The organism is Pseudomonadota bacterium, assembly GCA_027624955.1.
Taxonomy (GTDB): domain Bacteria; phylum Pseudomonadota; class Alphaproteobacteria; order UBA828; family UBA828; genus PTKB01.
In genome coordinates, this window is the sequence record JAQBTG010000007.1 from 1 (window position 1) to 57671 (window position 57671).

Annotated in this window: 54 protein-coding genes and 1 tRNA gene (1 of these 55 running past the window's edge); 22 read left to right on the forward strand and 33 right to left on the reverse strand. The window is 61.5% G+C overall.

The features are described 5' to 3' along the window. Positions 1 to 69: 69 nt before the first annotated feature. A tRNA-Ser gene (locus tag O3A94_04105) sits at positions 70 to 159 on the reverse strand. A gap of 247 nt (positions 160 to 406) precedes the next feature. On the opposite strand from O3A94_04105, the gene rplU reads away from it, so the two are divergent. The 13 genes from rplU to O3A94_04170 all read left to right on the forward strand — a co-directional run bounded on the left by rplU (position 407) and on the right by O3A94_04170 (position 12724). Beyond that, entirely contained in the window at positions 407 to 955 is a 549-nt protein-coding gene (gene rplU / locus O3A94_04110; protein ID MDA1355436.1) for a 50S ribosomal protein L21, read from the forward strand. Then, positions 955 to 1212, forward strand: coding sequence for a 50S ribosomal protein L27 (gene rpmA, locus O3A94_04115; GenBank protein ID MDA1355437.1), 258 nt, complete (start codon positions 955 to 957; stop codon positions 1210 to 1212). Before rplU ends, rpmA begins: the two co-directional genes overlap by 1 nt. A 92-nt stretch (positions 1213 to 1304) precedes the next feature. After that, positions 1305 to 2411, forward strand: a complete 1107-nt coding sequence (obgE, locus tag O3A94_04120) for a GTPase ObgE (GenBank protein ID MDA1355438.1) — start codon at positions 1305 to 1307, stop codon at positions 2409 to 2411. Beyond that, on the forward strand, positions 2408 to 3544 hold the full coding sequence (gene proB / locus O3A94_04125; GenBank protein ID MDA1355439.1) for a glutamate 5-kinase: 1137 nt from the start codon (positions 2408 to 2410) through the stop codon (positions 3542 to 3544). Before obgE ends, proB begins: the two co-directional genes overlap by 4 nt. A gap of 1 nt (position 3545) precedes the next feature. Further along, the gene (locus O3A94_04130) at positions 3546 to 4826 is read left to right on the forward strand and encodes a glutamate-5-semialdehyde dehydrogenase (GenBank protein ID MDA1355440.1); all 1281 of its coding nucleotides are present in this window, start codon (positions 3546 to 3548) and stop codon (positions 4824 to 4826) included. Positions 4827 to 4867: 41 nt separating this feature from the next. Beyond that, positions 4868 to 5563, forward strand: coding sequence for a nicotinate-nucleotide adenylyltransferase (locus tag O3A94_04135; GenBank protein MDA1355441.1), 696 nt, complete (start codon positions 4868 to 4870; stop codon positions 5561 to 5563). A gap of 50 nt (positions 5564 to 5613) precedes the next feature. Further along, on the forward strand, positions 5614 to 5964 hold the full coding sequence (gene rsfS, locus O3A94_04140; GenBank protein MDA1355442.1) for a ribosome silencing factor: 351 nt from the start codon (positions 5614 to 5616) through the stop codon (positions 5962 to 5964). Between the two features lie 109 nt (positions 5965 to 6073). Next, positions 6074 to 6532 carry a 23S rRNA (pseudouridine(1915)-N(3))-methyltransferase RlmH gene (gene rlmH, locus O3A94_04145; protein ID MDA1355443.1) on the forward strand — a complete coding sequence of 153 codons (459 nt, stop codon included), beginning with the start codon at positions 6074 to 6076 and terminating at the stop codon, positions 6530 to 6532. A 60-nt stretch (positions 6533 to 6592) separates the two neighbouring features. Beyond that, entirely contained in the window at positions 6593 to 8161 is a 1569-nt protein-coding gene (gene gpmI / locus O3A94_04150; protein MDA1355444.1) for a 2,3-bisphosphoglycerate-independent phosphoglycerate mutase, read from the forward strand. After that, positions 8145 to 9560 (forward strand): peptidoglycan DD-metalloendopeptidase family protein, encoded by a 1416-nt coding sequence (locus O3A94_04155; protein MDA1355445.1) that lies wholly within the window; start codon positions 8145 to 8147, stop codon positions 9558 to 9560. Before gpmI ends, O3A94_04155 begins: the two co-directional genes overlap by 17 nt. Position 9561: 1 nt before the next feature. After that, on the forward strand, positions 9562 to 10932 hold the full coding sequence (locus tag O3A94_04160) for a S41 family peptidase (GenBank protein MDA1355446.1): 1371 nt from the start codon (positions 9562 to 9564) through the stop codon (positions 10930 to 10932). A 113-nt stretch (positions 10933 to 11045) separates the two neighbouring features. Beyond that, on the forward strand, positions 11046 to 12194 hold the full coding sequence (locus tag O3A94_04165) for a divergent polysaccharide deacetylase family protein (GenBank protein MDA1355447.1): 1149 nt from the start codon (positions 11046 to 11048) through the stop codon (positions 12192 to 12194). Next, positions 12191 to 12724, forward strand: a complete 534-nt coding sequence (locus O3A94_04170) for an RNA pyrophosphohydrolase (GenBank protein ID MDA1355448.1) — start codon at positions 12191 to 12193, stop codon at positions 12722 to 12724. The genes O3A94_04165 and O3A94_04170 overlap by 4 nt, the downstream gene beginning before the upstream one ends. 99 nt (positions 12725 to 12823) lie before the next feature. Here the strand turns inward: O3A94_04170 and O3A94_04175 are convergent, their stop codons facing one another. The 8 genes from O3A94_04175 to O3A94_04210 all read right to left on the reverse strand — a co-directional run bounded on the left by O3A94_04175 (position 12824) and on the right by O3A94_04210 (position 21791). After that, on the reverse strand, positions 12824 to 13453 hold the full coding sequence (locus O3A94_04175) for a hypothetical protein (protein MDA1355449.1): 630 nt from the start codon (positions 13451 to 13453) through the stop codon (positions 12824 to 12826). Then, on the reverse strand, positions 13453 to 14274 hold the full coding sequence (locus tag O3A94_04180; protein MDA1355450.1) for a ferritin-like domain-containing protein: 822 nt from the start codon (positions 14272 to 14274) through the stop codon (positions 13453 to 13455). Before O3A94_04180 ends, O3A94_04175 begins: the two co-directional genes overlap by 1 nt. A gap of 119 nt (positions 14275 to 14393) precedes the next feature. Further along, positions 14394 to 14795, reverse strand: coding sequence for a F0F1 ATP synthase subunit epsilon (locus O3A94_04185; protein ID MDA1355451.1), 402 nt, complete (start codon positions 14793 to 14795; stop codon positions 14394 to 14396). Positions 14796 to 14830: 35 nt separating this feature from the next. Further along, positions 14831 to 16258, reverse strand: coding sequence for a F0F1 ATP synthase subunit beta (atpD, locus tag O3A94_04190; GenBank protein MDA1355452.1), 1428 nt, complete (start codon positions 16256 to 16258; stop codon positions 14831 to 14833). A 68-nt stretch (positions 16259 to 16326) separates the two neighbouring features. Beyond that, entirely contained in the window at positions 16327 to 17229 is a 903-nt protein-coding gene (locus tag O3A94_04195; protein MDA1355453.1) for a F0F1 ATP synthase subunit gamma, read from the reverse strand. 31 nt (positions 17230 to 17260) lie between these two features. Beyond that, positions 17261 to 18790, reverse strand: a complete 1530-nt coding sequence (gene atpA / locus O3A94_04200; protein ID MDA1355454.1) for a F0F1 ATP synthase subunit alpha — start codon at positions 18788 to 18790, stop codon at positions 17261 to 17263. A 2-nt stretch (positions 18791 to 18792) separates the two neighbouring features. Beyond that, positions 18793 to 19350 (reverse strand): F0F1 ATP synthase subunit delta, encoded by a 558-nt coding sequence (locus tag O3A94_04205; GenBank protein MDA1355455.1) that lies wholly within the window; start codon positions 19348 to 19350, stop codon positions 18793 to 18795. A gap of 209 nt (positions 19351 to 19559) precedes the next feature. After that, positions 19560 to 21791 carry a primosomal protein N' gene (locus O3A94_04210; GenBank protein MDA1355456.1) on the reverse strand — a complete coding sequence of 744 codons (2232 nt, stop codon included), beginning with the start codon at positions 21789 to 21791 and terminating at the stop codon, positions 19560 to 19562. A 123-nt stretch (positions 21792 to 21914) separates the two neighbouring features. Between O3A94_04210 and fsa the strand changes: the two genes are divergently transcribed. Beyond that, the gene (gene fsa, locus O3A94_04215) at positions 21915 to 22577 is read left to right on the forward strand and encodes a fructose-6-phosphate aldolase (GenBank protein MDA1355457.1); all 663 of its coding nucleotides are present in this window, start codon (positions 21915 to 21917) and stop codon (positions 22575 to 22577) included. A gap of 110 nt (positions 22578 to 22687) precedes the next feature. Further along, positions 22688 to 23605 carry a tyrosine recombinase XerC gene (locus tag O3A94_04220; GenBank protein MDA1355458.1) on the forward strand — a complete coding sequence of 306 codons (918 nt, stop codon included), beginning with the start codon at positions 22688 to 22690 and terminating at the stop codon, positions 23603 to 23605. A 219-nt stretch (positions 23606 to 23824) separates the two neighbouring features. On the opposite strand, the gene O3A94_04225 is transcribed toward O3A94_04220, so the two are convergent. After that, a complete protein-coding gene (locus tag O3A94_04225; GenBank protein MDA1355459.1) occupies positions 23825 to 24244 on the reverse strand; it encodes a hypothetical protein in 420 nt (139 codons plus the stop codon). A 287-nt stretch (positions 24245 to 24531) separates the two neighbouring features. Between O3A94_04225 and O3A94_04230 the strand changes: the two genes are divergently transcribed. Together O3A94_04230 and O3A94_04235 are read left to right on the forward strand one after the other, a co-directional pair. Further along, positions 24532 to 26985, forward strand: coding sequence for a PAS domain S-box protein (locus O3A94_04230; protein MDA1355460.1), 2454 nt, complete (start codon positions 24532 to 24534; stop codon positions 26983 to 26985). Positions 26986 to 27396: 411 nt separating this feature from the next. Beyond that, on the forward strand, positions 27397 to 28200 hold the full coding sequence (locus O3A94_04235; protein ID MDA1355461.1) for an alpha/beta hydrolase: 804 nt from the start codon (positions 27397 to 27399) through the stop codon (positions 28198 to 28200). Positions 28201 to 28249: 49 nt separating this feature from the next. Here O3A94_04235 and O3A94_04240 read toward each other — a convergent pair whose 3' ends face one another. The 22 genes from O3A94_04240 to ffh form a co-directional block, all read right to left on the reverse strand. Further along, positions 28250 to 28711 (reverse strand): YeeE/YedE family protein, encoded by a 462-nt coding sequence (locus O3A94_04240; GenBank protein ID MDA1355462.1) that lies wholly within the window; start codon positions 28709 to 28711, stop codon positions 28250 to 28252. 3 nt (positions 28712 to 28714) lie between these two features. After that, positions 28715 to 29140 (reverse strand): YeeE/YedE family protein, encoded by a 426-nt coding sequence (locus tag O3A94_04245; GenBank protein MDA1355463.1) that lies wholly within the window; start codon positions 29138 to 29140, stop codon positions 28715 to 28717. Between the two features lie 153 nt (positions 29141 to 29293). After that, positions 29294 to 30703, reverse strand: coding sequence for a dihydrolipoyl dehydrogenase (gene lpdA / locus O3A94_04250; protein MDA1355464.1), 1410 nt, complete (start codon positions 30701 to 30703; stop codon positions 29294 to 29296). A 32-nt stretch (positions 30704 to 30735) separates the two neighbouring features. Further along, entirely contained in the window at positions 30736 to 31992 is a 1257-nt protein-coding gene (gene odhB, locus O3A94_04255) for a 2-oxoglutarate dehydrogenase complex dihydrolipoyllysine-residue succinyltransferase (protein MDA1355465.1), read from the reverse strand. Continuing rightward, positions 31989 to 34871: a 2-oxoglutarate dehydrogenase E1 component gene (locus O3A94_04260; GenBank protein MDA1355466.1), complete on the reverse strand. Its 2883-nt coding sequence runs from the start codon at positions 34869 to 34871 to the stop codon at positions 31989 to 31991. The genes odhB and O3A94_04260 overlap by 4 nt, the downstream gene beginning before the upstream one ends. Before the next feature lie 32 nt (positions 34872 to 34903). Continuing rightward, positions 34904 to 35779 carry a succinate--CoA ligase subunit alpha gene (gene sucD / locus O3A94_04265; protein ID MDA1355467.1) on the reverse strand — a complete coding sequence of 292 codons (876 nt, stop codon included), beginning with the start codon at positions 35777 to 35779 and terminating at the stop codon, positions 34904 to 34906. Continuing rightward, on the reverse strand, positions 35779 to 36948 hold the full coding sequence (gene sucC, locus O3A94_04270) for an ADP-forming succinate--CoA ligase subunit beta (GenBank protein ID MDA1355468.1): 1170 nt from the start codon (positions 36946 to 36948) through the stop codon (positions 35779 to 35781). The genes sucD and sucC overlap by 1 nt, the downstream gene beginning before the upstream one ends. A gap of 39 nt (positions 36949 to 36987) precedes the next feature. Continuing rightward, positions 36988 to 37953 (reverse strand): malate dehydrogenase, encoded by a 966-nt coding sequence (gene mdh, locus O3A94_04275; protein ID MDA1355469.1) that lies wholly within the window; start codon positions 37951 to 37953, stop codon positions 36988 to 36990. Positions 37954 to 38117: 164 nt separating this feature from the next. Continuing rightward, positions 38118 to 38897, reverse strand: a complete 780-nt coding sequence (locus O3A94_04280; protein ID MDA1355470.1) for a succinate dehydrogenase iron-sulfur subunit — start codon at positions 38895 to 38897, stop codon at positions 38118 to 38120. A gap of 177 nt (positions 38898 to 39074) precedes the next feature. Then, entirely contained in the window at positions 39075 to 40871 is a 1797-nt protein-coding gene (sdhA, locus tag O3A94_04285; protein MDA1355471.1) for a succinate dehydrogenase flavoprotein subunit, read from the reverse strand. A 5-nt stretch (positions 40872 to 40876) separates the two neighbouring features. Further along, positions 40877 to 41263, reverse strand: coding sequence for a succinate dehydrogenase, hydrophobic membrane anchor protein (gene sdhD / locus O3A94_04290; protein ID MDA1355472.1), 387 nt, complete (start codon positions 41261 to 41263; stop codon positions 40877 to 40879). 10 nt (positions 41264 to 41273) lie between these two features. Further along, the gene (gene sdhC / locus O3A94_04295; GenBank protein MDA1355473.1) at positions 41274 to 41669 is read right to left on the reverse strand and encodes a succinate dehydrogenase, cytochrome b556 subunit; all 396 of its coding nucleotides are present in this window, start codon (positions 41667 to 41669) and stop codon (positions 41274 to 41276) included. A gap of 105 nt (positions 41670 to 41774) precedes the next feature. Then, positions 41775 to 43145: a tetratricopeptide repeat protein gene (locus O3A94_04300; GenBank protein ID MDA1355474.1), complete on the reverse strand. Its 1371-nt coding sequence runs from the start codon at positions 43143 to 43145 to the stop codon at positions 41775 to 41777. A 21-nt stretch (positions 43146 to 43166) separates the two neighbouring features. After that, a complete protein-coding gene (locus tag O3A94_04305; GenBank protein ID MDA1355475.1) occupies positions 43167 to 44192 on the reverse strand; it encodes an aspartate-semialdehyde dehydrogenase in 1026 nt (341 codons plus the stop codon). A 58-nt stretch (positions 44193 to 44250) separates the two neighbouring features. Then, on the reverse strand, positions 44251 to 45363 hold the full coding sequence (gene leuB, locus O3A94_04310) for a 3-isopropylmalate dehydrogenase (GenBank protein ID MDA1355476.1): 1113 nt from the start codon (positions 45361 to 45363) through the stop codon (positions 44251 to 44253). Between the two features lie 26 nt (positions 45364 to 45389). Continuing rightward, on the reverse strand, positions 45390 to 46007 hold the full coding sequence (leuD, locus tag O3A94_04315) for a 3-isopropylmalate dehydratase small subunit (protein MDA1355477.1): 618 nt from the start codon (positions 46005 to 46007) through the stop codon (positions 45390 to 45392). Positions 46008 to 46026: 19 nt separating this feature from the next. Continuing rightward, positions 46027 to 47436, reverse strand: coding sequence for a 3-isopropylmalate dehydratase large subunit (leuC, locus tag O3A94_04320; protein ID MDA1355478.1), 1410 nt, complete (start codon positions 47434 to 47436; stop codon positions 46027 to 46029). Positions 47437 to 47489: 53 nt separating this feature from the next. Further along, positions 47490 to 47915: a 50S ribosomal protein L19 gene (gene rplS, locus O3A94_04325; GenBank protein MDA1355479.1), complete on the reverse strand. Its 426-nt coding sequence runs from the start codon at positions 47913 to 47915 to the stop codon at positions 47490 to 47492. Then, positions 47912 to 48679, reverse strand: coding sequence for a tRNA (guanosine(37)-N1)-methyltransferase TrmD (gene trmD, locus O3A94_04330; protein ID MDA1355480.1), 768 nt, complete (start codon positions 48677 to 48679; stop codon positions 47912 to 47914). Before trmD ends, rplS begins: the two co-directional genes overlap by 4 nt. An 11-nt stretch (positions 48680 to 48690) precedes the next feature. Beyond that, a complete protein-coding gene (rimM, locus tag O3A94_04335; protein ID MDA1355481.1) occupies positions 48691 to 49329 on the reverse strand; it encodes a ribosome maturation factor RimM in 639 nt (212 codons plus the stop codon). Next, on the reverse strand, positions 49292 to 49849 hold the full coding sequence (gene rpsP / locus O3A94_04340) for a 30S ribosomal protein S16 (GenBank protein ID MDA1355482.1): 558 nt from the start codon (positions 49847 to 49849) through the stop codon (positions 49292 to 49294). Before rpsP ends, rimM begins: the two co-directional genes overlap by 38 nt. A 46-nt stretch (positions 49850 to 49895) precedes the next feature. Then, complete coding sequence (ffh, locus tag O3A94_04345; protein ID MDA1355483.1) at positions 49896 to 51251, reverse strand: signal recognition particle protein; 1356 nt, start codon at positions 51249 to 51251, stop codon at positions 49896 to 49898. Positions 51252 to 51522: 271 nt separating this feature from the next. On the opposite strand from ffh, the gene dapF reads away from it, so the two are divergent. The 3 genes from dapF to ftsY are packed head-to-tail and all read left to right on the forward strand — an operon-like array spanning position 51523 to position 54567. Next, positions 51523 to 52341 carry a diaminopimelate epimerase gene (gene dapF, locus O3A94_04350; GenBank protein ID MDA1355484.1) on the forward strand — a complete coding sequence of 273 codons (819 nt, stop codon included), beginning with the start codon at positions 51523 to 51525 and terminating at the stop codon, positions 52339 to 52341. 13 nt (positions 52342 to 52354) lie between these two features. Beyond that, on the forward strand, positions 52355 to 53623 hold the full coding sequence (gene mtaB, locus O3A94_04355) for a tRNA (N(6)-L-threonylcarbamoyladenosine(37)-C(2))-methylthiotransferase MtaB (protein ID MDA1355485.1): 1269 nt from the start codon (positions 52355 to 52357) through the stop codon (positions 53621 to 53623). Beyond that, on the forward strand, positions 53620 to 54567 hold the full coding sequence (ftsY, locus tag O3A94_04360; protein MDA1355486.1) for a signal recognition particle-docking protein FtsY: 948 nt from the start codon (positions 53620 to 53622) through the stop codon (positions 54565 to 54567). The genes mtaB and ftsY overlap by 4 nt, the downstream gene beginning before the upstream one ends. Here the strand turns inward: ftsY and O3A94_04365 are convergent. Further along, positions 54564 to 55130 carry an NUDIX hydrolase gene (locus O3A94_04365; protein MDA1355487.1) on the reverse strand — a complete coding sequence of 189 codons (567 nt, stop codon included), beginning with the start codon at positions 55128 to 55130 and terminating at the stop codon, positions 54564 to 54566. The two genes, ftsY and O3A94_04365, sit on opposite strands and share 4 nt — an antisense overlap. 138 nt (positions 55131 to 55268) lie before the next feature. Between O3A94_04365 and O3A94_04370 the strand changes: the two genes are divergently transcribed. Continuing rightward, complete coding sequence (locus tag O3A94_04370; GenBank protein ID MDA1355488.1) at positions 55269 to 57101, forward strand: extracellular solute-binding protein; 1833 nt, start codon at positions 55269 to 55271, stop codon at positions 57099 to 57101. Positions 57102 to 57105: 4 nt separating this feature from the next. Next, positions 57106 to 57671: the beginning of an extracellular solute-binding protein gene (locus O3A94_04375; protein MDA1355489.1), read on the forward strand. It continues 1324 nt past the right edge of the window; only the first 566 of its 1890 coding nucleotides appear in the window; it begins with the start codon at positions 57106 to 57108; its stop codon lies beyond the right edge, outside the window.

Genomic DNA, 57671 nt, shown 5'->3' on the forward strand with positions numbered 1-57671 from the left:
AGTATCCCACTATATCCCATATATTCCGGGATTTATTAGGACTTCCGTGGATGGTGCTGGACAGGTAAGTGGCGGAGGGGGTGGGATTCGAACCCACGGTACACTCGCGTGTACAACGGTTTTCGAGACCGCCCCATTCGACCACTCTGGCACCCCTCCGAGGCTGTCCAGCGAGACGAGGGATTACATAAACTACCGGCTTCGCGGCAGCAAGCCGGGTGATGGCCCAGGTGACGGCAGTGCGGGCGGCGCAAACCGGCAAAAGAGCTGGAAAACGGCCGCATGATCGCTATATAATCGCCGCGTAATCACCGCGCCACATATTGACAGTACAATCTGCCGCGCTATAGTGCCGCGCCGAGGCTGTCAGGGCCTCAACACACATGAAATCCGGAATTAAAAAGCCATGTTCGCTGTCATAAAAACCGGCGGGAAGCAGTACCGCGTTTCGCCGCGCGACGTCATACGGGTCGAGCGGCTTTCTTCGCCAGCCGGCGAGGTTATTGAGCTGACCGACGTGCTGGCCATGGGCCGGGATGACGGCTTGAAGTTGGGCCAGCCGCTGGTTGAAGGCGCGCGCGTCGCTGCCACCGTGCTCGAACACAGCCGCGCCGATAAGATCCTTGTTTTCCACAAGCAACGGCGCAAAAATTTCCGCCGTACGCAGGGCCACAGGCAGAATCAAACGGTGCTGCGCATCGAAGAGATCCTGGCCCAGGGCGAAACCTTCACACCGCCCCCGCCGGCGCCGGAAAAGAAGCCCGCCAAAAAGCAGGCGTCCGTGAAAAAAGTGACTAAATCCAAGGCGGCAGGCGACGCAGATACCAAGAGCGCCGCCAAGCCAAGAGCCAAGGGCGCTGTAGCGAAAAAGCCAGCCGCCAAGAAAAGCCCGGCCAAGAAAAGCCCGGCTGAGAAAAGCGCTGCGGACAAATCTCAAGATGAGGAGACGTCGTAATGGCACATAAGAAGGCAGGTGGCTCTTCACGCAACGGCCGCGATACCGCTGGCCGACGCCTCGGCATCAAGAAATCCGGCGGCCAAGCCGTCATCGCCGGAAATATCATCGCCCGCCAGCGCGGGACGAAATGGCATCCCGGTGAAAATGTCGGCATGGGGCGTGACCACACTATATTCTCCCTCATCGAGGGACGGGTGAAGTTCACCAACAAATCCGGCGGAAAATCCGTGATCAATGTGGAGTCGGCAGTCTAACTCCGGATTTTCGGCGCACGGCTAACGAGGGAGCGGCGCGCCGCTCCCTTTTGTTTTTTGTGATCTGGGCAAGCTGCCGATAGAGAAATCACATGCGCTTTTTAGACCAGGCCAAGATATATGTCGCGAGCGGCGCCGGCGGCAACGGCTGCGTCGCATTCCGGCGCGAGCGCAACATACCGCTCGGCGGGCCCGACGGCGGCAATGGCGGGCGCGGCGGCTCGGTGGTGGTGCTCGGCGTAACCGACCTCAATACCCTAATCGATTTCCGCTACAAACAGCATTTCCGGGCGGCGCGCGGCCGCCATGGTCAGGGTTCCCAGCGCACCGGCGCGAACGCGCCCGATCTGATCATTAAGGTGCCGCTTGGCACGCAGCTCTTCGAAGATGACCGCGAGACACTGATCGCCGACATCACCCGGCCCGGCCAGCGAATCGTGCTCACCCCGGGCGGCGGTGGCGGCTATGGCAACAGCCACTATAAATCCTCGACAAATCGATCGCCGCAGCGCGCCGATCCCGGCCAGGATATGCAGGAGCGCTGGGTATGGCTGCGCCTGAAGCTGCTCGCCGATGCCGGCATCATCGGCCTGCCCAATGCCGGTAAATCGACCTTTCTTGCCGCTGTCAGCCAGGCCCGGCCGAAGATCGCCGATTATCCCTTCACCACCCTCAAACCGCAGCTCGGCGTGGTGGTGGTCGATAGTCATGACTATGTACTCGCCGATATTCCCGGGCTGATCGAAGGCGCGCATGAGGGTTCGGGCCTGGGCGACCGGTTTCTTGGCCATATCGAGCGCTGCGCTGTGCTGCTGCACCTTGTTGATGGCACCGAACCAGACCCGGGCGCGGCGTACCGCACTGTCCGCGGCGAGCTGTCCGCGTACGGTGAAGGATTGGCCGACAAGCCGGAAATCGTTTGCCTCAACAAATGTGACGCCCTGGACGCCGCGCGTCGCGACCGCCGGCTCAAATCCTTGGCGGCGGCAGTGGGCGGCCCGGTAACCGCTCTTTCCGGCGCCTCGGGCGAAGGCGTGGAAGAAGCGCTACGCGGATTGTGGCGCGCGGTCGAAGAGAAAAAGCGCGCAGCAGCAGAAGCAGCAGAGGCAGCTGCCGCCGTCGCTGCCGGCGGCGCAGGCGCGAAACCAGAAAAGCCGGTTTACGATCCGTTGGCCGGCTACTCAGGACGCCAGTCATGACTCCGGTCATAACGCCCAGCCTGCGACAGGCGCGCCGCCTGGTCATCAAGATCGGCTCCGCATTGCTGGTCGATGAAGCTGCGGGCGCTATTCAGCATGCCCGCTTGGCCGGGTTGGCCGAGGATGTCGTCCAATTGCGCCGCGCCGGCGCCGAAGTGATGATCGTCACCTCGGGCGCCATCGCCGTCGGGCGGCGTCATCTCGGGTTTCCCGCCGGGCCGCTCAAGCTCGAAGAGAAGCAGGCAGCGGCGGCGTGCGGCCAGGTCCGCCTCGCCCATGCCTATCTGGAGGCTCTCGCCGCCCACCAGATCACCGCGGCACAAATCCTGCTGACCATCGACGATACCGAAGAGCGCCGCCGCTATCTCAATGCGCGCAACACCATCAACACGCTGTTGGCCGCCGGCGCGGTGCCGATCATCAATGAAAACGACACCGTGGCGACGGCGGAGATTCGCTTCGGCGACAATGACCGCTTGGCGGCGCGGGTAGCCGCTATGATGAGCGCCGACACTCTATTGCTGCTGTCCACCATCGACGGCATGTACAGCGCCGATCCATCGCGCGACAGCACAGCCGAATGGATTCCCCGCATTGACGTGATCACGCCGGAGATCGAAGCGGCGGCAGGTGCCGCCGGCTCGGCCGATGCGTCGGGCGGTATGCTGACCAAGCTCGCGGCGGCGCGTATCGCGATGGCCGCCGGTTGCCACATGGTCATCGCGCGCGGCGATATCGACCGCCCGGTTGCGGCGCTCCAAGCCGGCGCGCGCTGCACCTGGTTCGTCTCCAAGGCGACGCCGCGCGCGGCGCGCAAGCATTGGATCGCGGGCAGCCTCCAGCCGCGTGGCACGCTCACAATCGATGCCGGCGCCGAAGCGGCGCTTTTGGCTGGGCGCAGCCTGTTGCCGGCCGGCGTCGGCGCGGTCGAAGGCGATTTCGAGCGTGGCGAAGCGGTCACCGTCAGGGGCGCTGGCCGCGGCCTGATCGGGCGCGGTCTATGCGCCTATTCGGCGGCAGATGCGCGCCGCATCATGGGCCATAAAACGGGTGAAATAGAGCGCATACTCGGATACCGTGGCCGCGACGCCATTATCCATCGGGACGATCTGGTGTTGGAAGAAAGCGCCTGACATGAGCGCCGTAAAATCGACTGAATCGAACGCCCTGGAAGCGCAGATGGCGGCGCTCGGCACCAACGCCCGAGCTGCCGGGCGGGTGCTCGCGATTACGCCCACGGCGGCCAAGCGCGCTGCCATCGAAGCGGCGGCGGATGCCCTGGCGGCGGGGCGCAATGTCATCATCCAAGCCAATGCCGAGGATATGAACCAGGCGCGCGCCGCCCAGCTAAACGCCGCCATGCTCGATCGCCTGGCTCTCGATGACGCGCGTGTCGACGCCATGGTCACCGGCCTGCGCGAGGTCGCGGCGCTCGATGATCCGGTGGGCCGGGCCTTGGGTGATTGGTCGCGGCCCAATGGCTTGCGCATTGAGCGCGTTTCGGTGCCGATCGGCGTGATCGGTATTATTTACGAATCCCGGCCCAATGTGACCGCCGATGCCGGCGCGCTATGCCTGATGTCGGGCAATGCCGCTATCCTGCGCGCAGGCTCTGAGAGTTCGCGTTCTTCGCACGCCATCGCGGCCTGTCTGCGGCACGGCCTGAGCGCCGCCGGCCTGCCGCAAGATTGCATTCAACTGGTGCCAACCAACGACCGCGCCGCAGTCGGCATCCTGTTGGCCATGGACGAGGATGTCGACATCATCGTGCCACGCGGTGGGCGCTCCCTGATCGAGCGTGTTAAGGAAGAGAGCCGCATCCCGGTGCTGGCCCATCTTGATGGCATTTGCCATGTTTATGTCCATGCGGCGGCGGATGCGGACAAGGCGCGCGACGTGACGTTCAACGCAAAAATGCGCCGCACCGGCATATGCGGCGCCGCCGAGACCCTGCTGATCGATCGCGCCGCGCTTGCCATGTTGCCAGCGATACTGGCGCCGCTCCATGAAGCCGGCTGCGAAGTGCGCGGAGATGCGGAGGTGTGCGCCCTCGATTCCGCCGCCGTTGCCGCCAGCGCCGTGGATTGGGATACCGAATATCTCGATGCCATCATTTCTGTCGCGGTAGTCGCGTCGCTGGAGGACGCCATCCGCCACGTCAATTTACATGGCTCGCACCATACCGACGCCATCATCAGCGAGGATCAAGCCGCCGCCGCGCGCTTCCTGGACGAAGTCGACAGCGCCATCGTGGTGCATAATGCCTCGACCCAATTCGCCGATGGCGGCGAGTTCGGCATGGGTGCCGAAATCGGTATTTCCAACGGCAAACTACATGCTCGCGGGCCGGTCGGCGTCGAACAATTGACGACCTATAAATACAAAGTCCACGGCGCTGGCCAGGTGCGCCCCTGAAGCCGCTGAAACCGCTGAAATCCCTCAAGCCTATGAAACCTATGAAGCGCCCCGCATCGCGCGCCCGCCCGGCACCGGTAAAAACTGCGGCGCCCGCCGGTGGCCTGCGCAGTGGCCTGCGCGTTGGCCTGTTCGGCGGCTCGTTCAATCCGGCGCATGAAGGTCATCTTCATGTCAGCCTCGAGGCCATCAAACGGCTCGGTTTGGATGAACTCTGGTGGCTGGTGTCGCCGCAGAACCCGCTTAAACCAACGCGCGGCATGGCGCCGTTCGAGCAGCGTTTGGCCGCGGCGCGGCGCCTCGCCCGCCATCCGGCGATTCGGGTGAGCGATTGCGAGCGGCGCTGGCACAGCCACTACAGTGCCGATACCATTGAGCGTCTGCGCCGGCGCCATCCGCGCCATCGTTTCGTCTGGGTCATGGGCGCCGACAATCTGGCCGATTTCGAGCGCTGGCGCCGCTGGCAGGATATCTTCAAAGCGCTTCCCATTGCGATATTCGATCGCCGGACTTATGCTCAATCGGCCTCGGCGAGCAAGCCGCTCAAGCGATTTGGCCGCTATCGATTGCCGGAACGGGCCGCGCGCTTGCTTGCTCTACAGTACCCGCCGGTTTGGACATATTTTCATGGCCGGCTGCACGCTGCGTCGTCAAGCGCGATTCGCGCCGGTGCGGCAGACCCGCGCAACGAAAACAGCGCTGCGGGCCGAAATAACGAAAGAGGAGACGGTCGATAACAAAGCCGAAAAAGAAGTCCGTTTCGACGGATAGCGCCGCCGCTGAGAACATGCGCCGCGCCGTTATCAAGGAACTCGAAGACGTCAAGGCCGAAGACATTGTGACCATCGCCTTGAACGGAAAATCCGATATTGCTGATTATATGATCGTCGCGACGGGCCGTTCGCAGCGCCAAGTCGGCGCGGCCGCCGAGCGCGTGCGCAAGGCGGCCAAGACATTGTCCGGCAAATTGGTCGCCGTCGAGGGTTTGCCGGCCTGCGATTGGGTGCTGGTCGATACCGGCGATGTGATCGTCCATATCTTCCGGCCTGAGGTGCGCGAATTCTATAATCTCGAAAAAATGTGGCTGGCGGATTTGCCACTCGATTCGGCGGACGGTGTCGCGGAGGGCGCGCTATAGCGCCGTTCGGCAGGTGCGGCTTGGCGCCGTTCGGCGTGTGCGGCCCGGCGCCGTTCGGCGTGTGCGGCCCGGCGCCGTTCGGCGTGTGCGGCCCGGCGCCGTTCGGCGTGTGCGAATAGCCGTTCTTGCCATCGGCCGGGCGCGCAACGATCCGGCAACACGCATCTTCGATGATTATATGGCGCGCCTGCCCTGGCCGCACGAGCTCCGGGAATTACAGGAAAACCGCCCGCTCAAGGCGGATAAGCGCAAACAGCGTGAAGCCGATCTTTTGCTTGGCGCTGTTCCCGAGCGCGCCTTGGCCGTCGCTCTCGACGGCGGCGGAAAGATGCTGTCGAGCGAGGAGTTTGCGCGGCGCATCGGCGCCTGGCGCGACGACGGCGTACCCTGTCTGGCGTTTCTCATCGGCGGCGCCGATGGCCACGGCGCGGCGGTGTTGAAGCGCGCCGATCTCACGCTCTCTTTCGGCGCGATGGTGTGGCCACATCTGCTGGTGCGCGCGATGCTGGCCGAGCAGCTGTGGCGCGCCGCCAGCATCTTGAACGGCCATCCCTATCATCGCGCTTGAAATCGCCCGCCCGGCGTAGGAAATAGGGACGCATGGCGAGTGAGGCGAACAGAGATGGTGATGAATAGGGTTCCCCGCCCCATGGTGTTGTGCGTGCTCGATGGTTGGGGAGAGGCCGCCGCCAGTGCCGACAACGCCATCGCTGTGGCACGCACGCCTGTGTGGGACGCCCTGTTGGCAAAATATCCACACAGCCTGCTGCACTGTTCGGGCCTCGACGTCGGTCTGCCGCACGGGCAGATGGGGAATTCCGAAGTTGGGCACATGAATTTGGGCGCCGGGCGCGCCGTAATGCAGGATTTGCCGCGCGTCGACGCCGCCATCAAGGATGGCTCGTTGGCCAGCTTGCCGGCGCTCGCCGATTTCATCGAAAAACTGCGCCGAAGTGGCGGGCGCTGCCATTTGATGGGCCTGTTGTCGCCGGGTGGCGTCCATGCGCATCAGGATCATATCGCGGCACTGGTCAAGATTCTCGACGGCGCCGGCGTGCCGGTAACGCTGCACGCCTTTCTCGACGGACGCGATACCCCACCGACTTCGGCGGCTGCGTATATGCGCCAATTCGAAGCGGATGTCGCGGCGGCGCGGCAATTCTCCATCGGTACGGTGTGTGGTCGCTATTGGGCGATGGATCGCGATCAGCGTTGGGAGCGCGTTGCGCGCGCCTATCTCGCGATCACCGACGCGGTCGGAACCCCCGCGCCGAATGCCGAGACGGCGGTTTCCTCCGCCTATGCCGCCGGCGAGAGCGATGAGTTCATGGCGCCGGCGGTGATCGCCGCCTACCCCGGTATGTCGGACGGCGACGGGCTGCTGATGGCCAATTTCCGCGCCGACCGCGCGCGCCAATTGCTGAGCGCATTCCTAGACCCCGCGTTTGATGGCTTCGCCCGGCCGCGCATAATCAACTTCGCCGCGGCGCTCGGGCTGGTCGAATATTCGCGCGACCTGAATGAATTCATGGCGTGTCTGTTTCCCAGCAGCGCCATCGAGAATGTCTTGGGAGAGGTGGTTTCCGCCGCTGGGCGGACCCAATTGCGCCTCGCCGAGACCGAGAAATACGCCCATGTCACGTTTTTCCTGAACGGCGGCGAAGAGTGTGTTTTTGCCGGTGAAGAGCGCATCTTGGTGCCCTCGCCGAAAGTCGCGACCTATGATTTACAGCCCGAGATGTCGGCACGCGAAGTCACCGACCGCCTGGTCGAGGCCATTCTCAGTAAACGCTTCGATTTGATCGTGGTGAATTACGCCAATACCGACATGGTCGGCCATACGGGGATCATGCCGGCTGCGGTCAAAGCGGTCGAAACCGTGGATTTCTGCCTCGGTCGGATGATTTCGGCGTTGTCCGAGGTCGGCGGCGCGGCGCTGGTTACCGCCGATCACGGCAACGCCGAACGCATGTTGAATGCGGCAGGCGACGACGCCCATACGGCACACACCACCAACCGCGTGCCGGCCATCTTGATTGCCGAAGCAGCAATTGGCGCGGAATTGCGCGACGGGCTTTTGGCGGATGTGGCGCCGACGCTGCTCAATATGATGGCGCTCGAGATTCCGCCGCAAATGACTGGGCGCCCACTTCTCAAATCGCGTGGCGGGCGCTCGCGTCGTGCGACGCCAGCCTAGGCTTCCCGGGCCGGTGCGCCGGGCCTGCCGCGTTCTGCTGCTCTCGGCGGCGCTGGCGCCGGCTTTTGCCGTGCCGGGCTTGGCCCAGGATTCGGTCACTCAAGATTTGGTAACCAAGAATATCGAAATAACCGGCCAGGCGTTGAGCCAGACGGAGGATGCACTGGTTGCCGGTCGGCGCGTCAAAGCTGAACTCGATACGCAAGTCTCTGAGATCAAGCAGGAAGTTCACCGCGTGCGGCGCGAGCTTGTCAGTGCCGCCGCCGCGGCGCAGGATTTGGAGAGCCATATCAGTGCTCTCGAAAGCAATTTGAGGGCGCTTGAAATTGAGCGCGGCGAAAAACAATTGGCGCTCTCGCGCCGCCGCAACGAATTGGCCCGGACTCTCGCTGCCTTGCAGCGTATCGGCCGCACACCGCCCGATCTGCTGATCTTCATGCCGGCCTCTATTCAGGAAATTTCGCACGCCCGATTGTTGCTCGGCGCCGTTGCCGGCCAACTTGACGCCCGTGCTGATCTGCTCGGCGAGCAGCTCAGCGGGTTGGCCCGCATCGGTGAAGAAATTAGCGCGCAACGCAGTTTGATCGATATCGAGGCCGAGCGCCTGCAAGCACAGCGCTCGCATCTCGGCCTCCTGTTGGCGCGCAATACCCGGACCTACGACCGGACGGAGGCACAGCAGATCGAAGCCGACGCAATGTTGTCCCGTCTTGTAGCCGAGGCGAGCACTTTGCAGGATTTGCTGGATCGTCTGATGAACGAGGACGCGCGCCGTCGGAAGATCAGGCAACGCGCGGCAACCCAGTCGATTCAAGCCGGGCCATCAGAAAGCCCGCCCGGCAACCGCCAGTCCGCGAAGAGCGCACCGCCGGTCGGCGGCGCGTCGGGCCTGGTGGTATCGCTCGGCGACGAGCAACCGGCGGACGGTGAAAATAGCCGTGGCGGCGGTCAGGCTGAGCAGATTGTTGCGCTGTTGCCGGTGCGCCCCCCGGCCAGCGCGGCGCGTGGCGCTTTTTCGACGCCGGCGCGCGGCCACTTGGTCAGCCAGTTTAACGAAACCACTGCGCTTGGCCTCACGACCAAGGGAATTATCATCGAAACCCGAGCGAGCGCCCAGATCGTCGCGCCCTATGACGGCCGAGTCGCTTTCGCTGGGCGTTTCCGCGAGTATGGCCTACTCTTGATCATAGACCATGGCGAGGGATATCATACGCTGCTCGCCGGTATAGGACGGATAGATGTGTTGTTGGATCAGCGTGTGCTGGCGGGCGAGCCGGTTGGGGTGATGGAGTCTATTGCCGAAGCGAAGCCGCATCTCTATGTGGAGTTGCGTAGCGACGGTCACCCGATTAACCCGCTGCCTTGGCTGGCGGCAGAAATTATCAAAGTAAGTGGTTGATATGCGTATTAGAATTTTAGCCGGCATCGCTGGCCTGGCACTGTTTGTTTTGCCGCTCACTGTACAGGCGGCGAGTGATGACACGTACCGACAGTTGAACCTGTTCGGCGATGTGTTCGAGCGCGTCCGCGCCGATTATGTCGAGGAAGTCAGCGACACTGAGCTGATCGAAGCGGCGATAAACGGCATGTTGAGCTCACTCGATCCTCATTCGCGCTTTCTGAACGCCAAAAGTTTTGAGGATATGCAGACCCAGACACGCGGCGAGTTTGGCGGTCTCGGCATTGAAGTGACGATGGATGAAAATGGCTTCGTCAAAGTCATTACGCCGATCGACGATACCCCGGCGCAGCGCGCTGGTTTGGAATCGGGCGATTATGTCACCCATCTCGACGGCGAATCGATCCTCGGGCTGAACCTGGCTCAAGCGGTCGAGAAGATGCGCGGCCCGATCGATTCGGGCATCGTGTTGACCATTCAGCGGCCCGGCGCCGAGGCGCCGTTCGATGTTGAACTCATCCGCGCCGTAATCACCATCCGCTCGGTCAGAGTCCGTATGGAAGAAGATGATGTCGCCTATGTGCGGATCTCCTCATTCTCCGAAAAAACTACGCGTGATCTGGAACGCGAGATCGACAAATTGCGCACTCAATACAGCGAGACGCTGAAGGGTCTGGTGCTTGATCTGCGCAACAATCCCGGCGGTCTTCTGGACCAGGCGGTCTCGGTCTCTGATTCCTTTTTGATCCAGGGCGAGATCGTATCGACGCGCGGTCGACGGCCGGATTCAATCCAACGCTTCAACGCCAAATCCGGCGATTTGATCGATGGCATGCCGATGATCGTCTTGATCAATGGCGGCTCTGCTTCGGCCTCCGAAATCGTCGCCGGTGCGCTGCAAGATCACCGCCGCGCCATCGTTTTGGGCACGCGTTCGTTCGGCAAGGCATCGGTACAGACGGTAATCCCGCTCGGCGGACATGGCGCCATGCGGCTGACCACAGCGCGCTATTACACGCCCTCCGGCACGTCCATTCAGTCGCGCGGCATTCACCCCGATATTCTCGTCGAGCAGGCCAAGATCGAACAGCTTGCCCGCGCACCGAGGCGTAGCGAGGCCGATCTGCGCGGTAGCCTGAGCAACGAGCAGGATAAGGATGGTGCCGCGGAGGATGCGGTCAGCGCGCCCGAAGGCGACGAGGCTCACGAGAACGAAGCAGAAAAAAGCGACACTGACACCGACACTGACACCGACACTGACACCGACACTGACACCGACACTGCGTCCAAGGTGCCCGACGATTACCAACTGGCCCGGGCGTTAGACCTGTTGCGTGGCCTGCAGCTTTTGTCGAGCACGATGGTCAATTGATCGTATAGCGGGTCGAGAAGGGTAGTCTCGCCGCTTTGAGCGATCCGTCTGAACAACCTCCCGAGGCGCGCGGAGAAAAGCGCCCGACATCACCGCGTCTGAAGAAATCATCTGTGAGCCCCCCGGCGTTCGCGGCGGTCTTGCTTGTCTTGGCGATCGGCGGCGTGCTGGCCTGGCTCGCTTTGAGCGCCGATAAATCTTCCGAGCCGTCCGGCAGCGACGTGGACGCAATGGTGACCGTTCACCTGGAGGGCGAAGAACCCAAAGCGGCCGATGCGCCAACATCCGATCCTGATGTGCCAGAGGCGTCGGAAGCTAACGCGGCAACGGCAGAGAAAGCTGACGAAGAGACGAAACCTGCTGCCGTGCCGGAGCTTGCCAACGATGCCGGCGCGAAAAAAGCGGCAGCCCCGCAATATGCCGCCATCGCCGCACCGCGAGGACCGATCCAACAGACCATAGCGCTCGCCCTCCCAGATCCCGCACTCCTGCAGGAAACCAGCCGAGGCGCCTTGCCCATTATCGGCCCCGATGGGCGCGAGCCGTGGCGCGTGTATGGTCGTTCCGTCGGGCCGGCAAGCGGTTTGCCGCGCCTGGCTATCATTGTTTCGGGCCTCGGGCTTTCAGCCGATGCCACCCTCCGCGCCATCCGCTTGCCGAAAGAAGTGACGCTGTCCTTCACGCCCTATGGCTCTGATTTGGAAGCCGATGTGGCGGCGGCCCGCGAGGCGGGCCATGAAGTACTGATGGATTTGCCGATGGAGCCGATCTCCTATCCGGCCGATGATCCGGGTCCGCACACGCTTCTCACCTCGCTCAATCCGAGCGATAATATCGCCCGCCTTGATTGGCTGCTCGGTCGCTTCAAAGGCTATGTCGGCGTGATCAATCATATGGGCTCGCGCTTTACTGCCTCGCCCGATCCTCTCCGCCCGATCCTCCGCGCGCTCAAGGAGCGCGGCCTGATGTTTGTCGACAGCCGCTCGACCAGCAAGAGCATTGCCGGCGGCTTGGCCGGGCAAATGCAATTGCCGCGCGCGATCAACGACCGCTTCCTCGATCACGAACCGACGCGCGGCGCGATCGATCAATCGTTCGCCGCGGCCGAGGGCGATGCGCGCGCGCGTGGCATCGCTCTGGTTGTGGCGCGCCCCTTCCCGGTCACCCTCGAGCGCATGGCGGAGTGGCTGCCGGTGCTTGAATCGCGCGGCATTGAAATCGTGCCGATCACCGCCGTTGCCGACAAACAGGCCAATCGATGAACGATGCATCGCACAATCCGCTGGCCAGCTCGTCTCCGGATACGGCACCAGTTGCGGCACCAGTAGCGGCATTGGAGTACCGTCCGGCCGTCGGCATTATTCTGCTCAATTCAACTCAGCTTGTCTGGGTCGGGCGGCGTTTTGGCGTCACCGCAGAGGCCTGGCAGATGCCGCAGGGTGGTATCGATGCCGGCGAAACGCCAGAGGCAGCGGCGTTGCGCGAATTGACGGAAGAAACCGGCGTCACCTCCGATCTCACGGAAGTTATTGCCGTTTCACGCGGTTGGCACTGCTACGACGTACCGCCGGAGATGACAAAATTGGCTTGGGGCGGGCGTTTCAAGGGACAGCGCCAAAAATGGTATGTCATCCGCTTTCATGGCCATGACAGCGATATCGATATCGCCACGGCAGAGCCGGAATTTTCCGAATGGCGCTGGTCTTCGGCGGCGGACCTAACGCGCCATATCGTCGACTTCAAGCGTCCGCTCTACACCGCGCTGGTCGAGGAATTCTCTGCTTTTTTGTAGGGCGGTGGCAGGGCACGCTGGAACTCGCCGGCGCTTGCAGAAACTCACAGAGATTTAACTCACAGAGATTTAACTCACAGAAACTCAACTCACGGAGAATTAGTGAATCGGCCGGTCAGGGTCTGGCGCTGCTGCGGCCGCAGCGGCCGCGTCTTCGGCCCTCAGATTGAGATTCCATTCGGCCTGGGTGGTGCTTGAGATCAACAAATCCAACAGCGAGTAGAGCAGTTTGGGCTCCAGGCTGAGATTGATCGCGCGGCCGTCTTTGGTTTGCAGGGTGAGTTGAGTGCCACCCTTTCCCGGCCCGGCGCGCACCCCGACGAGCAGTGCCGCGCCCTCGCCGAGAGGCCGCTTGGCCTCACCATCCTCATAGTTTTTTGAGTAATCGGCGGCCTGGCGCGCCTCCTGGCGTTGGAAGGATTTCACCGCCGCGCGGGTTTCCGGCGCCGACTGTGCCCTCACGTCGGGCAGGCTTTCCACCGATTTCGTCAACAGTTTCCACAGCAGCTTCACATAGCGCCGGGTCAGCCACAGGCGATATTCTGTTTTGCCCGTCGTGTTGATGCGCAGCAACAGGCGGTCTTCTTCGGGAGAAAAACCAAGATTTATCTGATGTAATTTGTCCTGCTCGGGTTTGGCGCCAGCGGCAGTCTGCTCGGGCTCGGCGCCTGCAGCGGTCTGCTCGGGCGTGGCGCCTGCAGCGGCTGGTGGCTTTGGCCGATCGGCCATCAGGCGTAGCCGGCGGCGCGTTGCAGATGTCTGGTATAAAGCCTGAAGGCGATCCAAATCACGCGGGTGATGCATTTGCCGAGAATGCCCTGCGGCTTGATCCCGGCTGACTTTAGCGTCATGCCGACGCCGAGCTGGACATGTTCGAAGCGATAGAGCGGCAACGTGCGCGCCATACAGGCGATATTCGCCTGTTTGCGGACATAGGGCGAGGTGTCGCCCGTTCCGCAATAATAGGCGTAGCTCAATTCATCGTCGCCAGTTTCGAAAAAGCGTCCCAACACAATCTTGAAGCGCTTCCAGCGGCCGACGCCTTCGATCTTCTGAAATTGCTTGGCGTAGCGGTAGAACAGCTTGTAATGGCGGAACTCGTCCGCCGCGATATAGCGGCAGATTTCGCGCAGCACCGGTTCGTCGATCGAATCGCGGAGCGCGCTATAATAGGATGAGGTGCCGACTTCGACGGCGCAGCGTGCCACCATTTCGCCGCACCGCGAGCCACGAACAGATTGTTCGGCGTTGACGTTGATCGGGTGGCCCTTGGAGAAGCGCGTAAACGCGTCGTCGAAATCGAAATTCGGATCGGCGAGCTCGGCATACCTGCGCAGCGCCTGACCGTGCTGGACTTCTTCCTTGGCCCAATTGGTTGCGTCTTCACAGATGCCCGGCTCGTCGCCGAACACGGCGCACAGATATTGGCCATAGGCACCGCTATGGTGTTCGACCATGCAAGCCGCCTTGACGAGCTTGAGGAGTTCAGGATCGAGCTTTTCGGGCTCGAAACTGTCCCAAGGAATGTCGTCGAGTGTCCAATGTCCCATAACTGCTCACCCGTGGCCGTAATCCGGCTGACGTCATTTTTTAGGATTATAGGCAGGTCACCGAGCCGGGCAAGCCTGCTGATTGCCCCCCGAGTCGCCCTACTGATTGTCTCTGATGTTCAGGAACAGGCGGCGAGGAGGGCTTGAGCCACCTCAATCGCTTTTTCACATTTCTCGCGTTCTGCGTCGGAACTCGCGTCGCTCAAATCGCGCTCGGCTGTATCCAGCCGCTGGCGCGCCGCGCTTTCGTCGATGTCGTTGAGATTGACCGATTCCGTCGACAGAATAGTGCAGCGCTCAGGCGTCACCTCAGCGAAGCCACCGCCGACGAAAAAACGCTCCTTCGGCTTGTCATTTTCAAATATTTCGATAATTCCGGGTCGTACCGCCGACAGCAGCAGCGAATGACCCGGCAAGACACCGAAATCGCCTTCCGCCCCCGGCACTACGACAAACTCGATATCGTCCGAATAAATCAGTTTTTCCGGCGCGACGAGCTCGAACTGAAAGGTATCTGCCACAATATTCGCCTATCCCTTAAGTCTTCGCCTATCTCTTAAGCCGCTTCGGCAGCCATCTGTTTGGCTTTTTCGACGGCTTCCTCGATGGCGCCCACCATGTAGAAGGCGGCTTCCGGTAGATCGTCATATTCGCCGGCGCAGATCGCCTTAAAGCTTGAGATGGTGTCCTTGAGGTCAACCAGCTTGCCCGGCGCGCCGGTGAATACTTCGGCCACGAAGAACGGCTGCGACAGGAAGCGCTGAATTTTGCGCGCCCGCGCGACGGTGAGCTTGTCTTCTTCCGACAGCTCGTCCATGCCGAGAATGGCGATGATGTCCTGCAGTGATTTATAAGTTTGCAGCACCCGCTGAACTTCACGCGCAACAGCGTAATGCTCTTCGCCGATGATGCGCGGATCGAGCATGCGCGAGGTCGAATCGAGCGGATCCACCGCCGGGTAAATACCGAGTTCGGCGATCTGGCGCGACAGCACGGTAGTGGCGTCGAGATGCGAGAAGGATGTTGCCGGCGCCGGGTCGGTGAGATCGTCCGCCGGTACGTAAATTGCCTGCACCGAGGTGATCGAGCCCTTTTGCGTGGTGGTGATGCGTTCCTGCAGATTGCCCATCTCAGTGGCCAGCGTCGGCTGATAGCCCACCGCCGACGGCATGCGGCCGAGCAGGGCGGACACTTCCGAGCCCGCCTGAGTGAAGCGGAAGATGTTGTCGACAAAAAAGAGCACGTCCTGGCCTTCCTCATCGCGGAAATACTCCGCCTGAGCGAGGCCCGTGAGACCAACCCGCGCACGCGCGCCTGGCGGTTCGTTCATCTGGCCATAGACCAGTGCCACTTTCGAGTTCGCGCCTTCCAGGTCGATAATGCCGGATTCAATCATCTCGTGATAAAGGTCGTTGCCTTCGCGGGTGCGCTCGCCGACGCCGGCGAATACTGAATATCCGCCATGCGCCTTAGCAATATTGTTGATCAGCTCCATGATGATCACGGTCTTGCCAACGCCGGCGCCGCCAAACAGGCCGATCTTACCGCCCTTGGCGTAAGGCGCCAGCAGATCGACAACCTTGATGCCGGTCTCAAGAATTTCCGCTTCCGTCGACTGATCGACGAAATCCGGGGCCGGGGCATGGATCGGCATGGACTTGGTGGTGGTCACCGGGCCACGCTCGTCGATTGGCTCGCCGATCACATTGATGATGCGCCCCAACATTTCCGGCCCGACCGGCACCATAATGCCGGCGCCCGTGTCGCTCACGGCCTGGCCGCGCACCAAGCCTTCGGTGGTGTCCATGGCGATGCAGCGCACAGTGCTCTCACCGAGATGCTGCGCCACTTCGAGCACCAGCCGGTTACCGTGATTGTCGGTCTCCAACGCATTTAAAATCGCCGGCAAGTCGCCGTCGAAATGAACATCGACGACCGCACCCATAATCTGGGAAATGGTGCCGTTTGTGTCTGTAGTGGCCATGGCCTGGCTCCCGTCGCGCTTGAATTCAGTTTTTGTGTTGCGTTTTGTTTTCGTAGCCGTCAACCCGCCTAGGTAGCCTCGGCGCCGGAGATGATTTCAATCAATTCTCCGGTGATCTTGGCTTGGCGGGTGCGGTTGTAATTAAGGGTCAGCTTGTCGATCATCTCGCCGGCATTGCGCGTGGCGCTGTCCATCGCCGTCATGCGCGCGCCCTGTTCGCTTGCCGCGTTTTCTAAGAGCGAGCGGAACACCTGAATCGATAAATTATACGGCAGCAATTGCTCAAGAATTTCTGCCTCTTCCGGCTCGAATTCATATATCGCGCCGCCCCGGTCGATCTGCTCCTCGGCGTCATTGCCTTCCGCTCCATGCGCCGAATCGGCGAACGGAATGATCTGCTGGAAGGTGACGATCTGGGTCATCACCGATTTAAAATGATTGTAGACAATGGTGCAGACATCGAATTCGCCGGCTTCGAATAGGGTCGTGATTTTTTGCCCGATCACGTCGGCTTCATCATAGGTCGGGCCGCGTTTCGACGTTTCCTCGGCGCTGCCGATGATCAGCGAGCCGAATTCGCGCTGCAATTGCTCGCGCCCCTTGCGCCCAACGCAGTATATTTTAACCGTCTTGCCGTCGTTGCGCAGTTCCATGATTCTGAGGCGCACGGCGCGGGTGATCGTGGAATTGAAGCCGCCGCAGAGACCCCGGTTCGATGACGCAACGATGATCAAATGGGTGTTGTCGGCGCCATTGCCGCGCAGCATCGCCGGTGCGTCTTCGCGCTCGCGCATGATCTCGGCCAGGCTGCCGACCATGCGTTCCATCCGTTCGGCATAAGGCCGCGCCGCTTCGGCGGCTTCCTGCGCACGGCGCAGTTTGCTTGCTGCGACCATCTTCATAGCCGAGGTGATCTTTTGGGTCTGCGTCACGCTGTCGATGCGGGTGCGCAGGTCCTTGAGAGTGGCCATCTCGCGTTATGCTCCGTCTTACCAGTCGGGCTCAGGCGAATTTCTTGGTGAAATCGTCGAGCATCGAATCGAGCTTCTTTTCATTGTCTTCGCTCATCTCGCCGTTGGTGCGGATGGCGTCGAGAATATCGCCGCCACCGGAGCGGATCTCACCGAGAAATTCTTGCTCGAAACGACCGATTTGCTCAACCTCGATGCCATCGAGATAGCCGCGCACGCCGGCAAAGATAACCACTACCTGCTCCTCGATCGCCAGCGGCGAATATTGCCCCTGTTTGAGCAGTTCTGTAAGCCGCGCGCCACGCGCCAGCAGGCGTTGGGTGGAGGCGTCCAAATCCGAGCCAAACTGCGCGAATGCTGCCATCTCGCGGTACTGCGCTAGCTCCAGCTTAATGCGCCCGGCAACCTTCCTCATCGCCTTGATCTGCGCCGCTGAGCCCACCCGGCTGACCGAGAGACCAACGTTAATAGCTGGGCGGATGCCCTGATAGAAGAGAGTGGTTTCCAAGAAAATCTGACCATCGGTAATCGAGATCACGTTGGTCGGAATATAGGCCGACACGTCGCCCGCCTGGGTTTCGATCACCGGCAGCGCCGTTAGCGATCCGCCGCCATGATCAGCGTTCATTTTTGCGGCGCGCTCCAACAAGCGGGAATGGAGGTAGAACACGTCGCCCGGATAGGCTTCACGGCCCGGCGGGCGGCGGAGCAGGAGTGACATCTGGCGATAGGCCACCGCTTGCTTTGAGAGATCGTCATAAATGATCACGGCATGCATGCCGTTGTCGCGGAAATATTCACCCATGGTGCAGCCCGAATAGGGTGCGAGAAACTGCAGGGGCGCCGCTTCGGAAGCGGTGGCGGAGACGATGATGGTGTATTCCAGGGCGCCGTTCTCTTCCAGCGTCTTCATCACTTGAGCCACGGTCGAGCGTTTTTGCCCGATGGCCACATAGATGCAATAGAGCTTTTTGCTTTCGTCGCCGCTGGCGTTGATGCCCTTCTGATTGATGATGGTATCAATCGCGACGGCGGTCTTGCCGGTCTGGCGATCACCAATGATCAATTCGCGCTGGCCGCGTCCGACAGGGACCAAGGCGTCGAGTGCCTTGAGGCCGGTCTGGACCGGCTCGTTCACCGACTGGCGCGGGATAATGCCGGGCGCTTTGACTTCGATGCGCTTCATCTCGGTGAAATCGATCGGGCCTTTGCCGTCGATCGGATTGCCGAGCGGGTCCACGACGCGGCCCAACAGGCCTTTGCCGACCGGGACTTCGACGATGGCACCGGTCCGCTTAACCGTATCGCCTTCCTTGATCGCCCGATCCTCGCCGAAAATCACGACGCCGACATTGTCGGTCTCAAGATTGAGCGCCATGCCGCGGATATTGCCTGGAAATTCGACCATCTCGCCGGCCTGGACGTTATCCAGACCATAAACGCGAGCGACACCGTCACCCACGGAGAGCACTTGTCCGACCTCGGCGACATCCGCTTCGGTGCCAAAATTGGCGATTTGCTCTTTGAGGATTGCCGATACTTCAGCGGCGCCGATGTCCATTCTCAAATCCCTTTCATGGCGAGCTCAAGATTTTCGAGCTTCGTCCGTAGTGAATTGTCGATCATGCGTGAACCGACCTTGACGATCAGTCCACCAATCAAACTCGGGTCGACCGTGGTTTCCAACGCGACGTCGCGGCCGACGATTTTCTTAAGCGCCTCTTTGACGGCGCTCAAATGTGCTGGCTTCAATTCGCTGGCCGAGGTGACCTCCGCGGAAACTTCCCCGCGATGCTCGGCCACCAGCGTCTGAAACGCGGCGATTGTACCTTTCAAGGCAAACAGCCGGCGGTTCTGGGCCATCAGGCCAACTAAATTTCCGACGAAACTCGACATGCCAGCGCGGCTGATAATGGCTGCCATCGCGGCGCCCTGTTCGCCGCGCGAGACAATCGGGCTGCGGACGAGGCGCGCCAGATCGGCGCTTTCATCCATCAGGGCGCTTAAATCACTGAGCTCTCCGGCCAGTTTATCAAGCTGATCCTGCTCCAGTGCAAGATCAAAAAACGCCGTCGCATAGCGCTTGGCGAGATCACTCTGACCTGTGGATTTGGCTGCCACCGAACTTCATTCCCTCAACTCTGCCGCCGTGGCTTATCCGACGGTTCTTGGTATTTTTCTGCGCTGAATTTCTAAGCTGAATTGGCCGTAAATCAGCCCTTCCGAGCAGTCCCTCCGCCCGAAAAGCAGGCGATAAGTAACATACTGTATATGGTCACGCAACTGACTCCGAAAAGTCATATTATTATAATTATTTCAACATCTTAGTTCTATAAAAAGCTATACGGATCAACGTCCACCCGAAGCGTTACGCGAGAAGGCGCGTCGAGGTCGGCGAGCCAACGGCGCAGCCATGGCTGCGGCAACACCGCGCGCGCGCATTTGATCAACAGGCGGTAACGATAGCGTCCGCGTAACAGCGCCATAGCGGCCGGTGCCGGCCCGAGAACTTCAATGCCGCCGTCCGCCGGCAGGGTGCGGCGCGCGATGCGGGCAAGTGCGCGGGCGGTCGCGGCGACGCTGGCCTCGTTGCGCCCCGACAGGATAATCGCGGCGAGCCGCCCGGCCGGCGGCTGGCCATGCTGCTCGCGCGCTTCCGCCTCGCGCGCCAGGAAAGCTTCGCGCCCGCCGGTCGCCAGCGCCGCCATGACCGGATGTTCCGGCATATAGGTTTGCAGCAGCACACGCCCGGGATGGCGCGCTCGTCCGGCCCGCCCGGCGACCTGATGCAGCAGTTGGTAGGTGCGCTCTGCGGCGCGCAAATCGCCACCGGCAAGGCCAAGATCGGCGTCGATCACACCAACCAGTGTGAGCAACGGAAAATGATGGCCCTTGGCGATGATCTGGGTGCCGATCAAAAGATCGATTTCGCGCTTCTCGATGCGGGCGATAAAATCCGCCGCTTCACCTGGCCCGGCGATGGTGTCGCTGGTGACGATTTCGCTGCGCACCTCGGGGAATAAAGCCGCCGCTTCTTCGGCCACCCGTTCCACGCCCGGCCCGCACGCCGCCATGCGGCCCTCGGTTTCGCATTCCGGGCAGGCCTCGGGTTGGCGCCGGCGATAGCCGCAATGATGGCAATTGAGGGTGTCGGAAAAGCGATGAGCGACCAGCCAGGCGGTGCAATTGGGGCATTCGAGCCGATGGCCGCAGGCGCGGCACAGCGTCAGCGGTGCATAGCCGCGCCGGTTCAGGAACAGCACCGCCTGCTGCCCGGCGGCAAAGCTTTCCGCCATCGCCTCGCGCAGCGGCGGTGAAATCCAAGCGCCTCGGGGTGGTGGCGTGGCGCGCATATCGACGGTCTCAATATGCGGCAGTTGGGCGCCGCCATGACGGTCCGGCAGGTCCAGGCTTTGGTAGCGCCCGCTGCGCACATTGCCGAGGGTTTCGAGCGACGGCGTGGCCGAGCTGAGCACCAGTGGGCAGGCTGCCAGACGGCTGCGCATCACCGCCATATCGCGGGCATGGTAGATCACGCCGTCTTCCTGCTTGAACGCGCTGTCATGCTCTTCGTCCACGACGATCAGGCCAAGTTCGGCGAACGGAAGCCAAAGCGCCGAGCGCGCGCCGACGACAACGCGCAGGCTGCCGTCTGCCACGCCGCGCCAGGTCTCGCGTCGCGCGCGCTGGCCGAGTTCCGAATGCCACACCGCCGGCGCGGTGCCAAAACGCGCGCGGAAGCGTCCCAGCCATTGTATGCCGAGGGAAATCTCCGGCAGCATCACCAGCACCTGGCGCTCCGCTTCCAACGCCGCCGCGACGGCCTCGAAATAAACCTCCGTCTTGCCTGATCCCGTCACCCCGTCCAGCAGGGTGACGCTAAACCCAGTCTCGCGCACGCGCGCTGCGAGCGCGTCCGCAGCTACCCGTTGATCCGCCGATAGCGTGGCGCGCGGCAGGCGCCAATCCGGCGGTTCTGGTGCTTGCCAGGCAGGCAGTGACACGTGCCTGAGCGCGCCGCTGTCGGCGAGCCCGCGCACCACGCCGGCGCTGACGGCGGCCTCGTGCGCCACCTCTTGGGCGCCGCGCGGCAGGCCGTCGGACAATAAGTCCAACACGCGCTGGCGCGCCGGCGTGAGGCGCTCGGGTAAATTCTCGCCGGCAAGATATGCCACGCGCATTTTGGCCGGCTCCAACGCCGCCGGCACGCTCATCGCCATGCGCAATACCGCGCCGCGCTTCGCCAAAGTGTATTCCGCCACCCAATCGACCAGCTTGCGCACGCTTTCAGGCAGCGGCGGCACCGGCAAAACGCTGTTGATATATTTCAGCCGGTCGCGCGTCAGGCTGGCGTCACCATCGTCCTCGACCGTTCTCCAAACCACGCCCGTAACCTCGCGGCTGCCGAGCGGCACGCGGACAAACGCGCCCTCGGGCGCGCATTCCCCGGCCGGGACCAGATAGTCATAGGCGGTGTCGAGCCCGAGCGGCAGCAGGACGGCGATACGGGCCGTATCGTCGCCGGTCTCGGGCGGGGTTAAAGTGGCGTCGTTCTTAGCCATCCGATAAAATGTGCCAACGACTCGCCGCCGCCTCAAGCCGGGCGTTTTCAGCGTCCTGCGCTGGCGCTCTGCCGGTCGCGGGATTTGGGCGCGGTGGGAGCATTCAACAAGGGATAGCAGGGCATGAAATTCTTCGTCGATACGGCGGAAATCGGAGAGATCGAGGATTTAGCGGCCACCGGGCTGCTCGACGGCGTGACCACCAATCCGTCGCTGATCCATAAATCAGGCGGCGATTTTATCGAGACGGTCACCCGCATTTGTCAAATCGTCGAGGGGCCAGTCAGCGCTGAAGTGACCGCGACAGACGCCGACTCGATGATCGAGGAGGGCAGGCGCCTGGCCGGAATCGCGCCCAATATAGCGGTCAAGGTGCCGCTCACCTGGGATGGTCTCAAAGCCTGCCGTACGCTCAGCCAGGCCGGGACAATGGTCAATGTGACGCTGTGTTTTTCCGCCGCTCAAGCGTTGCTGGCGGCCAAAGCCGGGGCCACCTTCATCTCGCCCTTTGTCGGGCGGCTCGATGATATCGGCCAGGATGGCATGGTACTGATCGAGGAGATCGTTACCATCTACAGCAATTACCCCGACACGCTGCACACCGAAGTGCTGGTTGCCTCGATCCGCGATCCCATCCATTTGATTGAGGCGGCAAAGCTCGGCGCCGATGTTGCCACCGTGCCACCCGCCGTGCTGCGCAAACTGGCGCAGCATCCGCTCACCGACATTGGCCTGGCCACATTCCTCGCCGATTGGGAAAAGACCGGGCAGTCAATTCTCAGCTAGTCACATAGGGGAGTGCCGCTATCGCCGCCGAAGCTCCAGACCTGTCAACGCCGGGCACTGAGATCGGCGGCGTAACCATTGGTGGCGTCACATTTGTCGCCGATGCAGCGGTGATCGACGCGGTGGAATCCTGGCGCCGCTGGCTGGCTGATGAGCGGCGCTCGTCAAACCATACGGTGAGCGCCTATCTGCGCGATCTCTCAGCATTTTTCGCATTTCTGATGGTGCATTTGGGCGGGCCGGTCAGCTTCGCCGGGCTGGAAGGTCTGCGCGCCGCCGATTTCCGCAGCTATCTCGCTCGCCGTGCTGCTGAGAACCGTGCCAAGACCTCAACCGCCCGCGCCGTCTCAGTACTGCGCGGTTTTTTTCGCCATCTCGAGCGTGAGCAATTGGCATCGAACGGCGCCGTCGCGTCGCTTAGGAGCCCGCGTCTGCCGCACGCTGTGCCGCGCCCGTTAACCACCGGCCAGGCCAGCGCGGTTGTCGCCGCGGCGGAGGACGGCGCGGCCAGCGCCAACAACACCCAGTCGTGGATCGCCAAGCGCGACGCGGCGGTGCTGTTGCTACTCTACGGCTGCGGCTTGCGCATCGGCGAGGCGCTCGGCCTTGACGGCCGCGATGTCACTGGCGCCGATGTGTTGCTGGTGCGCGGTAAAGGCGACAAGGAGCGCGGCGTGCCGGTGCTACCCGTGGTCAATAAGGCGATCGCAGATTACCGCGCTGCCTGTCCGCTTGCGCTCGAAGCCGGCGGGCCGCTGTTTGTGGGTGCGCGCGGCGGGCGCCTGGGCGCACGCGTCATCCAGTCCGGCATGGCGCGTCTGCGCGGCGCCCTCGGCCTGCCGCCGAGCGCCACTCCGCATGCGCTGCGCCACAGTTTTGCCACCCATCTATTGGCCGATGGCGGCGATCTGCGCAGCATCCAGGAACTGCTCGGCCACGCCAGCCTCACCACCACCCAGCGCTACACCGAGGTCGATGAAGCGAGCTTGATGGCCGCCTACAACGCGGCGCACCCGAGAGCACGCTGATAGATCAAGCCCCTCTTCCCCAGCGGGGACGAGGGGTTGGGGAGAAGGGGAGAACCAAGCGCGCGGGGCGCGCTCGGAAGAGTTAAGTTCAATATCGCCGTAATTGACTACTTGAGCGCGCTCCGCGCGCTTGGCTCGCCCGTCCAACCCAAACCCTTTCTCCCCACAGAATATGCAATGGGGAGGAAAGGCCTGTCATGCGCGTTCCAGCGCTTGGCGCTACATCCAGCCGAGTTCCTTCAAGGTCCAGGACGCGTTCCAAATCTTGCGCATTTTCGTGACTTTGCCGGCGTCGTTCATCGTATAGGCGTAAACATAATCTGTGACGGTTTCCTTGTTCGTCGGCGGAACAGGCCCGCCGTCAGCCACATGGGTCCCGGTAATGGTGCCAAAGAAAATAGCCATCTTGTTGGCCTCGTCATAAGACGAGCCGTTGAGTACATAGCTGCAACCTTTCAACGGGCCTTTGCCCAGGCCGGCCATCCAATCGCAATATCCCTCAAGCGTTGTGATATCCATAAGCGGCTCACATTGCCCAGAATATGTGGCGCCGTCCGCCGCATATTGTTTACAACCTTCCCAACCTTCGAGTTTCTCGCAGGCGTGGAAGAGCTTCGTTGCCGTTTCAAATGCTGACATCTTGAATTCCCAATTGTTTTGTTGTTCGTCCCCGGTTAACCACGTCAACTTCGACGCGGCAACATAAATCCATCTTTCACTTTGGGCCGATATAGCCGCTTCCACTGCGGCCCACCCTGGCGCGCGAGACGGCAACCGGCATTGCCAGGCAGTCGGCTGCCCTGACTGTCCGTCATGTTCGATCACACGATCGATGGTCATTGGACGGCAATCATGACCATGTTAACTGCGTTAACCAGGTTATATGACGAGCTATGTTGGGGAATGATGGAACAAGGGAGTCGAAGGTGTCTACAGGTCATCAGATGAGCAGGGCGAATTCTCAACTCGCTGATGAAAATAGCGAACTTCGGCGGCAAGTGGCGGCGCTGGAGAGCGTAATCGACGGGTTCCGGGAGACCACGGCGCCTACATCCGGCACGCCGGCCCGCGAAGTTGAAGGCAAGTACCGAGAGCTGGTGGAGCGGCTCGATCTCGCGTTCCAGGTGATAACACCCGCCATATGGGATTGGGACGTAGAGAAAAAATGGAACTGGGGTTCGTCCGGGCTTCAGCTTCTCTTTGGCCGCGGCGACGAGGAAGCTACAGAAAAATTCGATATTTGGGACGACGATGATCTGTGGACGTCGCACATTCATCCCGACGACTGCGCTCAGGTGAAGCGGTGCCTGCGAAATCACCTGGAAATCGATACACCTTATGACGTGGAATACCGCTACTACTTGCCCGATGGCGAATATATCTGGGTCCACTCGGTTGGCCGGACGGTTCGCGCCGTCGATGGCAGACCGCTGCGCATGGTCGGGTTGTGCATCAACATCACCACCCGCAAGCTCGCCGAACTCGAGCTTCAGCGCCTGCGCGAAGCAGTGGACGATGCCGCCGAGGGCTTAGTGCTTTTCGATTCGAATGAACGCCTCGTCTACGCCAACAAACGCTACCGGGAAATCTACTCCGAGGTGGCACATCTACTGACGGTAGGTGAGTCGCGCATAAATATCGGTCGCGCGTATTGTGCGAGCGGCGCTATACCCGAGGCCATTGGGCAGGTTGACGAATTCCTCAAGACTTTTTGGGAGGGGCGAGATTCATCCGACACATTTGAACAGCAACTCGCAAACGGCTCTTGGATCAAGCATAGCCATCGCGTTCTGCCCGGCGGCGGCATTGTAAGTATTCGAACCGATATCACCGACATCAAGAAGCGGGAACAGACCTTGCGCGAAAGCGAGGAGCGTTTTCGCGCGCTGTTCGAAAATGCCGGAGTTGGCATCGCGATGAGTGACGATCAAGGCCGCATACAAAACGCCAACCCAGCGCTGCAAAATATGTTGGGTTTTACCGGCGGGGAAATTAATGCCCTGACTATTGCTGACATCACGCATCCAGATGATCTGATGGAAAGCCAAAAGCGCAGAAATGCCATGATCGCGGGCGCGGCATCGGCATATGGGATGGACAAACGCTTCATCAGAAAAGATGGGCAAACAGTTTGGTGCCACGTTGCATCAACACCAGTTCTCGATTGCAACGGCGATTTTCGCTTCAGCGTGGCGGTGTTAGAGAATATTACCGAGCGCAAACTCATGGAGGAGCAGTTCCGCCAGGTGCAGAAAATGGAGGCTATGGGCCAGTTAACCGGTGGCGTTGCGCATGACTTCAACAATCTGCTGGCGGTGATGCTGGGTAATTTGGAACTTATTCGCGACAGCGTGAGCGCCGACAAAGGCGTAGGTGAGATGATCGAGCGCGGTATAAAGGCCACCGAGCGGGGCGCGGCGTTGACCGACCGGCTTCTCGCCTTCTCGCGCAAGCAGACTTTACTGCCCACGGCTCTCGACCTTAACCAACTGGTCCTCAGCATGGCGGATTTGCTGCGCCGCACGCTGGGAGAAACAATTGAGATAAAGAGCATTGAAGCGGCGGGTCTGTGGCTTTGTCACGCTGATCAATCGCAATTGGAAAACGCGCTGTTGAATTTATCGATCAATGCGCGCGACGCCATGCCGGAGGGCGGTACGCTTACCATCGAGACGGCGAACTTAGTGTTGGACGACGATTTCGCCGGCGCTCAAGCAGATGCCGAACCCGGCGATTATATCATGCTCGGCGTATCTGACTCCGGCAGCGGCATTTCGAGCGAAGCGCTCAAGCACGTCTTCGAGCCGTTCTTCACCACCAAGGAGGTCGGCAAGGGAACCGGACTTGGCCTCAGCATGGTCTATGGCTTTGCCAAACAATCCGGCGGCAATGTGACGATATACAGCGCGCCGGGCAAAGGGACCTCGGTCAAGCTCTATCTGCCGCGCTCGCTAGGACAAATCGACAAACCGAATTTGAACGAGGCGAGGTCAGATATTCCATCAGCCCAAGGTGAAGTCATACTAATCGTGGAGGATGATGCTGACCTGCGCACACTGGCCGTTGCCTTGCTCTCCGGCCTCGGCTACGAGATCGCCGAGGCGGCGAGCGCTGAAGCGGCGTTGCAGGTGTTGGAGTGCTCGACCCCGATCAATTTGTTGCTGTCGGACGTGATTTTACCTGGCGGCATGAACGGCCCTGGCCTCGCGGCAGAGGTCCGACGCCGCAGCCCGGCCACCAAGATCGTTTTCATGACCGGCTATGCGAAAGAAGCGTTCGCCAAACAACATGGGCTCGACAAGCCCACGCATGTCCTTCAGAAGCCGTTCAGGAAGGCGGATTTGGCGAACAAGATTAGGTCCGTGTTGGATGAAGAATAGGTCGGCGCCTAAATTCTCAGCCTGACCTTTGGTTCTAGCTATGAGGTGACGTGGAAGTCACCGTTAAAGGATGGCCGCCATGTCCGATTCCACCCGCATGGTTTATCAAGCGCAAAGCCATCAATGTTCCTCTGCCTGCTTCTTGCCGATCGCTCCGGCGGTGAATCTATGGGGGTTTTTGATATTCGCGTGTGCAACGGGCTACTGCGGTTTCGTTTTTTGAACCTGCATGGCCAAGATGCCGCGTAAATTGACGAAGGCCCCAACGGCAATCGTGGCCGATTGACTCCCAATATTTGGCTACATACTGTCAAGAAGCGCAGCATTGCGGCACGATGAAGTGCTCCGTCACACGCGCGCCTGCAATACCCATCTTTCGGAGTGACCAAGCCACATGACCGTCCAACCCACATGACCGTCCAACCCAGTGGCCGACACCTAACCGTCGGTGGCGTTCGGCTGCATTATCATGAGTTTGCGGGAGACGGACCGCCGCTCGTTTTGTTACCAGGCATCACCAGCCCAGCCATTATGTGGGATTTTGTCAGCCGTCGTCTGGCTGACTTCTGTCATGTGTTCACGCTGGACATCCGCGGACGCGGCCTTTCATCCTGCGGCGACGATCTCGAATATTGGCTGGCCGATTACGCCGCGGATGTGCAAGGCGTTATCGAGCAACTTGGCCTCGAGAATCCGATCGTCGCCGGCCATTCGATGGGCGCCAGAATCGCCATCAAGCTGGCGGCGGATTCGCCGTCGCTGGTGGGACCGCTGATTTTAGTCGACCCGCCTGTCTCGGGCCCAGGCAGGCGCGACTATCCGATCGTCTTGCAATGGTATTTGGACGGCATGCGTGCTGCCTCACACGGTCAGGCGACCGATGCCTCAAGTCCGCTTCTGAAAAACTGGACTGCACAGCAAATCGCGTTACGCGACCAATGGCTGCCGACATGCACGGTCAAGGCGGTTACCCAAACGCATCGATCTTTTCACGAAGAAGACGTGCATGTCTTAATGCCCGCGATTGCGTCTCCGACGCTGCTCATCTACGCCGAGACAGGCGGCACGATCACCGACGCGGATGCCGCGGAAATTACCAGCCTGATCCCCGAGTGTCGGTCAATTCGCATAGACGGTGTCGGACATATGATCCCGTGGGACGATCTCGAGGCATTCGCAAGTACCATCGAGAATTTCTTGCGTGAAGCCGCCTAGAGCAAATCCCGAGCAGGTGGACTCACTTGCGATACCGCAACCGGCAATGTCAGGCAGGAACGGCGCGGGGTGTATCGGGGATCAACTTAGTCAGGCCGAAGCCCGCTATCATGGCCGCGACAAAGATGAGCGAGCTTGGATCGCCATACGTGAAAGAGGCGATCGCCGGCCCCGGGCAAAACCCCACTAAGCCCCAGCCGACGCCGAACAAGACCGCACCGCCTACCAGCTTTACGTCGATATGTTTCACCGTCGGTAGCATGAACGCCTTCTCGAAAAACGGCCGCGTACGATAGGAAACAAACCAAAAGGCAACGCCCGCGACGCCCGTGGCGCTCGCCATCACTAAGATCAGACTTGGGTCCCACGCCCCGGCGACGTCGAGAAATCCGAGCACCTTGGCGGGGTCGACCATATGCGAAAGACCGAGGCAACATCCAAACACCACGCCCGCAACAACTGCGCTGATAAGCTTGGCGCTGATAAGCTTGGCCATGACCAGCTTAACCATGGCTTAACCCCCCACGACGTGGCGGACGACATAGACTGTCGCGCCGGCCGCTAGCATGAAGGTCACCACCGCCACGATCGAACGTATGGAAAAGCGGCCTATGCCGCAGACCCCGTGACCGCTGGTGCAGCCCCCACCTAGCCGAGTTCCAAAACCAACGAGCAAGCCACCCGCGACCAGAAGCGGCCAAGACGCATCGAGCGTGATATTTTCCGACCAGCCGAAGATGACCCGGTGCACAAACGCGCCGCCTATCAGGCCGCCGAGAAAAACTACCCGCCAAGCGGAATCACCTCGCGGCAAAAACACCAACCCACTCGAGATGCCGCTGATGCCCGCAATGCGCCCGTTGGCGAACAACAGTATCGCCGCGGCAATGCCAATTGCCGTGCCGCCGAGCAATGCCGATATCGGTGTAAAATTTTCCATTTGGTTACGCTCCTCAGCGCCGCGCCAATTCGAGAATTCCCAAATGGCTCGCCCTGCCAGCCTGAATCAGTAACACCCTAGGATTACTATGGTAAAGTGCTCTCAGCTCGCGAGGAAGGGCCTTTTACGGGCGAGGAACGCGCCGGTTTGGCGCTATACGTGAATCGCGCGTTCGGCGACGTCCATTGCCGCTTCCTTGATGGCTTCGCTGAGTGTCGGGTGGGCATGGCAGGTGCGCGCCAGATCCTCGGCTGAGGCGCCAAGCTCGATCGCCAGCACCGCTTCGGCAATCAGCGTGCCGGCGTCGGCGCCCATGATGTGCACACCGAGAATGCGGTCGCTGGTGGCATCGGCCAGTATTTTCACGAAGCCGTCGGTCGCCGACATGGCGCGCGCCCGGCCGTTGGCGATAAACGGGAAGCTGCCGGAATTATAGTCGATACCGGCTTCCTGTAGCTGCTCTTCGGTTTGTCCAACCGAGGCGAGCTCGGGCTGGGTATAGACCACTCCCGGGATGGCGGCGTAATTCACATGGCTCTTCTGGCCGGCGATGATTTCCGCCACGGCGACGCCTTCGTCCTCGGCCTTGTGCGCCAGCATCGGGCCTTTGATGACATCGCCGATGGCGTAGACCCCGGCGACATTGCTTTCGTAAGTTTCACTGACCTCGATGCGCCCGGCTCTGTCGTACGCGACGCCGGCCTGCTCGAGGCCGAGCCCTTCGGTGTAGGGGCGCCGCCCAACTGCGACCAGGACCACATCGGCGTCGAGCGTTTCCTGAGCACCGCCGGCGACCGGCTCCATGATCAGGCTCACGCCGTTGTCGCTCACTTCTGCGGCGGTCACTTTGGTCGAGAGTTTGAACTTCATTTTCTGGCGCCGCAGCATTTTCTGAAACTGGCCGGCCAGTTCGCCGTCCATGCCGGGTACGATGCGGTCGAGAAATTCGATCACCGTGATCTTGGCGCCGAGGCGGCCCCACACCGAGGCCATCTCCAAGCCGATATAGCCCGCACCGATCACCGCGAGATGGCCCGGTACCGCATCCAGCGCCAGCGCCCCGGTCGAGCTGACAATGCGTTTCTCATCGATCTCGATGCCCGGCAAGCTGGCCGCGGCGCTACCGGTGGCGATAATGGTGGCGCCGGCCTGCAGCTTGGTTTCGCTGCCGTCGGCGGCGCGGACGATGACCTCGCCGGTTGCGCCGAGTGCGCCGGTGCCGGCAATGTGAGTGATCTCGTTATTCTTAAAAAGATGCGCAATGCCTTTGGTGAGATCGCCGACCACCTTGTCTTTGTGTCCCATCATAACCGCCAGGTCCAAGCTGAGGCCCTCGATCATCACGCCGTGGCGCGCCAGCCCCTTGCCGGCATGGGCATATTCCTCGGACGCTTGCAACAGCGCCTTGGACGGAATGCAGCCGACATTGAGGCACGTGCCGCCGAGCGCCGGGTCCTTCTCCACGCAGGCGGTTTTCAGGCCGAGCTGTGCCGCCCGGATGGCGGCAACATAACCGCCCGGCCCCGAGCCAATGACCACAACATCGAATTTGTTCTCGCTCATTTTCGTCTGCCTTTGAGGTTCGGTGTGATCCGCTAGAGGTCGAGCAATAGCCGCTCAGGCGCCTCAATGCACTCCTTGACGCGCACCAGAAACGTGACTGCTTCGCTGCCGTCGATCAGGCGGTGATCATAGCTGAGTGCGAGATACATCATCGGGCGGATATGTATCTCGCCGTCGATGGCGATCGGCCGCTCCTGAATCTTATGCATGCCGAGGATGCCGGATTGCGGCGGGTTGAGAATTGGCGTCGACATCAGCGAGCCGAAGACGCCGCCGTTGGAGATGGTAAACGTGCCGCCCGACAGATCATCCATGGAGAGCTTGCCGTCGCGCGCCTTCACGCCAAGCGCGGCGATGCGCTTTTCAATCTCGGCGAAGCCCAACTGGTCGGCATCGCGCAGCACCGGCACCACCAGGCCCTGCGGTGCGCTGACTGCAACGCCGATATGGTAATATTTCTTGTAGACGATGTCGGCGCCATCGATCTCGGCATTGACCGCCGGAATATCCTTGAGCGCGGCAATCGCCGCCTTGACGAAAAACGACATGAAGCCGAGGCGCACACCATGTTTTTTCTCGAAGGCATCGCGGTATTCGGCGCGCGCCGCCATGACGTGGCTCATATCCGCTTCGTTGAACGTGGTCAGCATGGCGGCGGTGTTTTGCGCCTCTTTCAGGCGCTCGGCCACGCGCCGGCGCAGGCGCGACATCGGTACGCGCTCCTCACGCGCCGACCCAGCCGCCGCCGTGGCGGGCGCTGCGATCTTGGCAGTTTCGGCAGTCTCGGCAGTTTGTGGCGCTTCGGGCGCGCCAGGCGCCGCGATCAGCTCCAGCACATCGCCTTTCAAAATCCGCCCGTCCTTGCCGCTGCCCTGGACTTCGTTGGCATCGAGACCGCTTTCCTCAATCAGCTTGCGCACCGCCGGCGAGAGAACCGGCGGGGCGGCTGGCGGGGCGGCCGGCATGGCATCCGGCGTCACGGCTTTGGGCGCCGCCGCGGAAATCTCCGTGGCCTTCACCGCGTCCTTCACCGCGGCCTTCACCGCGCCTGTGCCTTCAGCGAGATGGCCGAGCACGGCGCCGACCGCAACGTCCTCGCCTGCGCTGACGATGATATCGGTAAGCACGCCGGCGCTGGCGGCGTTCACTTCAAGCGCTACTTTGTCGGTCTCAAGCTCGACCAACGGCTCATCCAGCGCCACCGCGTCGCCCGGTGCCTTGAACCATTTGGCAACTGTCGCTTCGGTCACCGATTCGCCCAGTTCCGGTACGATAATCTCAAGCGTCATGACTGTGCCCCCTTCGAGCCGCCGTCCGCATCCGGCGCTGCGAGCGCTTCGTCGACCAGCAGTTTCTGCTCGCGCAGGTGAATTTTGAAAGAGCCGCTGGCCGGCGAAGCGGCTTCCGGCCGGCCGACATAGCGCAGCCTGCGCACCGTGTCGCTGAGGCCTTCCAACACCGCATCGATGCGTAGCGCAGCATAGCTCCAGGCGCCCTGATTTTGCGGCTCTTCCTGGCACCAGACGATTTCCGCGCGCGGATATTTGGCCAATTCCACGGTCAGGCTGCGGCTTGGAAATGGCGCGATTTGCTCCATGCGGAGTAGCGCCACATCGGCGATGTTTTGTTCGCCCCGGCGTTCAAGTAAATCGTAATAGACCTTGCCGCTGCACAGCACCACACGGCGGATATCCTCGCCCGCGCCATAGCCGTCGGCTTCGCCGATCACCCGGTGGAAATGGGTTCCGGGCGCGAAATCCTCCAGCGCCGAGACGCACCGCTTGTGGCGTAGCAGCGATTTCGGCGACATCACAATCAGCGGCTTGCGGTAGCTGCGGCGCAACTGGCGGCGCAGCACATGGAAAAACGACGCCGGGGTGGTGCAGTTCACAACCTGGATATTGCCTTCTGCGGCGAGTTGCAGAAAGCGCTCCATCCGGGCCGAGCTATGCTCCGGCCCCTGGCCCTCATGGCCATGCGGCAGCAGCATCACCAGGCCCGACATGCGCAGCCATTTGCTTTCGCCCGAGGCGATGAACTGATCGATCACGACCTGCGCGCCATTGGCGAAATCGCCGAACTGCGCTTCCCACAACACCAGCGTATTCGGATCGGCGATGGAATAGCCGTATTCAAAGCCGAGCACGCCGACTTCCGATAACAGGCTGTCGGAGATTTCGAGCCGTTCCTGATCGTCAGCGATATGGTTGAGCGGGATATGGCGCGCTTCGCTCTGCTGGTCAAACAGCGCGGCGTGGCGCTGCGAAAACGTGCCGCGCGAGCAATCCTGCCCCGACAAGCGCACCGCATTGCCTTCTAGCATCAGCGATCCGAAGGCCATCGCCTCGGCCATCGCCCAATCGATCTTTTCGCCTGAATCGATCATCTTGCGGCGTGCGCCGAGGATCCGGTTGAGGCGTGGATGCAAGTTAAATTCCGCCGGCACGTTGGTAATGGCGGCGCCGAGGTGGCGCAGCACATCGATCTCGACCGCGGTTTCGCCCGGCCCATGTTCCGACGGCGCCGCTTCAAAGCCGCGCCACGCACCCTCCAGCCAATCCGCCTTGTTGGGCCGGTAGCTCTTGGACGCCGCCAATTCCTCTTCGAGCCGCGCTTGGAAGCTTTCAGCCAGGCTGGTCGCCTCGGCGGCGGATAGCACATCTTCTGCCACCAGCCGTTCTGAATAGAGTTGCCGCGTCGTCGTCTGCTGTTCGATGGCGCGGTACATGACCGGCTGGGTAAAGGCCGGTTCGTCGCCTTCGTTATGGCCGTGGCGGCGATAGCAAAACACGTCGATCACAATATCGCGGTGAAAGCGCTGGCGATATTCCGCGGCCATGCGGCAGACATGCACCACCGCTTCGGGATCGTCGCCATTCACGTGAAAAATCGGCGCCTGGATGATTTTCGCCGCGTCCGACGGGTAGGGCGAGGAGCGCGCGAAGCTCGGGCTGGTGGTAAAGCCGATCTGGTTGTTGATGATGATATGGATGGTGCCGCCGGTGCGATAGCCCCGCAGATTGGAGAGTTCCAGCGTTTCCGCCACCGTGCCTTGGCCGGCAAAGGATGCGTCGCCGTGCAGGAGAATGCCCATCACCCGCTCGCGCTCCCAATCGCCGGCCAGCGTCTGCTTGGCCCGGACCTTGCCCAGCACCACCGGATTGACCGCCTCCAGATGCGACGGGTTGGGCGTCAGCGACAAGTGAAGCTTCGTGCCGTCCGGCAGCTCGCGGTCGGTCGACACGCCGAGATGATATTTGACGTCGCCCGAGCCCTGCACATCGGCGGGATGGGCGGCCTCGCCCTGAAATTCGGAAAACACCGCGGCATAGGATTTGCCCATGATGCTGGTCAGCACATTCAGGCGGCCGCGATGCGCCATGCCGATGGTGATATCGCGCACCCCCCAGGCGGCGGCGCCTTCGATCAGCGTTTCCAGCGCCGGCACGATGCTTTCCGAGCCCTCGAGCGAAAACCGCTTGGTGCCGGGATATTTGATATCGAGAAAGCGTTCGAAACCCTCGGCTTCGTCGAGGTGGCGGAGAATCTCCAGCTTGTCGCCTTGGCTCAGATTGGCGCGGTTGCGGCTGCCTTCCATGGCCATCTGGATCCACGCCTTTTGCTGCGCATCCTGGATATGCATGAATTCGACGCCGATCCGCCCGCAATAGGTTTCGCGCACCACCGAGACCACTTGTTTGAGCGTCGCCCACTGCATGCCCAACACGCCATCGACATAAATCGGATGGTCGTAATCGGCATCGGTAAAACCATAAGAGGCGGGGTCTAGCTCGGGATGGCTGGCATCGCCGTTGCGCCCCAGCGGGTCGAGATCGGCCAAGAGATGCCCGCGCACGCGATGCGCCCGGATCAGCATCAGCGCGCGGATCGAATCCACCGTCGCTGCAGGTACGCCGGCTGCCGCCTCCGCCGGAATGGAACGCGGCTCCGGCTCGGGCTCCGGCCCCGACAACTCCGAAGCTACTGCGCCGCCGTTAGGTTTGGCACCTTGTGCGTCGGCAGTTTCCGCCTCGGCGCCGTTCATATCGGCGAAATAGGCGCGCCAACTGGGCTCGACCGAATTCGGGTCGCGCGAGTAATTCTCGAACAACGCCTCAATAAAGGCGGTGTTCGAACCGTGCAAAAACGATGTGTCGTGTTTGTTCATGCCAAATCCGCCGCTGTTGCGGCTGGGTGGGATCAGCTTTTTAGCAATTCCACCATCGTGGTGCCAATACCGGCAGGTGACTGCGATACCGCGATACCGGCGCGTTTCATCGCCTCGATCTTATCGCCTGCGCCGCCCTTGCCGCCAGAGATGATCGCGCCGGCATGGCCCATGCGGCGGCCCGGCGGCGCCGTCAACCCGGCAATGAATCCAACCACAGGCTTCTTAACTTTCTCTGAAGTCAAAAACGCCGCCGCGTCTTCTTCCGCGCTGCCGCCGATCTCGCCGATCATCACAATCGCTTCCGTCTGCGCATCGGCCAAAAACAGCTCCAGGCAGTCAATGAAATTCGTGCCGTTTACCGGGTCGCCGCCAATGCCGATACAGGTCGATTGGCCGAGCCCGGCAGCGGTTGTCTGCGCCACAGCTTCATAGGTAAGCGTGCCGGAGCGTGAGACAATACCCACGCTGCCGGTGCGGTGGATATGACCCGGCATAATGCCGATCTTGCAGGCGCCCGGCGTGATGATGCCAGGGCAATTGGGCCCGATCAGCCGGCTTTTTGAGCCATCGAGCGCGCGCTTAACCCGCACCATGTCGAGCACCGGGATACCCTCGGTGATGCAGACGATCAGCCCGACTTCGGCGTCGATCGCTTCCAAAATCGCATCCGCCGCATAGGCTGCGGGCACATAGATCACACTGGCATCGGCCGCCGTCGCCGCCATCGCATCACCCACCGTGTCGAACACCGGCAAATCGAGATGCTTGGTCCCGCCTTTGCCTGGCGTGACGCCGCCGACCATGCGCGTGCCATAGGCAATCGCTTGCTCGGAATGGAATGTGCCTTGCGCGCCGGTAAACCCTTGGCAGAGGACTTTCGTCTCCGCCCCGACCAGAACCGCCATTAGCTTACCTCCGCCACGGCAGCGACGATTTTCACCGCCGCGTCGCCCAAATCATCGGCCGAAATAATGGCATAGCCGCTTGCCGCCAGGATCGCTTTGCCCTGGTCGACATTGGTGCCTTCGAGACGCACCACCAGCGGCACCGAAATGCCGATTTCACCGGCCGCCGCGACGATGCCCTCGGCAATCACATCGCAGCGCATGATGCCGCCGAAGATATTGACCAACACGCCTTTTACATTGCTGTCGGCCAGCAGAATCTTAAACGCCTCGGTCACCCGCTCGCGCGTCGCCCCGCCGCCAACATCGAGGAAGTTGGCCGGCGAGCCGCCGTTCAGCTTGATGATATCCATCGTCGCCATCGCCAAGCCGGCGCCGTTCACCATGCAGCCGATTGAGCCGTCGAGCTTGATATAGTTAAGCTCATGCTCCGCCGCCCGGCGCTCGGCCGGGTCTTCTTCGCTTTCGTCGCGCAGCGCCGCGATATCGGGATGGCGATAGAGCGCATTGTCGTCAAAATTCATCTTCGCATCGAGGGTCAGAAGATCGCCGTCTCCGGTGACCACCAGCGGGTTGATTTCCAGCATGGAGGCATCGCTGCCGAGCATCGCGTCATAAAGTGCGGGGAACAGCTTGAGCGCCGCTTTGAATGATTTGCCTTTAAGCCCCAGGCCAAACGCCAGCTTGCGCGCATGAAACCCCTGGCAGCCGCTCGCCGGATCGATGGTGACGGTGATGATCTTCTCAGGCGTCGCTTCGGCCACCTGTTCGATCTCCACCCCGCCTTCGGAGGAGGCCATGAAGGCCACGCGCCCGGTGGTGCGGTCGATCACCGCGCCGACATATAGCTCATTGGCAATATCGCAGCCTTCTTCGATAAACACCCGGCGCACTTCCTTGCCGGCCGGCCCGGTCTGATGCGTCACCAGAACTTTGCCGAACATGCCTTGTGCGGTTGCCACCGCTTCCTCGGCGCTCTTGCATATTTTAACGCCGCCGGCCTTGCCGCGCCCGCCGGCATGAATTTGCGCCTTCACCACCCATACCGGCCCGCCTAGTTCGGTGACCGCGGCTGCTGCCTCGCTCGGCTCCAGTACCGCTTTGCCGCGCGCAATCGCCACGCCATACCCGGCGAGCAAGCTTTTGGCCTGATATTCGTGAATGTTCACAGGCTTCTGGCCGGTTTTTTGTCAGTGTTCATATGCGCCTTACTTCTTCTTCTTCTTCTTCAGCGCTTTAATCGCGTCGATAAGCCCTTCGACCGCGCGCACCGATTTGTTGAAAGCAGCTTTTTCACTGCGGTCGAGTTTGATCTCCACAATCCGCTCAACGCCCCCGGCACCGATCACCGCCGGCACGCCAACATAGACGCCCTTCAGGCCATACTCGCCGTTCAACTGGGCGGCGCAAGGCAGCACCCGCTTCTTGTCCTTGAGAAAGCTTTCAGCCATCTGGATCGCCGCCGAGGCCGGCGCATAAAAAGCCGATCCGGTCTTCAACAGCTCGACGATCTCCGCCCCGCCGTCGCGCGTGCGCTGCACAATCTCATCAAGCCGCTTCTGCTTCATCCAGCCCATCTTCACCAGATCCGGCAGCGGTATCCCCGCCACCGTGGAATAGCGCGTGAGCGGCACCATGGTATCGCCGTGGCCACCGAGCACAAACGCCGTCACATCCTCGACGGAAACACCCAATTCCTCAGCCAAAAAATAACGGAAGCGCGCTGAATCCAGCACCCCGGCCATGCCCACAACCCGCTTGGCCGGCAGCCCGCTCGCCTTCTGCAACACCCACACCATCGCGTCGAGCGGGTTGGTAATGCAGATCACGAACGCCCCCGGGCAATATTTCTTAATCCCAGCGCCAACCTGTTCGATGACATGCGTGTTGATGCCCAACAGATCGTCGCGACTCATCCCGGGCTTGCGCGCCACACCGGCGGTGACAATCACCACATCGGCGCCCTTGAGCGCGGCATAACTATTGGTGCCGGAAAGCGCCGAATCAAAACCCTCAATTGGCGAGGATTGAATGAGATCAAGCGCCTTGCCCTGCGGGATGCCCTCAATGATGTCAAACATCACCACATCGCCAAGCTCCTTGAGCCCAGCCAAATGCGCCAACGTCCCGCCGATATTGCCCGCGCCGATAAGCGCGATCTTGCTGCGTGCCATGATGTACTCCGATGCGTAGGCGCGGGTTTTAACTTCGGGCGCAGTTCGCTGCAAGCCCTAGCAAGCGCATAGATGCCAATCGCCTGATACCAACGACCCTATTTAGCACTATGCCGTTTTGTTTTCGAAAAACTGCCCACAACGCAGACCAATTTAGGGTCGTCCTACCTCCGCGCCACCATCATCTTCTTAATCTCGCCAATCGCCTTGGCCGGATTGAGGTTCTTCGGGCATGTCTTCGTGCAGTTCATGATGGTGTGGCAGCGGTACAGGCGGAACGGGTCTTCGAGGGCATCGAGCCGCTCACCGGTGGCCTCGTCGCGGCTGTCGATCAGCCAGCGATAGGCCTGTAACAGGATCGCCGGGCCCAAATAGCGGTCGCTGTTCCACCAATAGCTTGGGCAGGAGGTTGAGCAGCAGGCGCACATAATACATTCATAGAGCCCGTCGAGCTTGGCGCGGTCTTTTGGACTTTGCAGGCGCTCGCGGTTGGACGGGGGCGGGGAATCGGTTTTCATCCAGGGTTCGATTGAGGTGTATTGCGCGTAGAATGTGGTCATGTCCGGCACCAGGTCTTTAATCACCGGCAAATGCGGCAGCGGATAAACGCGCACCTCGCCCTTGACCTCACTGATCGGCTTGGTGCACGCCAGCGTGTTGGTGCCATCAATATTCATTGAGCATGAGCCGCAGATGCCCTCGCGGCAGGAGCGCCGGAAGGTGAGCGACGGGTCCTGCTCGCCCTTCATCTTGATCAGCGCGTCGAGCACCATCTGGCCGCAATCCTCGGTGTCGACATCGAAGGTGTCGGTGCGCGGGTTGTCGCCCGAATCCGGATCATAGCGATAGACCTTGAAGCGCCGCGTCTTGCCGGCGCCATCGGGCGCCTTGTGGTGGCGGCCCTTTTTGATCTTGGAATTCTTGGGCAGAAGAAATTCAGCCATTTTTTTGATCCTTGCCCGGCGAGCCGGGCTCTTTTGTCAGTTTTCCGGGCAAGCCGGGTGTTTCGTCAGTTTACCGGGCAAGCCGGTGTTTTAGTCAGTGTTCCGGGCGAGCCGGCCGTTAGTCAGTATTCCGGGCAAGCCGGTCTTTTGTCAGTATTCCGGGCGAGCCGGCCGTTCTTAATAAACCCGTTTCTTAGGTGGAAAGGGCTCGATTTCGTCGGTGAGCGTGTGCATGTGGACGGGGCGGTAGTCGATCTTCACGTCTTCGCCGTTTTCGTCCAGCCAGACGGCGGTGTGTTTCATCCAGTTTTCGTCGTCGCGGTCGGGGAAGTCCTCGCGCGCGTGGCCGCCGCGGCTTTCCTTGCGGTTCATCGCCGATTTGAGGGTGACGGTGGATTGGCGCAACAGATTGTCGAGCTCGATGGTTTCGACCAGGTCGGAATTCCACACCATTGAGCGGTCGCTCACCTTGATGCCGTCGCGGAAGCCCTTCCAGATGCCCTCAAGCTTGGTGTTGCCTTCTTCCATGATCTCTTGCGTGCGGAACACGCCGGCATGGGTCTGCATCGTGCGCTGCATGTCGAGGCGGATTTCGGCGGCGCCGGTGTCGCCTTTGGCGTGGCGCAGATGATCGAACCACTCCAGGCTTTTGTCCAACGCGCCGGCGGCGAGCGGCGCCAGCGAGGCGCCGGGGTCGACAACTTTGGCCGATTGTTCCGCGCAGGCGCGCCCGAAGATCACCAAATCGAGCAGCGAGTTGGAACCCAGGCGGTTGGCGCCATGCACCGACACGCAGGCCGCTTCGCCGGCGGCCATCAGGCCGGGGACGACGCTGTCCGGGTTGCCGTCTTTCAGGGTCACCATTTCGCCGAGATAATTGGTCGGGATGCCGCCCATATTGTAATGCACCGTCGGGATCACCGGGATCGGCTCCTTGGTGGCGTCGACGCCGGCGAAAATCTTGGCGGTCTCGGTGATGCCGGGCAGGCGCTCATGCAGCACCTCATGGCCGAGATGGTCGAGCTTAAGGTGGATATGGTCCTTGAGCGGCCCGACGCCGCGGCCTTCGCGGATTTCCAGCGTCATCGAGCGGCTGACCACGTCGCGTGAGGCCAAATCCTTGGCGCTCGGCGCATAGCGCTCCATGAAGCGCTCGCCTTCCGAGTTCACCAGATAGCCGCCTTCGCCGCGCGTGCCCTCGGTGATCAACATGCCGGCGCCGTAGACGCCGGTCGGGTGGAACTGGATGAACTCCATGTCCTGCAACGGCAGGCCGGCGCGCAGCACCATCGCGTTGCCGTCGCCGGTGCAAGTATGTGCCGAGGTGCAGGAGAAATAGCTGCGGCCATAGCCGCCGGTGGCAATGATCACCATCTGCGCGCGGAACAAATGCAGCGAGCCATCGTCGAGGTTCCACGCCAGCATGCCTTGGCAGCTGCCGTCTTCGCCCATGATCAGGTCGAGGGCGAAATATTCGATGTAGAACTCGGCTTTGTGGCGCAGGGATTGCTGATAGAGCGTGTGCAGAATCGCGTGGCCGGTGCGGTCGGCGGCGGCGCAGGTGCGCAGCGCCGTGCCTTCGCCGAAATTGGTGGTCATGCCGCCAAAGGCGCGCTGATAGATGCGCCCGTCCTCGGTGCGTGAGAACGGCACGCCGTAATGCTCAAGCTCGACAACCGCTTGCGGCGCCTCTTTGCACATATATTCGATCGCGTCTTGGTCGCCGAGCCAGTCGGAGCCCTTGACGGTGTCGTACATATGCCAGCGCCAGTCGTCTTCGCCCATATTGCCGAGCGCCGCCGACATGCCGCCTTGCGCGGCGACGGTGTGGCTGCGTGTCGGGAACAGTTTGGAGACGCAGGCGGTTTTTAGGCCGAGCTGCGCCAGGCCGAAGGTGGCGCGCAGACCCGCGCCGCCGGCGCCCACAACGACAACGTCATAGTTATGTTCGGTAATTGGATAGGCTGCGCTCATGTCGTTTAGCTCCCAAACGCTACGGCGACGGTCGAATAAAGCGCCGCCACGGCGCCGATTATGCAGCCGAGATTAATCATGATCATGAACGTCCATTTGACCGCTTTCTTGTGTACGTAATCCTCGATCACGGTCTGGAGGCCGAGCTTGAGGTGATAAAACAGCGCGCCGACAAAGATCAGCATCAGGATCGCCGCCACCGGGCCGGACAGCCAGTCCTGGAACGCCTCATAAGTGGCGCCGCCGACCACCAGCCACCAGATCGAGGCGACAAACCACAGCGATAACGGCACCAGCAGGATCGCCGTCAGGCGCTGCCACCACCAATGCTCCACACCTTCCTTGGCGGAGCCCAAATGCCGCACGCGGGCCAACGGGGTCTGAATGCTCATGACCGTTCCCTCAACCAGTAAAATAGAAATAGAGGCCGAGACCCCAGGAAAGCCCCATAAGGCCGAACGAAGCCAGCACCATCAGCACGCCCGACGCATATGTGGCGCGCAGACTAAAGCCGATACCGACATCCCAAAACAGGTGCCGGATGCCGTTGCAGAGATGATAGAACAGGCAATAGGACCACGCCGCGAGCAGTGCATAGCCCAACCAAGAAGTCAGGAACCATTGCGACCAGGCGTAATATTCCGGCCCCGCCGCGGCGGTCAGCAGCCAGCAGCACAGCATCGCCGCGCCGGTAGTTAAAAACACCCCGGTCAGGCGATGGAATATCGATAGAACCGATGTCAGCTGCGGGCGATAGACCTGCAGATGCGGCGAAAGTGGACGATCCCTGAGCGCCATATATTCTCTCTCCCCGTTGCCGCCCACGCGGCGGCCGAATCCCTGCGCAGAATGAGTGATTTAAAACTGATCGCCCCGGCCAGTCAACAATCCCTCAAACGGCCCTTAGCCAGCGATCATCTTTTCAAGTTCTGCGGCGAGACGTGAAAACACACCCGGCCAATCGCCAAAGCTCGCCTGGCGGAACAGCCGCAGCGACGGATACCACGGGCTGTCTTCGCGCTGCATTAGCCAGCGCCAGTCCGGGGTATAGGGAATAACCACCCAGCACGGCTTGCCGAGCGCGCCGGCGAGGTGACAGACCGAGGTGTCGACGCTGATCACCAGGTCGAGCGCCGCGACCAGCGCCGCCGTATCGGCGAAGTCGCTTATGTTCGGAGTATGATCGCGGATCAGCCCGGCGCACCCGGTCGCCGCAAGATCGGCTGCGCGCGGGCCGACCTGGAGGCTGTGAAACGCCGCACCCGGCGTGCCCAACAGGTCGATAAAGGGTTCGATCCCGGCGCTGCGGTTGCGGTCGTTGCGGTGGCTCGGTTTGCCGGCCCAGGCAATGCCGACGTTGAGCCGCTTGGCGTCAAGCGATTCGGCGAACTTTTCACCGCGCCCTGCATCGGCGGAAAGATACGCGGCGAGGGCGGGAATGCTATCGAGATCGGTCTTGAATATTCTCGGCAGGCTGAGCAGCGGCGCGTGCACGTCGAAGGCGGGCAGGGGATCGCCCCGCGTGACCACTTGCTCAACCCCCTCGAGCTCGGCAAACAGCGTCACCAACGGCGTCTGACATTCGAGGATGACGCGTCCGCCTTGCGCCGCCACCAACGCGGCGTAGCGCGCAAATTGAATGCTGTCGCCCATGCCCTGCTCGGCATGCAGCAGGATCACGCGGCCGTCGAGCGCGCCACCCCTCCAGGCCGGCTTGTCGAAACGCCGCGGCTTATTTTCCGGCAGCTGCCAGCGCCACTCATATTCGTCGAAGCCTTGTTTGAGGTCGCCCGTCATCAACCACGCCAGAGCCAGGTCCCAATGCGCGTCGACATAATTCGCCTTGCGCCGCACCGCTTCTTGGAGACAGGCGATGCCTTCGTCGAATTTGCCCTGGTCCTTGAGCACCAGGCCCAAATTATAGCGCGCTTCGAGGTAATTTGGATCGACCTTTAACGCCTGACGGTGGCTCGCCTCAGCCGCCTCATGCCGCCCGAGCGCGCGCAGCGCGTTGCCAAGGTTGGAATGGCTGCCGGGATCGTCCGGCTTGAGCGCGATGGCGCGGCGATAGCTTGCCGCCGCAGCGTGGAACGCGCCCTGGGCACGCAGCGCCACGCCCATATTGTTCAATGCTTGAGAATAGTCCGGATCGATGCCGAGCACCCTGACATAGCCCGCAATCGCTTCGTCGAGGCGGCCGTCGCGATGGGCGCCAACCGCCTTCTCGAAAATTTGCTGCGCGCGCTGGGCGCGCTTTTCGGCGCTTTCGCTCATGCCGGCCAGGGCAACCGCCCGTTAGTGGCGGGTGCCCATATGGTCGCGGATCAGCTCCTCGGCGATTTGCACGGCATTGAGCGCCGCGCCCTTGCGCAAATTATCCGAGACAACCCACATGTTGAGACCATGCGCAACGCTCTCGTCCTGGCGAATGCGCGAGACGAACGTGGCGTCCTCACCGACGCATTCGCTCGGCGTCACATAGCCGCCGTCGCTGCGTTCATCGACCACGATGACGCCCGGCGCCGCGCTCAGCGCTTCTCGCGCTTGGGTTTCGCTCAGCCGGTCATGAAATTCGACATTCACCGCCTCGGCATGGCCGATAAAGGTCGGCACCCGCACGCAGGTGGCGCTCACCAGAATATCCGGATCGAGAATTTTCTGGGTCTCGTGCATCATCTTGCTTTCTTCCCGCGTCGAGCCGTCCGGCATAAAACTGTCGATATGCGGAATCACGTTGAAGGCAATGGTTTTCGGAAAAATCACCGGCGGCTTGCGGTCGTTCATAAAGATCGCCCGCGTATGCTCGAACAATTCGTCCATCGCGTCCTTGCCCGAGCCCGACACCGATTGATAGGTCGAGACGACGACGCGCTTGATCGGCACCAGATCGTGCAGCGGCTTCAGCGCCATCACCATCTGGATGGTTGAGCAATTGGGATTGGCGATGATGTTGCGCTGGCGGAAATCGGCGAGCGCCTCGCGGTTTACCTCTGGCACAATCAGCGGCACATCTTCGTCCATGCGGAATTCGCTGGTGTTGTCGATCACCACACAACCAGCTTCGGCGGCGCGCGGCGCATGCCGGCGCGACACGGCGGAGCCTGGCGAGAACAGCCCGAAATCAAAGCCGTTGAAATCAAAATCATCGAGCGAGCGTACGGTGAGGACCACATCTTCGCCGAACGAAACTTCCATGCCGACCGATTTGCGTGATGCCAGCGCCACCACCTCATCGGCGGGAAATTCGCGCTCCGCCAACGTCTTGAGGATTTCCCGGCCGACATTGCCCGTGGCACCGACAACCGCAACTTTGTAGCCCATCACGTTCCGTCCTTAATTTTTTCGCCAAGCGCCACGCAGCGGCGGGCAACCGTTCGTCTTAAGGGTTGAGTTTGCCCATCTCGCGCAGCACCGCATCGCCCATCACATCGGTCGAAACCCGGGCGGTTTTCTCTTGCATGATATCGGCGGTCCGCAGGCCACCGGCAAGGACGTTTTTCACTGCCTGTTCGACCAAATCGGCTTCGGCCTTCATGTCGAAGGAATAGCGCATCATCATCGCGTAGCTCAGCATCATCGCCACCGGGTTAGCGAGCCGCTGGCCGGCAATGTCGGGGGCCGAGCCGTGCACCGGCTCGTAAAGCGCTTTCCGCTGCCCGTCTGCGTTGGGCGCACCGAGTGCGGCGGAGGGCAACATGCCGAGCGATCCAGTCAGCATCGCGGCGCAGTCCGACAGGATATCGCCGAACAGGTTGCTGGTGACGATGACATCGAACTGCTTGGGATTGCGTACCAACTGCATGGCACAATTATCGGCATACATATGGTGCAGCTCGACATCGGAATATTCAGCCTTATGCAGGGCGGTCACGACCTCGCGCCAAAAGACGCCGGATTCCATGACATTGGCTTTCTCTACCGAATGCACTTTGTTGGATCGTTTGCGCGCCAGTTCGAAGGCGACCCCGGCCACGCGTTGGATTTCCGGCTCGGTATAGATTTCGGTATCGAAGCCGCGACGCGTGCCGTCAGGCAACGTGTCGGTGCCGCGCGGCGCGCCAAAATAGACCCCGGCGGTGAGTTCGCGCACGATCATCAGGTCGAGGCCGGAAACCACTTCCGCTTTCAGTGTCGAGGCATCGACGAGCGCGTCGAACACCGTGGCCGGTCGCAGATTGGCGAACAAATCCATTTCTTTGCGGAGCCGCAACAAACCGTTCTCGGGCCGCTCTTCGCGCGGCACATTGTCCCATTTTGGCCCACCGACGGAGCCGAACAGCACCGCATCGGCAGCCATCGCGTCGCCCAACGTCTCGTCGGTCAGAGACGTGCCGTGCGCATCGTATGCCGCGCCGCCGGCCAGTCCCTCTTGGACATCGAACGCCGTGCCGCGATGATCGTTCATCCACTCGATCATCCGGGCCACTTCCTGCATCACTTCGGGGCCGATGCCGTCGCCCGGCAGCATCAAGATTTTTCTGTTTGTTGTCATATACTTGTCCGCCTATAAAGATGCGTCTATTCGGCGCGGTAAAGCCACGGCAAGGCCGCTTTTTGCCGCGCTTCGAAGGCGCTGATCTCAGCCCCTTTTTGCAGCGTAATCTCAATATCGTCGAGGCCGTTCATGAGGCGGTGCTTGCGCGCCCCTTCGACCTCAAACGACACGGTGCTGCCATCCGCCAACGCGATGGTTTGCGCCTCAAGATCGACCGTCATTTCGCAGGACTGCGGATTTTCGGCGAGCGCGATCAGCTCGTTGACCTTGGCTTCGTCCATGACGATCAACAGAAGGCCGTTTTTTACGCAATTATTGAAGAAAATATCAGCGAAGCCGGGCGCGATGACGCAGCGGATGCCGAAATCATCGAGCGCCCAGGGCGCGTGCTCGCGGCTCGAACCGCAGGCGAAATTGTCGCCGGCGAGGAGAATTTTGGCGTCCCGGTAGGGCTCACGGTTGAGCACGAAATCGGGCTTTTCCTTGTCATCCGTGTCATAGCGAAAATCATGGAACAGACCCTTGCCGAGGCCGGCGCGGGTGATAGCGCTCAGATATTGCTTGGGAATGATCTGGTCGGTATCGACATTGATCATCGGCAATGCCGCCGCCGATCCGGAGAGCGTGGTGAATTTTTTCATTTCTTTCGCCTTTCCCGTCTCAGCTCGCGAGATCACGTACGTCGACGAAATGCCCTGCGATGGCAGCCGCCGCGGCCATTGCGGGACCGACCAGATGGGTGCGGCTGTCGCGCCCCTGGCGGCCCTTGAAATTGCGGTTTGAAGTCGAGGCACAGCGTTCGCCGGGTTTCAAAATATCGCCGTTCATGGCGATGCACATCGAGCAACCCGGATCGCGCCACTCAAAGCCCGCCGCGATCAGGATCTTGTCGAGGCCCTCGGCTTCCGCCTGAGCCTTCACCAGGCCGGAGCCCGGCACCACCATGGCGCTCACACCGGCTGCCAGGGTGCGGCCTTTGGCGACCTCGGCGGCGGCGCGCATATCCTCGATGCGGCCGTTGGTGCAGGAGCCGATAAAGGCACGGTCGATCTTGATGTCCTGGATCGGCTGATTGGCCTTTAGGCCCATATAATCGAGCGCCTGCTGGATGGCGGTGCGTTGCTTTTCGTCCTTCGCTGCCGCCGGGTCCGGCACGCGGCCGTCGATCGGCGCCACGTCTTCCGGGCTGGTGCCCCAGGTTACTTGCGGCGCGATGGTATTGGCGTCGAGCGAGATTTCCTTGTCATAAGATGCGCCGGCATCGGACGGCAGCGAGCGCCAATAGTTCAACGCCGCGTCCCAATCGGTGTCGCTGGGCGCCATCGCGCGTCCTTTGACATAGGCGAAGGTGGTCTCGTCCGGGGCGATCAGGCCGGCCCGGGCGCCGCCTTCGATCGTCATGTTGCATACCGTCATGCGCCCCTCCATCGAGAGCGCGCGAATGGCGGAGCCGACATATTCAATGACATGGCCGGTGCCGCCGGCGGTGCCGATGGTGCCGATAATGGCGAGGATCATGTCCTTACCGGTTACGCCAAGCGGCAATTCGCCGTCGATGGCGATGCGCATGTTCTTGGGCCGCTTCTGCACCAGGGTTTGCGTTGACAGCACATGCTCCACTTCACTGGAGCCAATGCCGAAGGCGAGGCAGCCGAAGGCGCCGTGCGTTGCGGTATGGCTATCGCCACAAACCAGCGTGATGCCGGGCTGTGTCGCGCCCTGTTCCGGCCCGATGATATGGACAATGCCCTGGCGTTCGTCCATGAGCGGGATCAGCGGCACATTGAATTCGGCGCAATTCCGCAACAGGGTTTCGAACTGGATGCGCGCCAGATCGTCTTCAATCCGCTGCCCGCGGCGCGTCGTCGGGATGACATGGTCGGGCACGGCGAGCACCGCGTCGGGGCGGCGTACCGGGCGCCCGCTGACGCGCATGCTCTCAAATCCGGGCCAGCTCGTGACTTCATGGGTGAGGTGCATGTCTATGTATAAGAGAGACGTGCCGTCATCGTTTTCTGACACGACATGGCTATCCCAGATCTTATCGAACAGGGTCTTTTGCGTGCTCATATACCGTTCCTCCTGCCCAGCCCGTGCTGGGCTTATGCGGAATCGCTATTGTTTCAGTCGTTCGCCGTTGTGGTCTCTGATTTGGCTTTTGCCGCCGCCGCTGCGGCGCGCACCGGCCGGTCATCGCGTTTCTCGCGGATACGCGCCGATTTGCCGCGCAGCCCACGCAAATAATAAAGCTTCGCGCGCCGCACTGCGCCGCGTTTGGTGACTTCGATCTTGGCAATGCGCGGCGAATGTAGCGGAAACACCCGCTCGACGCCTTCACCGTGCGAAATCTTGCGCACCGTGAAAGAGGAGTTGATGCCTCTGTTCTTGCGCGCGATGCAAACCCCTTCGAACATCTGGATGCGTTCGCGTGTGCCTTCCACCACTTTCAGATGGATGCGCACCGTATCGCCGGGGGCAAATGCTAGTATTTCTCGATCGGCGGATAATTTCTCGACCTGTTCTTGATTCAACTGTTCGACGATATTCATGGCTTTGCCCTCATGTTAGCGCACTCAGTCCGCGTGCCGGCCCATAGGTCGGCGCGCCGTTCGCGCGTGGTTTTCTCGGCCTGGGCGCGGCGCCAGGAGCGTATACGCCCGTGATCGCCGCTCAGCAACACCGCCGGTACGTCCTTGCCCTCGAAGCTGCGCGGACGCGTGTAATGGGGGTATTCCAACAGGCCTTGTTCGAAACTTTCTTCGTTAAGCGATTCAGCGGCGCCAATCACGTCCGGCAAGACGCGCACGCAGGCATCAATTACCGCCAGGGCGGCAATCTCACCGCCCGACAGGACATAATCGCCAATGCTCATTTCCTCGATGTCACGGCTTTCCAGCACGCGCTCGTCAACGCCTTCGAAGCGCCCGCAAATAAAGGTCGCTCCGGCTCCGGCGGCGATTTCACGCACCCGGGACTGCTGCAGCGGCGCGCCGCGCGGTGTCAAATAAATCACCGGCTCCGCACTGCCGCTTGCCTGCGCCGCGTCGATCGCTGCCGCCAGCACATCTGGGCGCATCACCATTCCCGGTCCGCCGCCAAACGGCTGATCGTCGACCGTGCCGTGTTTGCCCAGCGCATGATCGCGGATATCGAGGCATTCCAGCGACCAAATCCGACGCGCCAGCGCGCGCCCTGCAAGGGCGCCGGCCAACGGGCCGGGGAACATATCGGGGTATAGCGTCAATATCGTGGCGTGCCACGGCGCGCGCTCGCTGCCGGCGGTCCGATTCTCCGCCACGCCATTTTCGTTCATGTTTTTGCCGTTCATGGCTTTTCCGGCCCCAAACTTTCCGGCCCAAATTTTTCCGCCGGGTCCGCATCCCCGGCGTCGATCTCGGTCGGCGGATCGATCACCAGCGAGCCTGACGCCAGATCAATGTCAGGTACAATTTCACGGGTAAACGGGAAAATGATCGAAGCATCATTCACGCGGTCTATTTCGATCACGTCTCCGGCGCCATAATCATAGATACCGCGCACCACGCCATAGAGTTCGCCGCTAACGGTGCGGGCGCTGAGGCCAATTAGGTCAGCGTGATAATATTCGTCTTCTTCCGTGTCGGGCAGCGCCGCACGCGGCACATAAAGCGGCGTGCCCTGCAACGCTTCAGCGGCCTCGCGGCGGTCAATGCCGTCGATTTCTGCCAGCACGGCGCCGCGCGATACACCGCGCAGGGTCAGCGCAAAGCGCGCGCTGCCGTCTTCGCTCTGGAGCGGCCCGTAGGCCGCGATATCGCTGACATTCATGGCAAAACTCTTAATTCTAACCGCTCCGCGCACGCCATGCGCGCCGAGCACTACGCCCAGACAGACCAGTCCCGCCGGCGATTTCTCGCCGCCGGTAGAGCCGAGTGGCCAGAGGCCCTCAGCCGGCGTCCTTTTCTGCCTTTTCCGTGGACGCATTTTCGCCGCCCTCCGAGCTACTTTCGTCTGTCGCTTCCGCTGCCGGAGCCGCTTCTACAGAGGCCTCTTCTACAGGGGCTTCTGCTACAGGAGCTTCTTCAGCAGGAGCTTCTTCAGCAGGAGCTTCTTCAGCAGAAGCCTCCTCAGCAGGGGCTTCCTCGACCGGCGGTGCAGCCTTGGCTGCTTCGGCTTTCTCGCGATCTGCTTCGAGGCGCGCCACGGCCTTGGCCTTGGGCTTGGCTTTCTGCGGATTGTTGCGCTGCGCCGGCATCGGGATGATTTCAGCATTGCCGAGGAAGCGCGCCACCCGGTCAGTCGGTTTCGCACCAACGCCGAGCCAATGACGGATGCGGTCTTCGACCAGCGTCACGCGCTGTCCGTCCTTCGGCAGCATCGGATCGTAGGTACCGAGGCGTTCAAGATAGCGCCCGTCGCGCGGATTGCGCGAATCGGTGACGACGATGCGGTAAAACGGGCGCTTTTTGGCGCCCGCGCGGGAAAGGCGAATTTTCAAGGCCATGCCGGCTTTATTCCTCTACGGTTTTCGACAAGTGGGTTCAAAGGGGTTATCGCGGTGGAATCATTCCCGGCATGCCGGCCCGCATAAGGCCTTTTTCGCCGAGTTTGCCCACTCGTTTCATCATCACGTTCATCTGTTTGAACTGCTTTAACAGCCGGTTCACGTCTTGCACGCTGGTGCCGGAGCCGCTGGCGATGCGCCGTTTGCGTGAGCCGTTGAGGCGTTTCGGATTGCTGCGCTCGTCGCCCGTCATCGAGCTGATGATGGCTTGCATGCGGTCAAGAGATTTTTCGTTGACCTGGGCTTCCGCCATCTGGCGCTTGACCTTGCCGACGCCGGGCAACATGCCCAACAAGCCATCCATGCCACCCATGCGGCGCATCTGGTTGAGTTGGGACGAGAGGTCGTTGAGGTCGAAGCTGCCTTTCTTGATTTTCTTGGCGAGCTTCTCGGCCTCTTTCTCGTCAATCGTTTCCTGCGCCTTTTCGACCAGGCTGATGACGTCGCCCATGCCGAGGATGCGCGACGCGATGCGTTCCGGGTGAAAGGGCTCGAGTGCGTCGAGCTTTTCGCCGACGCCGATCAGCTTGATCGGGCAGCCGGTTACCGCGCGCATGCTGAGTGCCGCGCCACCGCGCCCGTCGCCATCGACGCGGGTGAGGATGATGCCGGTGATATCGACCCGCTCTTTGAACTGGGTCGCGACGTTGACGGCATCCTGGCCGGTCAGCGCATCGGCCACCAGCAGAGTCTCCACCGGATTGGCCGCTTTCCGTACCGCCACCACTTCGTCCATCAATTCCGCATCGACATGAAGCCGCCCGGCGGTATCGAGAATGACGACGTCGTAACCCTGTTCGCGCCCGATCTTCATCGCCCGCTTGGCGATCGCGACCGGCGCCTCGCCAACGACGATCGCCAGCGTGTCGATGCCAGCTTGTTCGCCGAGCACGGCAAGCTGTTCCATCGCCGCCGGGCGTCTGGTGTCGAGCGAGGCTAAGAGCGCGCGTTTCTTTTCCTTTTCGTTCAGCAGTTTGGCGAGCTTGGCACTGGTTGTTGTCTTGCCCGAGCCCTGCAAGCCGACCATTAGGATTGCCGCCGGCGGCTCCGCCGCTAGATTGATCGCGACTGCGCCGGCACCGCCCAGCATCTTTACCAGATGGTCATTGACGATCTTGATGACCTGTTGCCCGGGCGTGACGCTTTTTAGCACCTCAGCGCCGAGCGCTTCGGCTTTGGCCTCTTCGATGAACTGCTTGACCACTGGCAGCGCCACATCGGCTTCCAGCAGCGCCACCCGCACTTCGCGCATGGCGGTCGAGACATCGCCTTCGGAGAGGGCGCCGTGGCGCGTCAGCTTATCGAAAGCGGCGCCTAATCGGGTGGCAAGAGAGTCGAACAAAACGGCTATCCCTGATGCAAAACGCAAATTGCGCCAGTGCGCGATACTCGCGGACTGACGTGCCTCCTCAGAGGCGGGCGACCAAACAAAGCTAGAACGCGGCGGAGATTATTCGCCTGCCCTGCCCAAGTCAAGGAGAGTGGGGCCGGCACTGCGGGCACAAAAATATACCGACCGCGCTGTCCGCTCGGCTCTAAATATACCGACCTGCTGCCCGCGCGGCTTTAAAAAATATGGACCGCGCCGCCCGCGCCGCCCTATAAACCGCCTCATGAATGAGATTTCCTTTATCAAGATGCATGGTCTCGGCAATGATTTTGTCGTTGTTGACGCCCGCGCTGACGATGCCGCGCTCGATTCCGCACGGGTGCGGGCGATTGCCGATCGCCGTTTGGGCGTCGGCTGCGATCAATTGTTGGAAATATGCCCGCCGCAATCGGACGACGCCGCGGCGTTCATGCGCATCTGGAATGCCGATGGCGGCCAGGTCGAGGCGTGTGGCAACGGCGCGCGCTGTGTCGCCGCCTTTCTGATGGCCGGAAGCGGCACCACCGAGGTTGTGATCGAAACCCAGGCAGGGCTGTTGCACGCTGCGGCTGCCGGCGATGGCCGGGTCACCGTCGATATGGGCGAGGCGCGCCTGGCGTGGCAGGAAATCCCGCTGGCGCGCAAGATGGATACGCTTGAACTCAAGCTCTCCCTCGGCGGGCTCAGCGCCCCGGTGGCGGTCAACATGGGCAACCCGCACGCGGTATTTTTCGTGGCCAACGCCGCAGACGTGAATTTGGCCGCGCTCGGGCCGAAATTGGAGACCCATAAGCTCTTCCCTGAGCGCGCCAATATCGGCATCGCTGAGGTATTGGACGACGCCCATATCCGCCTCCGCGTGTGGGAGCGCGGTGTTGGCATCACGCAGGCTTGCGGCACCGGCGCCTGCGCCGCGCTTGTCGCTGCGGCGCGGCGCGGCCTGACCGGGCGGAGCGCCACCGTCACGCTCGACGGCGGGCCGCTAGAGATCGAATGGCAAGACGATAATCATGTCCGCATGACCGGGCCGGTGGCGACCAGCTTCATGGGCCTATTGCTATGAGCGGCTCGCTGCTGTGAGTGCGCCGGAGATCGTCACCTTCGGCTGCCGCTTGAACGCCTTCGAATCAGAAATCATGCGCGACCACGCCGCTGCCGCCGGCCTTGAGCGCACGGTGATCTTCAACACCTGCGCCGTGACGGCGGAGGCCGAGCGCCAGGCGCGCCAGGCGATCCGCCGGGCACGGCGCGCCGACCCCGAAGCGCGCATCATCGTGACCGGCTGCGCGGCGCAGATCGATCCCGCCCGCTACGCCGCCATGCCCGAGGTCGACCGGGTGATCGGCAATGCCGAAAAGCTCGAAGCCGCGAGTTTTCTGCCGAGCAACACGACGCCCATCCAGGTCAACGACATCATGTCGGTGCGCGCCACCGCGCCGCATCTGATCGCCGGCTTCGAGGGCAGAGCGCGCGCCTTCGTCCAGGTGCAAAACGGCTGCGACCACCGCTGCACCTTCTGCATCATCCCGTATGGCCGCGGTAATAACCGCGGCGTCGCGCTCGGCGAAATCGTTGCCCAGGCGCGCGCCCTGGTCGAAAGCGGCACCCGCGAACTGGTGCTGACCGGCGTCGATCTCAGCTCCTATGGCCGCGACCTGCCGGGCACACCCAGCCTCGGCCAGGCGGTGCGCCGCCTGCTGGCCGCGGTGCCAGAGCTGCAGCGTCTCCGGCTCTCCTCGCTCGATCCGGCGGTGATCGATGATGATCTCAAGCGCCTGATCGCCGAAGAACCGCGCCTGATGCCGCATATCCATCTCAGCGTCCAGGCTGGCGACGACATGATCCTGAAGCGCATGAAGCGGCGCCATAATCGCGCCGACATCTTGCGCCTTGCCGCCGAGCTTCGCGCGCTGCGCCCCGACATCGCGCTCGGCGCCGATCTGATCGCCGGCTTCCCGACCGAAAACGATGAAATGTTCGCCAACTCCTTAAGCATCGTCGCCGAAGCCGGCCTCACCTGGCTGCATGTGTTCCCCTATTCGCCACGCGCCGGCACCCCGGCAGCGCGCATGCCGCAACTGCCGCGTGGCCTGATCCGCGAGCGCGCCGCACGTCTCCGCCAAGCGGGTGACACCGCAGTGATCAAATTTCTCGATGCACAAGTGGACAGGGTGCAAGATATTCTCGTCGAGAAAGCGGACAGCGGGCGCAGCGCGCATTATGCGCCGGTTCGTCTGGTTGGCGGGTTGGCCGGCGGGCAGGCGGGTGGATTACCCGGCGACGTGCTGGCGGCGCGGGCGCTCAGGCGCGACGGGCCCGTGCTGATCGTTGAGGCCGCTGCGTGAGCAAACCCGAGCCGGCCAAACGCGGCGGTTGGCTCGCTCGTCTCAAAGCTGGCCTCAGCCGCACTTCCAGCACCCTCGGCAGCGGCATCACCGGCATCTTCGCGCGCGGGCGGCTTGATGACGCGGCGTTGGAAGAGCTCGAAGAACTGCTGATTCTCGGCGATATGGGCGCCGCCACGGCGGCTGAGCTCACCGCCGCCCTGGCCAAGGAAAAATTCGGCAAGGAAGTCAGCGCTGAGGAAATTCGCAGCGCCCTGGCTGATCAAATCACCGCCATTCTCGAACCGGTGGCGCGCCCGTTCCCAATATCGCGCAGTGCCAAGCCGCATGTCGTGCTGGTCGCTGGGGTGAACGGTACCGGCAAGACCACCACCGTCGGCAAGCTCGCCAGTCAGTTCCGCGCTGATGGCCTGACGGTGATGATGGCTGCCGCCGATACCTTCCGCGCCGCAGCGGTGGAACAATTGAAAATCTGGGGTGAGCGCACCGGCTGCCCGGTGGTGGCGCGCGACGGCACCGGCGGCGACCCCGCTGGCCTCGCCTATGACGCCCTGGTCCGCGCCCGCGAGGAAGGCATCGACGTGCTGCTGATCGACACCGCCGGCCGGCTGCAAAACAAAGCCAATCTGATGGCCGAATTACAGAAAATCGACCGCGTCGTGAAGAAGCTCGACCCCGCCGCGCCGCACACCCGCCTCCTGGTGCTCGACGCCACAACCGGGCAAAACGCCCATTCCCAGGTCGAGATATTCCGCCAAGCGGTCGATATCGATAGCTTGATCGTCACCAAGCTCGACGGCACCGCCAAAGGCGGCGTGCTGGTGGCGCTCGCCAAGCGCTTCGGCTTGCCGGTTTATGCCTTGGGCGTCGGTGAGGCGGTCGAGGATTTGCGCCCGTTCGAGGCGCGCGAATTCGCCCGCGCCCTGATGAATTTGGATTCTTAGACGGCGGTCGTCGTATTGGGTTTGTAATCGCCGGTCTCGCCGTCGGGATTGGTAAACGGCGCAAAACTCGCCATGTCCTTGACCTCGGCATATTGCCGCAACGCCCAGCGGACCGAGGGAAACGCCAGATCCGCCCACGGTATATCCGCCATCGCGAACAGGCCAACCTCGGCACTCTCTTCGCCGGCGGCAACCTCGGCGCTTAACAGCTCGGCGCGGTAGATAAGCTGTACCTGGCTGATGCGCGGAATGCTGTAGACCGCGAGCAGCCCGTCGAGGCGGAGTTCGGCACAGGCTTCCTCGCGCGCTTCACGCAGCGCGCCTTGCTCAGAGCTTTCGTTCAGCTCGAGATAGCCCGCAGGTATCGTCCAATAGCCGGTGCGCGGCTCGATGGCGCGGCGGCACAGCAGAATGCGGCCCGCGTGTATGGCAACGGCGCCGACCACGATCTTGGGATTGTCGTACTGGATATAGCCGCAAGCATCGCATGTCAGGGGCTCCATATTATCGCCCGCCGGGATGCTGCGCCGGATCGGCCCGCCTGATTCCGGATAATTCGTCATGCATTAATTATGGGGCTGAGGCCGCGACGCGTCCAGCCTCGCCGCGCGAGATCCCCAACTTCGGTGCGCGAGATAATGCCATTCTCCGCTTCGATCCGGTACACTCGCGCCAATCGAACGCTGCAACGGGAGAACAGAATGCGCTGGCTTGTCGCTCTGATGATGGGGATGTTGCTGCTTCCCGCTCAGCTTGCTGTCGCCGCTGAGAGCGGCGGAGCGCGCCACGGCCTATCGCTGTTCGGCGATCTGAAATATTCGCCCGGATTTGCCCATTTTGAATATGCCGATCCAACGGCGCCCAAGGGCGGCGCTATCGCCCTCGCCACTGTCGGCACTTTCGACAATCTCAATCCTTTCATCCTGAAGGGCGTCGAAGCGGCGGGCTCGGGCCTGCCGTTCGATAGTCTGCTCGCCACTGCCCAGGATGAGCCCGACGCGGCGTACGGCCTGGTCGCCGAATCGGTGGAACTCGCGGCGGACCGGTCCTGGGTGCGCTTCGTGTTAAATCCCCTGGCGCGTTGGCATGACGGCACGGCGATCACCGCGGATGATGTGGTGTTCACCTTCGAAACGCTGATGACAAAGGGCCACCCGACCTATCGCATCCTCTATGGCGATGTCTCTGGCGTCGCTAAACTATCTGAACGCGAAGTGGAATTTCGCCTCGCCAATCAAGAGAACCGCAAGCTGCCGCTGCTGATCGGCGGCCTACAAATCATTTCCAAGGCCTATTACGCAGCCCATGAATTCGACAAGACGACGCTGACGCCGCCGCTCGGCAGCGGCCCCTATCGCGTCGATCATGTCGATGCCGGCCGCGCGATCAGCTATCGCCGGGTCGATGATTACTGGGCCAAGGATTTACCGGTCAATATCGGGCGCCATAATTTTGACGAAATGCGCTGGGACTATTACCGCGACCGCACCATCATGGTTGAGGCGCTGAAGGCCGGCGAATTCGACTGGCATGAGGAATTTACCTCCAAGACCTGGATGACCGCCTATGATCTGCCCGCCATCGATGCGGGTGTGATGATCAAGGAAGTGCTGCCCGACAATACGCCGTCCGGCGTGCAGGCGTTCTTTTTCAACACAAGGCGCGACAAGTTTAAGGACCCGCGCGTGCGCCACGCGCTCTCCTATGCCTTCGATTTCGAATGGACCAACAAGAATATTTTCTATGGCCAGTACCTGCGCATGGCGAGCTATTTCGAGAATTCAGATTTGGCGGCGCGCGGGCTTCCAAAAGGCGCTGAACTTGCTTTGCTTGAGCTCTATCGTGATCGCGTGCCCGAGGAAGTTTTCTCCACCGAGTTCAAGCCGCCCGCGACCGACGGCTCGGGCCGCAATCGCGGCAACCTGCGCGAAGCTGGTATTCTGCTTGGTGCCGCGGGCTGGCCGCTGGTTGACGGCAAACGCGTCAGCGCCGCGTCCGGCGAGACGCTGACGCTTGAAATTCTTTATTTCTCACCCACCTTTGAGCGCGTCTTCGGCCCCTATGCGCGCAATTTGGAGCGCCTTGGCATCGCCGTGACGATGCGCCTGGTCGATGCCTCGCAATATGTCAAAAGATTGGAGGATCACGATTTCGATGTCACCACCCGGCGCTTTGTGCAGCAGCTTTCCCCGGGGGCGGAATTGTTGAGCTATTTTGGCTCTGCCGCGGCGGACCAGCGCGGCACGCTCAACTCCGCCGCCATCAAGGACCCGGTGGTGGACGAACTGATTGCCAAAATTCTCGCCGCGTCCGACCGCGAGAGTATGAAGGCCGCCGCGCGGGCGCTGGACAGGGTGTTGCTATGGGGCCATTACATTGTGCCGCAATGGTTCAAGGGATCGCACGGTCTGGTTTACTGGAACAAGTTCAGCCGGCCCGCCATTTTGCCCAAATATTCACTCAGTATCGACACCTGGTGGTTCGATTCAGAGAAAGCGCAAAAATTGACCGACTACCGTAAATCGGTAAATTAACGCCATGCGGCCTGCGCGATTTCTTCCTCTAATTTTTCTGTTCTGCGCGGTCTTCGCCGCAGCCGGGGCAGGTCTCGGCCTGGCGTCGGCACAGGCGGCATCGGAATCGGCAGCGGCGGAAGACGGCTATTCCGGCCATGGCGTGGCCATGCATGGCAGCCCTAAATACGGGCCTGATTTCACCCATTTCGATTACGTGAATCCCGATGCGCCCAAAGGTGGCGACGTACACCTGTCGCAGACCGGCACGTTCGATAACCTCAATCCGTTTATTCTAAAAGGCGTGTCCGCCGGTTTCCTTGGATTGACGTTTGAAACCCTGATGACGTCTTCGAGCGACGAGGCGTTCTCCGAATATGGCCTAATTGCCGGCCGCGTGGAGTTCCCCGCAGATCGCTCATCGGTGACTTTTACCTTGCGCAAGGAAGCGCATTGGCATGACGGCACGCCGATCACCGTCGACGATGTGATCTATTCATTCGAGACGTTGACCGAGAAAGGCAGCCCGTTCTACCGGGTCTATTACGCCGACATCGTCAGCGTCGAGGATTTGGGCGAGAGACGCGTGAA

Bases quoted from the DNA above. Each gene is read 5' to 3' on its own strand.
- rplU (MDA1355436.1), top strand. From the start codon at position 407: ATGTTCGCTGTCATAAAAACCGGCGGGAAGCAGTACCGCGTTTCGCCG.
- rpmA (MDA1355437.1), top strand. From the start codon at position 955: ATGGCACATAAGAAGGCAGGTGGCTCTTCACGCAACGGCCGCGATACC.
- obgE (MDA1355438.1), top strand. From the start codon at position 1,305: ATGCGCTTTTTAGACCAGGCCAAGATATATGTCGCGAGCGGCGCCGGC.
- proB (MDA1355439.1), top strand. From the start codon at position 2,408: ATGACTCCGGTCATAACGCCCAGCCTGCGACAGGCGCGCCGCCTGGTC.
- O3A94_04130 (MDA1355440.1), top strand. From the start codon at position 3,546: ATGAGCGCCGTAAAATCGACTGAATCGAACGCCCTGGAAGCGCAGATG.
- O3A94_04135 (MDA1355441.1), top strand. From the start codon at position 4,868: ATGAAGCGCCCCGCATCGCGCGCCCGCCCGGCACCGGTAAAAACTGCG.
- rsfS (MDA1355442.1), top strand. From the start codon at position 5,614: ATGCGCCGCGCCGTTATCAAGGAACTCGAAGACGTCAAGGCCGAAGAC.
- gpmI (MDA1355444.1), top strand. From the start codon at position 6,593: ATGAATAGGGTTCCCCGCCCCATGGTGTTGTGCGTGCTCGATGGTTGG.
- O3A94_04160 (MDA1355446.1), top strand. From the start codon at position 9,562: ATGCGTATTAGAATTTTAGCCGGCATCGCTGGCCTGGCACTGTTTGTT.
- O3A94_04170 (MDA1355448.1), top strand. From the start codon at position 12,191: ATGAACGATGCATCGCACAATCCGCTGGCCAGCTCGTCTCCGGATACG.
- O3A94_04175 (MDA1355449.1), bottom strand. From the start codon at position 13,453: ATGGCCGATCGGCCAAAGCCACCAGCCGCTGCAGGCGCCACGCCCGAG.
- O3A94_04180 (MDA1355450.1), bottom strand. From the start codon at position 14,274: ATGGGACATTGGACACTCGACGACATTCCTTGGGACAGTTTCGAGCCC.
- atpD (MDA1355452.1), bottom strand. From the start codon at position 16,258: ATGGCCACTACAGACACAAACGGCACCATTTCCCAGATTATGGGTGCG.
- O3A94_04195 (MDA1355453.1), bottom strand. From the start codon at position 17,229: ATGGCCACTCTCAAGGACCTGCGCACCCGCATCGACAGCGTGACGCAG.
- atpA (MDA1355454.1), bottom strand. From the start codon at position 18,790: ATGGACATCGGCGCCGCTGAAGTATCGGCAATCCTCAAAGAGCAAATC.
- O3A94_04210 (MDA1355456.1), bottom strand. From the start codon at position 21,791: ATGGCTAAGAACGACGCCACTTTAACCCCGCCCGAGACCGGCGACGAT.
- fsa (MDA1355457.1), top strand. From the start codon at position 21,915: ATGAAATTCTTCGTCGATACGGCGGAAATCGGAGAGATCGAGGATTTA.
- O3A94_04225 (MDA1355459.1), bottom strand. From the start codon at position 24,244: ATGTCAGCATTTGAAACGGCAACGAAGCTCTTCCACGCCTGCGAGAAA.
- O3A94_04235 (MDA1355461.1), top strand. From the start codon at position 27,397: ATGACCGTCCAACCCAGTGGCCGACACCTAACCGTCGGTGGCGTTCGG.
- O3A94_04240 (MDA1355462.1), bottom strand. From the start codon at position 28,711: ATGGTTAAGCTGGTCATGGCCAAGCTTATCAGCGCCAAGCTTATCAGC.
- O3A94_04245 (MDA1355463.1), bottom strand. From the start codon at position 29,140: ATGGAAAATTTTACACCGATATCGGCATTGCTCGGCGGCACGGCAATT.
- lpdA (MDA1355464.1), bottom strand. From the start codon at position 30,703: ATGAGCGAGAACAAATTCGATGTTGTGGTCATTGGCTCGGGGCCGGGC.
- odhB (MDA1355465.1), bottom strand. From the start codon at position 31,992: ATGACGCTTGAGATTATCGTACCGGAACTGGGCGAATCGGTGACCGAA.
- O3A94_04260 (MDA1355466.1), bottom strand. From the start codon at position 34,871: ATGAACAAACACGACACATCGTTTTTGCACGGTTCGAACACCGCCTTT.
- sucD (MDA1355467.1), bottom strand. From the start codon at position 35,779: ATGGCGGTTCTGGTCGGGGCGGAGACGAAAGTCCTCTGCCAAGGGTTT.
- mdh (MDA1355469.1), bottom strand. From the start codon at position 37,953: ATGGCACGCAGCAAGATCGCGCTTATCGGCGCGGGCAATATCGGCGGG.
- O3A94_04280 (MDA1355470.1), bottom strand. From the start codon at position 38,897: ATGGCTGAATTTCTTCTGCCCAAGAATTCCAAGATCAAAAAGGGCCGC.
- sdhA (MDA1355471.1), bottom strand. From the start codon at position 40,871: ATGAGCGCAGCCTATCCAATTACCGAACATAACTATGACGTTGTCGTT.
- sdhD (MDA1355472.1), bottom strand. From the start codon at position 41,263: ATGAGCATTCAGACCCCGTTGGCCCGCGTGCGGCATTTGGGCTCCGCC.
- sdhC (MDA1355473.1), bottom strand. From the start codon at position 41,669: ATGGCGCTCAGGGATCGTCCACTTTCGCCGCATCTGCAGGTCTATCGC.
- O3A94_04300 (MDA1355474.1), bottom strand. From the start codon at position 43,145: ATGAGCGAAAGCGCCGAAAAGCGCGCCCAGCGCGCGCAGCAAATTTTC.
- O3A94_04305 (MDA1355475.1), bottom strand. From the start codon at position 44,192: ATGGGCTACAAAGTTGCGGTTGTCGGTGCCACGGGCAATGTCGGCCGG.
- leuB (MDA1355476.1), bottom strand. From the start codon at position 45,363: ATGACAACAAACAGAAAAATCTTGATGCTGCCGGGCGACGGCATCGGC.
- leuD (MDA1355477.1), bottom strand. From the start codon at position 46,007: ATGAAAAAATTCACCACGCTCTCCGGATCGGCGGCGGCATTGCCGATG.
- leuC (MDA1355478.1), bottom strand. From the start codon at position 47,436: ATGAGCACGCAAAAGACCCTGTTCGATAAGATCTGGGATAGCCATGTC.
- rplS (MDA1355479.1), bottom strand. From the start codon at position 47,915: ATGAATATCGTCGAACAGTTGAATCAAGAACAGGTCGAGAAATTATCC.
- trmD (MDA1355480.1), bottom strand. From the start codon at position 48,679: ATGAACGAAAATGGCGTGGCGGAGAATCGGACCGCCGGCAGCGAGCGC.
- rimM (MDA1355481.1), bottom strand. From the start codon at position 49,329: ATGCGTCCACGGAAAAGGCAGAAAAGGACGCCGGCTGAGGGCCTCTGG.
- rpsP (MDA1355482.1), bottom strand. From the start codon at position 49,849: ATGGCCTTGAAAATTCGCCTTTCCCGCGCGGGCGCCAAAAAGCGCCCG.
- dapF (MDA1355484.1), top strand. From the start codon at position 51,523: ATGAATGAGATTTCCTTTATCAAGATGCATGGTCTCGGCAATGATTTT.
- O3A94_04365 (MDA1355487.1), bottom strand. From the start codon at position 55,130: ATGACGAATTATCCGGAATCAGGCGGGCCGATCCGGCGCAGCATCCCG.
- O3A94_04370 (MDA1355488.1), top strand. From the start codon at position 55,269: ATGCGCTGGCTTGTCGCTCTGATGATGGGGATGTTGCTGCTTCCCGCT.